Raw genomic sequence first — 54,919 nt, forward strand, 5'->3', positions numbered from 1 at the left:
CGGACCGGGCAAGATCCTGAGCGAGGAAGGCGAGATCCCGCCGGAGAAGGTGACGATGCAATCGATCCGTGCCTGGTTCAAGGCGCATCCGGAGCGCGTCGACGAGACCCTGTGGCGCAACCGCTCCTATATCTTCTTCCGCGAGACGGGCGTCGACGACCGGGAGCTCGGCCCGATTGCTGCCGCCAAGGTGCCGTTGACGCCCGGCCGCTCGATCGCCGTCGACCGGCTGCTGCACACGTTCGGCACGCCCTTCCATATCGACGCGCCGTCGCTGACCGCCTTCGACGGAAAACCGTTCCGGCGGCTGATGATCGCGCAGGACACCGGTTCGGCGATCACCGGCCCGGCCCGCGGCGATCTGTTTGCCGGGTCGGGCGATGCGGCCGGCGAGATCGCCGGCGTTATCCGCAACGCCGCCGATTTTTATGCGCTGATCCCCCGGCCGCTGGTTTCAGGAGCAGGCCGATGACCCGGCGCATCGACAGGCTGAGCGAGGACGACCGGGTGCTGTGGAACCTGGTGGCGCGCACGGCAAAACCGCTGAAGGGCAGAACCGCCGTCGAAATTCCACACGTTGGGCCGGAGATCGACGAGACCAGGCAGGCGCCGCCGCCGGCACAGGGCGCGGGCAATCCTGCCGCGGCCCCAAAGCCGAAGGCGCAGCATGTCTCCCACGCACTCGACGAACCGACGCTGGACAAGCTGTCGAAGGGCCGGCTGCCGATCGAGGGCCGCGTCGACCTGCATGGCCTGACCCAGGACCAAGCCTATTCGCTGCTGTTTTCCTTCCTGTGCCGGGCGCATGCCGGCGGCATCCGTTACGTCCTGGTGATAACCGGCAAGGGCTCTTCGTCGGGCGGTGATGGCGTCTTGCGGCGCGCCGTGCCGTCATGGCTGTCGACACCCGCCTTCCGGCCCCTCGTCTCCAGCCACGACCATGCCGCCCGGAAACATGGCGGCTCGGGTGCGCTCTATGTCCGCCTGCGGCGGGCACGCTCATGAGGGCATGCCGATGAGGGACGCACCTATGAGGATGCATCCATGAAGGTGCGCTTGTGACCCCGTTCGGCGAAAAGCTTCGCGTGCTGCGAAACGAGCGCGGCGTCAGCCAGAAGGACATGGCCAAGGCGATCGGCGTCAGCGCAGCCTATCTCTCGGCGCTGGAACACGGCCGCCGCGGTGCGCCGAGCTGGACGCTGATCCAGAAGATCATCGGCTATTTCAACATCATTTGGGACGACGCCGAGGAACTGGCGCGGCTGGCCGAAACCTCGCATCCGCGCGTCAAGCTCGACACGTCGGGCCTTAGCCCGGCGGCGACCGAGCTTGCCAATCTCCTGGCCGACAACATTGAAAAGCTCGACGAAGCCGAGCTTCGCCAAATCATTGCGTCGATCCGCGCCGCGCTGGCACGGCCGAAATGAGTTGCCTTGTTACTGGACCGAGCCGACCAGAACCTGCTGGCCGCCGCGGATGGAGACCCAGCGGCCGGTATTGTCGATCGCCTGCCGCTTGAGGAAACGATAGCCGGTCTGGTCCCAGGGACGGACCTGGTCGGTCAGATTGTCAAGGATGTAGTCGCCCTTGTCGGTGCGCACCGTCAGCACGGCGTGGCCTTCGCCATCCGGCTTGCGCACGACGGTCATCAGCAGATCGGCAAACGAGACGCCCAGCCGGTTCAGCTCACGGCGCTTTTCCAGGACATAGTCCTCGCAATCGCCAACGCCCTTGTCGGGATAGGCCCAGACCTCATCCTTGCCGTAGATGTCGAAGTCGCTCTCCGGCTTGACGGCGGCGTTGACCTTTGCCGTGACGCTGAGCAGCTTGCGCCACAGCGAGCCGGTCAGGCTGGCGGGCGACAGATCCTTCGGGCGGATCGAGCATTCGGAGGCGTAGCTCTTGCAGAAATCATAATGGCCGATCGGCTGTGAGGTCGGGCCACCTGTTATCATCGGGCCGGCCGCCGAGGCCGAACTGGCCCAACCTGCCGCCACAGTAAGTCCGGCCAGCGCGCACAGGCGCAGCGTTCTCGCCATTGGTGAGGAAATCATTGTCCCCGCTTGTCCCTTGTTGTTAACGAAACGTTAAGGGGTATTTACAGTCCGTGTCAATTATGAGGATGGCTTGATTTTTGCGGCATGGTTACCCGCGTGGCGCCAACGCGACTATTGTGCAACAGGTCGGATGGACTAGACCGTTCCCAACCAGTAATTTTAGCGTTGGCCGACCTGATGCGAAGTCGCGGGCGCAGCATCATCGTCGATCGCCTATTTCTTGCCGGTCCGGACCAGTTTCGGCTTCACCGCAACACGGTTCTGACGGCCGTAGCTGGTGATGAAGTCGACGATGCGCGGCACGATTTCGGAACGGAAGCGCGAGCCGTTGAACACACCATAATGGCCGACCGCAGGCTGCATGTAATGGGCGTGCCTGTCGACCGGGATGTTGATGCACAGGTCGTGCGCGGCCTTGGTCTGGCCGAGGCCGGAGATGTCGTCGTTCTCGCCCTCGACCGTGAACAGGGCGACATTGCGGATCGCCGAAGGGTCGACCGCCACGCCGCGATGCGTCATCGTGCCCTTGGGCAAGGCCTGGCGGACAAACACGGTGTCGACGGTCTGCAGGTAGAATTCCGCCGTCAGATCCATCACCGCCAGATATTCGTCGTAGAACTCGCGGTGCTTCTCGGCATTGTCACCGTCATGCTTCACCAGATGCATGAAGAAGTCCTTGTGGGCGGTGATGTGGCGGTCGAGGTTCATGCTCATGAAACCCGAAAGCTGCAGGAAGCCGGGATAGACCTCGCGGCCGAAGCCCGGCACCGGCCAGGGCGCGCGCATGATGACGTTGTCGCGGAACCAGTCGATGCCCTTTTCCTGCGCCAGCAGATTGACCGCCGTCGGATTGCGGCGCGTGTCGATCGGCCCGCCCATCAGCGTCATCGTCGAGGGCACGAACGGATCACCCTTGGCTTCCATCAGTGCCGCCGCCGCCAGCACCGGCACCGAAGGCTGGCACACCGCCATCACATGGGTGTCGGGGCCCAGCGCATGCAGCATGTCGACGATGTAGTCGATGTAGTCGTCAAGATCGAAGCTGCCGTCGGCCAGCGGCACCATGCGGGCATCGACCCAGTCGGTGATATGCACGTCGGCATAGGGCAGCATCGCCTCCACCGTGCCGCGCAGCAGCGTCGCGTAGTGGCCCGACATCGGCGCGACGATCAACAGCTTCGGGTCCGGCCGGCGCCCGGCAGGAACCGCCCGCTCGAAACGAACCAGGTTGCAGAACGGCCGCGACCAGACCGTACGTTCGCTTACCTCGACGTTTTTCCAGTCGACCACGGTCTTGGTCAGGCCGAATTGCGGCTTGCCGTAGCGGCGCGTCGTGCGCTCGAACAGTTCGGCCGTTGCCGCAACCGAGCGGCCCCAGGACGTGTGTGAGACCGGATTGAGCGGATTGGAGTAGAACAGGCGCACCGCATCGGCATAGAGGCGCGCCGGCTGCAAGGCGGCGTGGTTCAGTTCGTAGAGCTGATAGAACATCGAGAACCCCGCTGCCGACTGCGATCGAAGGGCCGACGAGCAGCGCCGAGCCTTGAATGCTTTGCGGGGAAGTTAGCAACAATCTGCTGCGATGCAATACGTCAGTCTGCGTGATTTATGCTCGTTCTTTCGTCCAAGGCATTGAGAATCCGCCTGGAAGGGCAACAGCCGGCTCAATGTGCACCTGCGAAGTGCACCGGCGAAGGCCAGGCAAGGGCACGGCTATTGGGAAGATCGTTGGAGGCGGCGTCCGGCCGTGACGGCCGGACCGTTAGACCCGTGCCATGCAGACAGCGGTATGGCCCGAGCTGATGAAGCCAAGCTGACTGGCTGCGCCCTTCGACAGATCGAGCATCCGGCCCCTGATAAAGGGGCCGCGGTCGTTGATGCGCACGACGACGCTGCGCCCATTGTTGCGATTGGTCACCTTCAGCTTGGTGCCGAACGGCAGGCTGCGATGCGCTGCGGTCAGCGCCGACGGGTTCATGCGTTCGCCGGAAGCGGTTCTGGAATGCAGTGAGTACCAGGAGGCACGGCCGCACTGAGCGGCGGCGTTGGTGGCGGATGCGCCGACCGTCAGGCCGGCCGCAATCGTGGCCGCGACGAGCGCGGCCTGATAGCTTTTCTTCATGCTTGGGGTTAGCTCCGTTGACAGACCCAAGCCGTTAGGTTCCGAACAAGGCAGCAAATGCGGCAATGATCTGTCGGTTCCATGGCAATGTTACACGTTTGGAGTCGGCGCGAAACAATTTGTCAGAGACTTTCCGCAGCGAGGCGCAGCTTCTTTGATGATGTCTGCGCCGATCTCCGGGCGTCTTGCACAAGATCAGAGATTAGCATCCAAGTAGAAGTTGGTGTAATCGAGCGGCCTCTTTTCGCTGTTCCATTCCGGCTGGAACGCGGTTGATGATCGACTTGGAACGGAGTTCTAGCGATGAGATTGATCAAAAATCTGCTGGCCTTGATTGTGCTCGCCATCGGCGTGCTGTGGATGTTGCAAGGCATCGGCGTTATAGGCGGCAGCTTCATGACCGGCCAGTCGCAATGGCTCTATGTCGGCATCGTCACCGCGCTGGTCGGCTTGGCCGGCCTGGCCTGGGCGAACCGTTCACGCGTTTGAGCAGGGCGTCGATGCTCAGGCTCCTGCCAGAGCAGCGCACAGCGGACCCTGGCGGCCGGTCACCGCGACCAGTATTGCCAGCCCCAGTAGAAACTTTCGTCGCGCGGCGGCAGGCGGTTGCGCTCCGCGTCCAGATGCACCGGCGTTTTGCGTTCGCCGTCAGGCGGCTGTTTGTCCCCGGCCTTGATCAGGCGGAGCCAATGGCCGAAATGCGCAAACAGTACAGCGATGGAATGGGGCATTGTCGGTCACTCCCGCCCTGCCCACGGGACGAGCACCCGCTCGATCCTGCGGATGATGAATTCGAGCACGAAGGCAATGGCCGCGATCACCAGTATGCCCATCACCACCACGTCGGTGACGAGGAACTGGGCAGCGGACTGGATCATGAAACCGAGCCCGCGCGTCGCGGCCACCAGCTCGGCGGCGACCAGCGTCGACCAACCGGCGCCAAGCGCGATGCGCAGACCGGTCAGGATCGAGGGCAGCGCGCTGGGCAGGGTGACGTGCCTGATCACTTGGCGCTGCGTGGCGCCAAGCGAACGCGCTGCATTGATGCGTTCCTGCGAGACGCCGCGAACACCCGATGCCGTCGACAGCGCAACCGGTGCCAGCATGGCAACGGCAATCACCAGGATCTTGGACGGCTCGCCAATGCCGAACCAGATAATGATCAGCGGCAGATAGGCGAGCGGCGGGATCGGCCGCAGGAATTCGAGCAGCGGATCGAAGAGGCCACGCCCGATCGTGCTGACGCCGATCGCCAGCCCGATGGGAACGCCGACGACGATGGCGACGATCAGCGCTGCAAACACGCGCCACAGGCTGGCGGCGATATGCTGGAGCAGCGTCGCGTCGACAAAGCCGTCACGGGCGACGACGACAAATTTGTTCCAGACTGCCACAGGCGACGGCAGGAAAACCGGCGGCACCAATTGCAGGCGGGCCGATACCGTCCACACTGCCAGCACCATCAGAATGGTGATCGCGCTAACCACGCGGGCCGAAACGCGGCTGCGTCTCGGCCGCGGCCGCGACCATGGCACCGACAGCGCGTCGGCTCCGTCGTCGACCTTGGAGCGCCGCGGCCGCTCGGTATAGGAGGTAACGGTCATGCTGCCTCCCCTTCGAAGATCGCGTCGGTCAGCTCGCCGCGCGCCGCGGCGAAGGCGGGATCGGCCTTGATGCTGCGAATGGCCTCGCCGGCTGCATAGCGCCGGCTGAAACCGGCCTCGAAACTCCGCACCACCCGGCCAGGGCCGGGAGCGAGCACAATGATGCGGGTGGCGAGCACCAGCGCTTCGTCGATGCCGTGCGTGACCATCAGCACGCCGACCTGGCTTGCCGTCCACAGATCGAGCAGCGTTGTCTGCATGCGTTCGCGTGTCAGCGCATCGAGTGCGCCCAGCGGTTCGTCGAGCAGCAGGAATTGCGGCTCGGCTGCCAGCGCCCGGGCCAGGCCGACGCGCTGGCGCATGCCGCCGGAAAGCTCCCAGATGCGCTTGTCGCCGGCGCCGTCGAGCTTCACCAGCGCCAGAAGGTCGTCGGCAGTCCGCCCCCGTTCGGCAGCCCCGACACCACGCAGCCTGAGAGCAAAGGCGACATTTTCGCGCGCGGTCAGCCACGGAAACAGTGCGTCGTTCTGGAACACGACGGCGCGGTCCGAGCCTAGCGCCGTGATCGGCCTGCCGCCTATCGTGGCGCTGCCGCGCACAGGCTGGACCAGGCCCGCAGCGACGTTGAGCAGCGAGGTCTTGCCGCAGCCGGAGCGGCCGACCAGGACAACGAAGTCATCCTTGGCGATGTCAAGCGACACGCGTTCGACGGCCGGCGCCGGCTGGCCGTCATAATGAACCGAGACTTGGTCGAGCACGAGATGCGTCATGTGGGGTCGCCGATATTGTAAACCTGCCAGCCCCGAAGCCGTTCCTCGTCAGCGGCTCCGGGGCAGGCAACGCGCGTGTCAGGGAAGAGAGGACGCGCGTATTGAGCCGCCGCTAATTCGAGGCCAGCGCCTCGCCGACATATTTCGACGACACGTATTTCGAATAATCCGGCAAGACGGCATCAATCTTGCCCTGCTCCTTGAGGAAGGCCGATGTCGCCTCGACCGCCTTGACCGTGCCGCCACCGAGGAACTTGTCCGAGGCCTGCTCCTCGAGCGTCGGGAAGACATAGCCTCTCAGCAGTTGCGGCACGTCTTCGAGCTTGGCCCCGGTGATCCTGGCGATCTTGGCCGCTTGCGGCGAGGACACCGACCATTGATCCGGCTTGGCCAGGAAGTCGGCATAGGCAGCGCCCGTCACTTTGACGAAGTCGCGCACCGCTTCCGGGTTCCTTTCGGCGAAGTCGGTGCGCACGATCCAGGCGTCGAAGGTCGGCGCGCCCCAGGCTGCGACCTGCGAGGAATCCAGCACGACCTTGCCCGTCGTCTTGATCTGGCCGAGTGCCGGATCCCAGACATAGGCGGCGTCGATGTCGCCGCGCGCCCATGCCGCCGCGATCTCCGGTGGCCGCAGGTTGAGAATATCGACCGACTTCGGGTCGACACCCTCATGCTTCAGCGCGGCAAGCAGGCTGTAATGCGTCGTCGAAACGAAGGGCACCGCCACCTTCTTGCCGGCAAGGTCGGCGGCCTTCTCGATGCCGGCGCCATTGCGGGCGACAAGGGCCTCGGATTCGCCGATCAGCCCGACAATGAAGATTGTCTGGATGGGAAGCTCGCGGCTCGCCGCCGCCGCCAGCGGGCTCGAACCGACATAACCGATGTCTACCGAACCGGAAGCGATGGCGGCGATCACGTCGGCGCCGGAATCGAATTTCCGCCAGTCGATTGCCGCCTTGGTCGCGCTCTCATAGGCGCCGTCGGCCTGCGGCACCTTCGAGGGTTCGACGACTGTCTGGTAGCCGATAGTGATCTTGAGGTCCTGCGCATCGGCTGGGCCGAGAAAGACGGCACCTGCCAGAGCCGCCGAGGACAAGAGAACGATACGTCGCGAAATGGTGGACATGAAAGGCTCCTTGGAAACGAGAAAAACCCGGATTGCGTTTCAATAGTCACCTAACTCTATCGTTCTTGTAGAGTTAAATCCTTCCAATCGGCTCGGACTTGTTAGAAAAAGTCGTCTGGCTAGGGCAGTTGCCCATTCGCACGCTTCTGGGTGATGGCCCGGGTGAGAACCAGCGTCCTGCCCGGGAACCCCTTCCACGCCGTCCATGCCCACAACAAGGATTTTCCCGTTTTCGCCCTGCATCGGCAAACCCATGCCGCGAGTAGCCAAGAAATTGGCAACAAGTTCCCTGTGTTCGCGGTTAAGTCTAGTATCCTTATCGACATTGAAGGATTGGAGAGGACGATGAGCGACGCCACCCTCCTTGTTGCCGTGCGCGGCATGCTTTGGCCTTCAAATTCAGGGGCAGAAGCTGCCGTCGGTATCCTAGCCGATCGGGACATTCCTGCCGCCGGCCAGTTTGCCGGTGTGCCATTCGCGGCGGCTCCTGTGCTCGCAAGGGCACAAGCCCCAACCAAAATGGCCATTGCGGCTTGAAAACGAAGCAAAATCAACGTTTCTGAGCTTGTATATCATGTCACTAGAATTTATCTGTAGTGACAGCTTGGACGCGGCGGGGAGGCACGCCAGGCGTTTCGCAACCGGTGGCCTTGCGCCATCGCATGACAGAGAAACGTTCGGGTTATGCTCACGAAAAAAGGTAAATACGGCCTCAAGGCGCTCGTCCATCTGGCGCGCCTGCCGGTTGGACAGCTCGCCTTCGTCAACGACATCGCCACAGGAAACAATATTCCGAAGAAGTTCCTTGATGCCATTCTTGGCGAATTGCGCAATGCCGGGTTCGTCCAGAGCCGCAAGGGCAAGGACGGCGGCTATCGGCTGGCGCGCCCGGCGGACGAGATCAAGGTCGGGCACGTCGTGCGCGTGCTCGACGGACCGCTTGCCCCCATTCCCTGCGCCAGCCGCACCCAGTATCAGCGCTGCGAAGATTGCAACGAGGCGACATGCCAAGTCCGACACCTGATGCTGGAGGTCCGGCAGGCCATCGCCGAGGTGCTGGATCGGCGCAGTCTCGCCGAAATGCGCGACATCGTCGGCGACGAAGACTTTTCGGCGGCGTTGAAAATCCAGGCCTGAACCAATCTCTCCTGAGCCGGCGACGATCGCCAGCACAGCTGGTGTGCGTATGACCGGGCGCGCTACGCCAAATTCGATCATCATTGTCGGTGGCGGCGCCAGCGGCGTCGTGCTTGCGGCGCATCTGCTGAAGTCGCCCAATCCCGATCTCCGCGTCAGCCTGATCGAAAAACGCCCGCATTTTGGGCAAGGCATGGCCTATTCAACGCTGCTGTCGGCGCATGTGCTGAATGTCAGCGCGTCGGGCATGAGCGCCTATGCCGACGATCCCGGCAATTTCTCGCGCTGGCTGCTCGGACGCGGCCTGGCTACGCCAGAGCAGGCGCCGGTCTACGCGCCGCGCAGCGTCTATGCCCGCTATCTCAAGGAGCTGCTCGACGAGCTCGAGGCGCGTGAGCAGCACACGGGCCGGCTGCGCCTGATCCGCGAGGAGAGCCTGTCGATCTCGCCGACCGCGTCCGGCGTCGAAGTGGCGCTGGCCAACGGCACCAGCGTGGTTGCGCATCTTGCCGTGCTCGCCACCGGCCACGACGAAGAGCCGGGGGCCCAAGGCCATGCGATCAGGATGGGCTCGGAGGCCGACACTGCGCTTGACCCCGAAGCCCGAGTCCTGGTGCTGGGCACCGGCTTGAGCATGGTCGATGCCTTCCTGTCGCTCGAGCAGCGCGGCCACAGCGGCGAGATCGTCGCGGTGTCGCGGCGCGGCCTGCTGCCTTCGCCGCATCGCAAGGGCAATCCGATCAAGCTCGACGTTGCCGATATTCCGCTCGGCACCCAGCTTTCCTATTTCGTCGGCTGGTTCCGCGACCTGATTCGGGAAAACCAGAGGGCCGGCATCGACTGGCGCGACGTCGTCGACGGTCTGAGACCCTTCAACCAGAAGATCTGGCAGAACTGGCCGTCCTCGGCCAAGCGCCGCTTTGTCGAGCACACCAAGGCCTGGTGGGACATCCACCGCCATCGCATGGCGCCGGAAGTCTACGCTCGCGTTGCCGAGGCGGTGCAAGCGGGCCGCATCCGCCTTGTCGCCGGGCGCGTCGTCGAGATCGCCGGCGGCGACGGCTTCAGGGTACAGGTCCAGTCGCGCCACACGCAGCAGCTCGAAAGGTTCGACGTTGCTCGCATCTATGATTGCACAGGCATCGCCAGGGACATCTCGACCACCTCGAACAGCGTGGTACGGTCGCTGGTCGACCGTGGGCTGGCACGGCCGGATCCGCTGCGCCTCGGCCTCGACGTGACCGCGAACTGCGAGGTCATCGCCGGCGACGGCACGGTATCCGCCAAGATCCTCGCCGTCGGGCCACTGACGCGCGGCACCTTCTTCGAGATCGACGCCATTCCCGATATTCGTGTGCAGTGCGCGCGGCTGAGCAAGCGCTTGCTCGGATGAGGCTCCCTTTGTCTTGACGCAATTCGGATGCAAGACCGCCGCCGTCGGGTGAAAAGATCTCGACGGCATAACCGCGTTCGCTGAAGGCGAACCAAGGGTGCGGGAGCTCGCTCCACCAGAGCCAAGCCCGTGGTGGTCGAGACAGCTAAGCGATTACGCCACGTTTCGGCCGTCTTGCATTGACCGGATTGGTGTCGCGCAGGCTCGTCTTAGGTCTCCTCCATGGATTTTGTAGTCGGCGAGGCCATAAGCCCCGACCCTGGCCAGATGGCCGGGCAAATTCTGCTTTCGTCGTCACTGTGCCTTGCCTACCATGGCGCATGACCCAACACGGAAGACTCTACGGCTGTCCGGTCGAGTTCGCGCTCGACGCGCTCGGCGGCAAATGGAAGACGGTGATCCTGGCGCGCATCAAGGAACAGCCGATGCGCTATTCCGAACTGCGCCGGCTGATCCCTTCGCTTTCCGACAAGATGCTGAAGACCTCGTCAGCCTCTCGGTCTATATCGCCGGCGACCTGGACATAGGGCCGGCCTTCGGCGCCTGGATGGCCTTCTGGGCAAACCGTGGCGCGCCGCCGATCATCAAGGTGCTGCGCGTCGCCGGCCTCGGCAATCCGGATTTTCTGATCGAGATCGAAGCCCAGGCCGCGATCGCCTGAACCCTAAGCAGGTTCTGCAAATCTTTTGCCTTGCCTGGAGCCGGCGAAGCTTTCGCGAAATTCCATTCCCCTGCTGGCGGCCGGATTGGCACGATCTATCTTCTTTCCAACTGCAAACGGCTGGAAAAGACGGTAGGTTGCCGTCTTCCAGGGCGGTTGCTCATTCTGGCAACGGAGCATCTGATATGAGCAAGCACAAGATCGTGGCACAGGACGATGCGTCGTCCCGCCTGCGCCCGCCCTATGCCTCGGTTCTCGACCTGATCGGGCAGACGCCGATCGTCGAGCTGACCAAATTCGACATCGGCAAGTGCCGGCTGTTCATCAAGCTCGAAAGCCAGAATCCCGGCGGCTCGATCAAGGACCGCATCGCGCTGTCGATGATTGCCGCCGCCGAAAAACAGGGCAAACTGAAACGCGGCGGGACGATCGTCGAGGCGACCGCCGGCAACACCGGTCTTGGTCTCGCCCAGGTCGGCATCCCCAAGGGCTACCACATCATCCTTGTCGTGCCTGACAAGATGTCGCGCGAAAAGATCCAGCATTTGCGGGCGCTCGGCGCTGAAGTGCGCATGACGCGTTCCGATGTCGGCAAGGGCCATGCCGAATATTATCAGGACATGGCCGAAAAGATCGCCGCCGAGCTGCCCGGCGCCTTCTATGCCAACCAGTTTGCCAACCCGGCCAATCCGCATGCCCACGAGACCACGACCGGGCCGGAGATATTTCAGCAGCTCGAAGGCGATGTCGATGCGGTGGTCGTCGGCGTCGGCTCCGGCGGCACGCTGACCGGGCTCGGCCGCTATTTTGCGAAAGTCTCGCCGAAGACCGAAATGGTGCTCGCCGATCCGGTCGGCTCGGTGCTGGCGCCGCTGATCAAGACCGGCAAGATGGTAGAGGCCGGAAGCTGGACCGTCGAAGGCATCGGCGAGGATTTCGTGCCGCCCAATGCCGATCTGTCGCTGGTCAGGAAGGCCTATTCCATCCCCGACAAGCAGAGCATGCTTGCGGTGCGCGACCTGCTTTCGAAGGAAGGCATTCTCGCCGGCTCGTCGTCGGGCACGCTGCTTTCGGCAGCACTCCGCTATTGCCGCGAGCAGACCGTGCCGAAGCGCGTCGTCACCTTCGTCTGCGACAGCGGCAACAAGTACCTGTCGAAAGTCTTCGACGATTTCTGGCTGGCTGAGCAGGGCCTTGCCGAGCAGGAGCAGCATGGCGACCTGCGCGACCTGGTGATGCGCACGCTCCGCACCGGCGATGTCGTGTCCGTCGGCCCCGACGAAAGCCTGCTCAACGCCTATGGCCGCATGCGCCGCTCGGATGTCTCGCAACTGCCGGTGCTGGACGAGGGCAAGCTCGTCGGCATCATCGACGAAAGCGATATCCTGGCCAAGGTCGAAGGCCCCTATGACAGCCGCTGGGACCGCTTCAAGGCTCCGGTTAGGACGGCGATGACCACCAATCTGCACACGCTGCAGGCCAGCCAGACGCTGGACGCGCTGCTGCCGGTGTTCGACCGCAACGAGGTCGCCATCGTCTTCGACGGCGACGAGTTCATTGGCCTGATAACCCGCATCGACCTGATCAACCATCTGAGGCGCGCCCGATGACCATAAAAGCCACTGTATCGGGCAAGAACCGCCTCGCCTTCTCGACCCGCACCATCCATGGCGGCCAGAGCCACGACCCGACGACGGGCGCGGTGATGGTACCGATCTACGCCACCTCGACCTATGGCCAGCAGAGCCCGGGCGTGCACAAGGGCTTTGAGTATGCCCGCAGCCAGAACCCGACCCGCTTTGCTTTCGAGCGCGCTGTGGCCGACCTCGAAAGCGGCACAGCCGCCTTCGCCTTCGCTTCGGGGCTGGCGGCGATCGCCACGGTGTTTGAACTGCTCGATTCAGGCGCGCATATCGTCGCCACCGACGACATTTATGGCGGCACGTTCCGATTGCTCGAGCGGGTGCGCAAGCGCTCGGCCAATTTGCAGGTCGACTTCGTCGACTTCACCGATCTTGCCGCGGTCGAAGCCGCGATTCGCCCCGAGACCAAAATGCTCTGGGTCGAGACGCCGACCAATCCGCTGCTGCGTGTCGTCGATCTGGAAGCGGTCGCAGCACTGGCCAGGCGCAAAGGCGTGCTTTCGGTCGCCGACAACACCTTCTGCAGCCCCTATCTGCAGCGGCCGCTGGAGCTCGGCATCGACATATCAGTGCATTCGACTACCAAATACCTCAATGGCCATTCCGACATGGTCGGCGGGGTCGCCGTGGTCGGCGACAACAAGGATCTCGCCGACCGGCTGAAATTCCTGCAGAACGCCATCGGTGCCATTTCCGGGCCGTTCGACAGTTTCCTGGCGCTGCGCGGCTTGAAGACGCTGGCGCTCAGGATGGAGCGCCATTCGTCCAACGGCCAGAAGATCGCGCACTGGCTGGAAAGCCGCCCCGACATCCGTCGTGTCATCTATCCCGGCCTGCCCAGCCATCCGCAGCACGCCATCGCCAGGCGGCAGATGCACGCCTTCGGCGGCATGATCACGGTCGAGCTCGACCGCGACCTCGCCGGCACCAAGCGCTTCCTCGAACACACGCAACTGTTCACGCTGGCCGAAAGCCTCGGCGGCGTCGAAAGCCTGATCGAGCACCCGGCGCTGATGACGCACGGCTCGATCCCGGCGAAAAAACGCGCCGCGATCGGGATATCCGATTCGCTGGTGCGCTTATCGGCCGGGATCGAGGATGGTGATGATCTGATTGCGGATCTGGATCAGGCGCTGGCGAGTTGAGCCCGGCAACAAGAACCTTGCGAGACGTCGGCGGGACAATGCCCCCTCTGCCCTACCGGGCATCTCAGCCACGAGGGGGGAGATTGGCCGTCATCTTGCGCTTTCGCCAACCTCCAACGCTGAAACACGGACGTGACGGCGAAGCTGCCGATCTCCCCACTTGTGGGGGAGATGTCCGGCAGGACAGAGGGGGCGTGAAGGATCGCCAACGAGCGGCGCTTGTTCTGCATCCATCCATGTGTCTTACACTCTATTCCGTTGACCTTGGCGCCATCTGGCAGAATTGTAGCTTCCTGATCCACCTTGCTGCCTGACTCCGGAAGCTATGAACAACCGACAACGCAACCAACGGACGGCAAGCGATACCCCGCTCACTCTCGCTATCCTGGTCTTCCCCGGCTTTCCGATGATGGCGTTCAGTTCGGTCATCGAGCCGTTGCGCGCCGCCAACGTGCTGGCCAAGCGGGACTGCTATCGCTGGATCATCGTCGGCGCCGCCGAAGGCCCGGTGGAGGCCTCGAACGGCGTCGTCATCCAGCCCGGTTTTTCCGCCCATGACGCGCCGAAGGTCGATCGCATCGTCGTCTGCTCGGGCGGCGATGCCGATCATCTCGTCGCATACGATGCCGTGAGCTGGATCCGCAAGAGCCTGCGCGGTGGCGCCCATATCGGTGCTGTGGCGGATGCGGCGTTCTTCCTTGCCCGCGCGGGCCTGCTCGACGGCCATGCCTGCACCTTGCACTGGACCAGCCAGGCGGCCTTCACCGAGGCCTTTCCCGACATCGAGCTCAGGCGCGATCTCTACGTCATCGACCGCAAGCGCTTCACCTCGGCCGGCGGTGTCGGCAGCCTCGACATGATGCTGGAGATCATCACCCGCGATTATGGCGCCGAGCTGTCGGCCGGCGCCGCCGAATGGTTCGTGCACAGCCCGCTGCGCTCCAGCGTCGACCGCAAGCTGATGCCGCTGCGCTTACGCACCGGCGTGCAGAACGAACTGGTGCTGTCGGCCATCGCCATCATGGAGGATGCGGTGGAGGAACGGCTCGGCATGGCGGAGCTGGCGAATAGGCTTGGCGTCTCCTCCGACAAGCTCGAACGCAATTTTCGCTCCGAGCTCAGCATTTCGCCCAACGGCTACTACCGCCGGCTGCGGCTGAAGCGTGCCGCCGATCTTTTGGCGCATTCGACGCTGATGGTGCGCGACGTGGCGCTCGCCTGCGGCTTTGCCTCAATGTCGAGCTTTGCCCGCGCCTTCAGGGAAGAGCATGGGCATGCGCCGAAGGTGATGCGCAGGCATTAGGGGCTTCTGCAAGCCGCAAACGTCGGAGATTGGCCGAACACCCCTCCGTTCGTCATCCCAGGCGGAGCAAGGAGCGAAGCGACGCGGCGCAGACCCTGGGATCCATGCCGTTACCTCGCGGCAGTGCTCCTGCGGACCAGAACCGAATGCTACCACCCCGTCCCGCGAAAAAGCTCGAACCATTCCGGATTGGTCTTCTCGATCAGCTCGATCTTCCATCGGCGTGGCCAGCGCTTCAGCGACTTCTCGCGCTGGATGGCGTCGACAATGTCGAAATGTTCCTCATACCAGACCAGACGCTGCACACCGTAGCGGCTGGTGAACCGCGAGCCCTCGCCGGATTTGTGCTCCGGCATGCGGCGGCCGAGATCATTCGTAACTCCGATATAGATCGTGCCGCGCTTCTGGCTTGCGGTCATGTAAACGTAGCCCGTCATGGTTTCAGGGTAGCGAGCATCGATGCGCGCACAAGCGCCATTCCGCCGCATTCTACGACCAATGTCACGGCATGGATCCTAGGGTCTGCGCTGCGTCGCTTCGCTCCTTGCTCCGCCCTAGGATGACGAAAACGTTCGGGCTCACAGTCAATCGCCGAGGTAATTGAAGGGGGCTGCCGCCTAGCGGCATCCGGCACAACACCTGCGGGATTCCGCACAGCCTCTGCGCAACGCATGGCTCATCGTCGCCGCTTCCAGGAGGCACCCATGAGCATTGTCGTTTTTGACCCCGACAGCACCGAGGACGTCGACTTCAAGGACCGCATGCGCCATCCGGCGGCGGCCGATCCGGCCGGCGGCATGTGGCTGTCCGATACCGAGCCGTCCTTCATCGACGCCGACGCGCTGCGCAAGGGGCGCCTTGCCAGGCTGCGTGCCTGGATGCGCGAGGCCGGCTATGGCGGCGTCGTCCTGTTCGACCCCTACAACCAGCGTTACGCCACCGGTTCGCGCAACATGTTCGGCTATTTCCTGCGCAACTCGACGCGCTATTTTTTCATACCCACCGAAGGGCCGATCGTGCTGTTCGAATATCCGCAGAGCTACCATGTCTCGGTGGTGCTCGACACGATCGACGAGGCGCGTCCGTCCAAGCTGGTATGGTCTTCAGTGTCGGGCCGCGACGACGAAACCGCGGGTCCCTTCGCCGACGAGATCGCCGATTTGCTCAAGGCGCATGGCGGCGGCTCGATGAAGCTCGGCCTCGACCGCTGCAGCCATCTGCAGGCGCTGGCGCTCGAAAAGCGCGGCTGCGACGTCCGCGATTGCCAGGGCGAGATTTTGGCGGTGCGTGCGGTCAAGACACCCGAGGAAGTAAAATGCCTGCAGGTGTCGATGGCCGGCGCCGAGGCCGCCGTCTATGCCGTGCGCGAGGCGATCAAGCCCGGCGTTTCCGAAAACGAGCTGTTCGCCATCATGTATGGCGAGGTGATCCGCCAAGGCGGCGAGTTCATCGAAACCCGTTTGCTGACCTCGGGCCAGCGCACCAATCCTTGGTTCAACGAAGCGAGCGGCCGCAAGATCAGGCCGGGCGAGCTCTTGGCGCTCGATACCGACACGATCGGCTGCTACGGCTATTATTCGGACTTCTCGCGCACCTTCCGCTGCGGCCCGGGCAGGCCGACGGATTACCAGAAGTCGCTCTACAAGATGGCGCACGACCAGGTTCAGCACAATATCGGGGTCGTCAAGCCGGGCATGGCGTTTCGCGAGATTGCCGAAAAGGCCTGGAAAATTCCTGACCGCTTCGTCGACCAGCGCTACACCTCGGTCATGCACGGCGTCGGCATGCATGGCGAGACGCCGTTCATCGCGCATGCCATGGACTACGAGACCTATGGCCGCGACGGGGTCATCGTGCCCGGCATGGTGGTCAGCGTCGAGAGCTATATCGGCGAGAAGGGCGGTCGCGAGGGCGTCAAGCTGGAGGACGAGATCCTGATCACCGAGACCGGCACCGAGCTTCTGTCGCGGTTCCCTTATGAGGACGAGTTCCTTGACAGGCAAGTTTGAGTGCTGACAGGCAGTTTTGCATGAAAAGCCCGATCTCGATCAAGTCCGGCAAGGCGGCGGCGGTGTTCATCGATCTCCAGGAGGAGCATCGGCGGGACAAGCGCTATCTGGTCGAAGGCTATGGCGATATCCTCGCCAACGTACAGCGCCTGCAGGCAGCGGCACGGGCCAATCATGTGCCGTTGTATCACTGGGCCTATGTCGTCGATGTCGCCACAGCACGGCCGTTCCACCCGGTCGAGACCAACGGCAAGTCGGCCTTTTCCGACAAGGACGATCCGCTGACGGCGATCTGTCCGGAAGTGGCGCCTGCAGCCGGCGAGACGATGATGGTCAAGACGCAGGCCAGCGCCTTTGGTGGAGGGCCTGCCGCCGGGCGGCTCAAGGCCGACGGCATCGAATGGCTGGTCGTTGCCGGCGTCTGGACCGAGGCCTGCATCGATGCCACCGTCAAAGATGCGGTGGCGCTCGGGTTTCGCGTGCTGCTGGTCAAGGATGCCTGCGGCAGCGGCAGCACGGCGATGCACCAGACGGCCATCCTCAACCTCGCCAACCGGCTCTATGGCGGTGCCGTCACCACCACCGAGGCCGCCTGCCGGCTGCTGGCCGGCGAGACGGTCGATGCCTGGCAGGTCGAGGGCTCGGTGCCGCTGCGTTTCAGCTACGAAAACGCCGCCCGGCTCTACGCCGAGCTCTGAGCGGGATCGCGCCGCGATGGTCACCGAAGCCGAGCGACCCGAAACGACAGACCGCGGAAAATACCTGACGCTGCTCGATCCGGAGCTGTGGGCCTATATCGATCGGGTCAACGAGTGGTATCCGCCCGAAATCGTCTACATGCCGATCGACAGGCAGCGGGCGGTCTATGATGCCATGTGCCGGGCGTTTCGCGAGCCCTATCCACCCGGCGTCAAGGCCAGCGACAGCAGCGTCGGCGACCGTGCGATCCCGGTCCGGCGTTACCATATGGCGGGAACGGCGCCGCAGGCGATGGTCGTCTATTATCACGGCGGCGGTTTCGTGCTTGGCGGGCTCGACAGCCATGACGACATCTGCGCCGAGATCTGCGCCGGCACCGGCTTTGCGGTTCTGTCCGCCGACTACCGGCTGGCGCCTGAACATCTGCATCCGGCGGCCTTCGAGGATGCGCTGGCGGTGTTCGAATGGGCTGCGGCGACGACCGGCTTGCCGATCGTGCTCTGCGGCGAGAGCGCCGGCGGCAACCTGGCCGCAGCAGTGGCGCAGGCGACGCGCCGCCATCCTCGCCGCGCGATCGGCCAGGTGCTGATCTATCCCGAATTGGGCGGTGACGAGCTAGACGGCCCAGAGCTGGACGGCAAAGCGCGCACCGGCTCCTATATCGAGCACGCCGAGGCACCGCTGCTGACGTTGCGGGACGTCGAATTCTACCGCCATATCCGGGCAGCGAAGGGGCAGTCGCCGGACGACCCGACATTTTCGCCACTTAACGATAGCGACTTCTCCGGCCTGCCGCCGACGGTCATCGTCACCGCGCAATGCGATCCGCTGTCATCGGACGGCCAGACCTATCGCGACCGCATCCTTGCCGCCGGCGGTAAGGCATGGTGGCGCGAGGAGCCGCGCCTCGTGCACAGTTTCCTGCGCGCCCGCAAGACCGTGCCGCGCGCCAGCGAGGCCTTTGATCGCATCGTCGCGGCTATAGCCGCGCTGGGCGGGGGTAAGTGGCCGGAGTGACGGCGGAGTGCGGCTCTCATGCCGGCCAGGCAAGCGCAGAAATCCTCTCTCCTCAAGCTCCCCACTGCGGAACAGCGCACAACAACTGCGGAAACCCGAACACTTGCCCGCTCAGGCCAGCATTATCATCACCTCACGTAAGGCGCCCCTGCGAAACGCATCCACCCCCGCGGCGCGGTCGGTCGGAGGCGCCCAACAAAGAGGGAACGACGATGAAATTCATGCTGACCGATCGGAAATTGCATCCGCAGGCCGCGCCCGTCGCCGACGGCTTCAAGAAGGGCCAGATGAACCGGCGCGAATATCTCGCCACCATGGCCGCGTTTGGTGTCAGCGCTGCCGGCGCGCTGGCGCTTGGCGGGCTTGCTCCGTCACCGGCCAGGGCCGAGGAGGCGAAGCGCGGCGGCGTCTTGCGCGTTGCCATGAACGTCAAGGGCTGGAAGGATCCGCGCACCTTCGACGGCGTCGAGATGTCCAACGTCGCCCGCCAGTGTAACGAATATCTGGTGCGCTGGAACCGCGACTTCACCTTCGAGCCATGGCTGCTCGAGAGCTGGGAGACCAGCGACGATGCCCGCGTGCTGACGCTGCATGTCCGCAAAGGCGTCAACTGGTCGAATGGCGACACCTTCAACGCCGACGATGTCATTCACAATCTGACGCGCTGGTGCGATGCGTCCGTCGCCGGCAATTCTGTCGCCGCGCGGATGGGCGCGCTGGTCAACGCGGACACCAAGAAAGCCGTCGACGGCGGCATCGAACGCGTCGACGACTTCACCGTGCGGCTCAATTTGCCCAAGCCCGACATCTCGCTGATTGCCGGCATGGCCGACTATCCGGCGTTGATCATGCACCGCAGCTATGAAGGCGACGGCGACCCGCTGAAGGCATTGGCGATCACCACCGGGCCGTGCGAACTCGTGGCATGGGACGCCGAGGTCGGCGCCGAAGTCCGCCGCAAGGACAAGCCATGGTGGAAGGGCGAATTCTACCTCGACGGCATCAAATGGGTCGACTACGGCTCCGACCCCAACGCCATGCTGTCGGCCTTCGAATCGGGCGAGATCGACACCGACCACGAAACCGCCTCCGACACGGTTGCGCAGACCGACTCGATGGGCCTGAGCAATTCCGAGATCGCCACCGGCTCGACGATCGTCGCGCGTTTCAATGTCGCCAATCCGCCCTATGACGACATCAAGGTGCGCCGCGCCGCCCAGCTCGCCGTCGACAACGCCGCTGTGCTGAAGATCGGCATGGACAACCGCGGCAAGCCGGCCGAGAACCATCATGTCGGGCCGATGCATCCCGAATATGCCGATATCGGCCCAGCCGTGCGCAACATCGATCAAGCCAAGGCCCTGCTCGCCGAGGCCGGCAAGGCCGATCACGAATACGAGCTCATTTCGGTCGACGTCGACTGGCAAAAGACCACCGGCGACGCCATCGCAGCGCAGATGCGCGAGGCTGGGCTGAAGATCAAGCGCACGGTGCTGCCGGCCGCCACCTTCTGGAACGACTGGAGCAAATATCCGTTCTCCTGCACCGAATGGCTCGGCCGGCCGCTGGGCGTGCAGGTGCTGGCGCTGGCCTACAAATCGGGCGCCGCCTGGAACGAGAGCGCCTACGCCAATCCGGAATTCGACAGCCTGCTCGACAAGGCGCTGGCGATGCCCGATGCAGGCGCCCGCAAGGAGATCATGGCAAAGATCGAGCAGAATCTCCGCGATTCCGGCATCATCATCCAGCCCTACTGGCGCTCGGTCTACCGCACCTACCGCAAGGGCGTCCATGGCTGCGAGCAGCACCAGTCGCTCGAGCAGCATTTCGAGAAGGTCTGGCTCGAGGCGTGACTCGTGCCGCCCGACGGAAGGCCGGCGCGCAAGGCAGCGGAAGCCAGCGTCACCCGGCGGTGCCCGCCCTTGAAATCTCCCGCCCGAGGCGCACCGTTTCCCGCACCAGCAGGTCCAGATCGTCGCGCCGGGTACGGTGGTTGTTGATGGCGACCCTGAGGCAATGTTGGCCATGCACCGTCGTGTCGGAAATGGCGGCGATGCCTTCTTCCTGCAGCCTCACCATGATCTCGGTATTGAGCGCTTTCAGGCGCTCAGCGTCCAACCCATCGGCGCGATAACGAAAGCAGACGATGTTAATGTTCACCGGCGCCACCAGCTCGAGCGCCGGTTCGGCCTCGATCAGCTGACCGAGATAATGCCCTTGCGCGATGTTCTGGTCGATCAGCCGGCCGAACTTTTCGATGCCATGTTCTCTCAGCGCCATCCACACCTTCAGCGCCCGGAAGCCGCGTGACGTCTGCAAGCCGTAGTCGTGCAGCCATTGGCCGGAGGCCAGGCCGCGCGGCGTCGATTCCAGATATTCCGGCGTCACCGCGAACGTGCGGCGATGCGCGGAGGCATCCCGGATCAGCGCGCAGCCGACCTCGAAGGGCGCGTGCAGCCATTTATGCGGATCGAGCGCGATTGAGTGGGCGTGCTCGATGCCGGCAACGCGATGCGAATTGTCCGGCGCAATCGCAAGCAAGGCGCCGATGCAGCCATCGACGTGAAACCACAGATCCTCTTTTGCCGCCAGGTCGGCCAGCGCTTGCAGATCGTCGATTGCGCCGGTGTTCACCGTGCCGGCCGTACCGATTACGCAGGCCGGCTTGAAACCGGCGTCACGGTCCTCGGCGATCGCCGCCCGCAACGCAGCGATGTCGATCCGCAGCCCGGCATCGCTCGGGATGCGGCGCAGCGCCCGGTTGCCGAGGCCGAGCGCCTCCATCGCCTTGCGATGGCAGGAGTGAAGCTGGTCGGAGCCGTAGAAACGCAGTGGCTTGTCGATGCCGGCAACGCCGTGCTCGCGTATGTCGATGCCGGCCTTGGCGTTGCGCGCCACGGTCAGACCGATGATGTTGGCCATCGAGCCGCCGCAGACCAGTGTGCCGCTGGCCGATTGCGGAAAGCCCATCATTTCCTTGCACCAGTCGACGACCTGGTTGTCCATCAGCGCGGCGGCATGATTGCCGCCGCCGAGGTTGGAGCCCTGGATCGCCGCCAGGAAATCGCCGAGCGCGCCGGTGAAATTGCTCGAACCCATATACCAGGACCAGAAGCGCGGATGGATATTGCCCATCGGATAGGGCATCAAGCTCCTGGTGACGTCGCCATAGATTTCTGCCAGCGGCGCCGGCGAACGCGGCAGCGGCGATGCGAAGAAGGTCCTCACATCGACCGGCATCTCCTGCCACACCGGACGCTCTCTGACATCACGCAGGTAAGCGACGGCATCGTCGACGATCCGATGCGACAGGACCTGCACATCGGCCCAGTTCGAGGGGTCAAGCGTTTCCTCGCTGGCCGTGACGGCCAATCCAGGTTTCGTGTCCATGCAGGCCGCTCCCGATGTGCCGCCGTCACGCCGGAAACTGGCAGCCGGGTGTCGACTGCGAAAGCGCGGTCTCCTCGGCGTCCATCTCCGCTTCGATGCCGTCGAACAGCGGCGTGGTCATGTAACGTTCGCCGGTGTCGGGAAGCATGCACAGGATCACCGAGCCGGGCACCGCCTTTTCCGCGATCTGCCGCGCCACCGCGAAGGTCGCGCCGCCAGAGATGCCGGTGAAAATCCCTTCCTTCTGCGCCAGCGCCTTGGCCCATTTCATGCCCTCGGGCCCGGCAATCGGCACCACCTCGTCGTAGAGGCTTGTGTCGATCGCCTCCTGCAGCACGTCCGGAATGAAGTCGGGCGTCCAGCCCTGGATCGGATGCGGCTCGAACGCTGGATGGCTGGCGGCAGGCGCGCCGCCGGCGCCGCGCTGCTGCGGCTTGCCGCTGCCGATAAGCTGCGCATTGGCCGGTTCGGCGAGCACGATCCGGGTCTCCGGCCGCTGGCGGCGCAGCACGCGTCCGACGCCGGCGACGGTGCCGCCCGTGCCATAGCCGGTGACGAAACAGTCGAGCCGCGAGCCGGCGAAATCGTTGATGATCTCGCGCGCCGTGGTCGCTTCGTGAATGGCGGCATTGGCCTTGGTCTCGAACTGGCGGGCAAGGAACCAGCCATTGGCCTCGGCGAGCTCCACCGCCTTCGTGTACATGCCAAAACCCTTCTGGGCGCGCGGCGTCAGCACCACCTTGGCGCCCAGCATGCGCATCAGCTTGCGGCGTTCGATGGAAAAACTGTCGGCCATCGTCACCACCAGCGGATAGCCCTTCTGGGCGCAAACCATGGCAAGGCCGATGCCGGTGTTGCCGCTGGTCGCCTCGACGACGGTCTGGCCCGGCTTCAAGGCGCCGCTGCGCTCGCCCTCCTCGATGATGTTGAGCGCCAGCCTGTCCTTCACCGAGGCGGCGGGATTGAAGAACTCGGCCTTCACATAGATCGTGGCATGGTCCGGTCCGAGATTATTGATGCGGATCACCGGCGTATCGCCGACTGTGTCGAGAATGCTGTCGAACAGACGTCCGCGCCCGGCCGTGGTTCTGATTTTCTGTTGATGCAACATGTCGATCTCCTCGCGTTGTCGTTGTCTCATGTCGTCACGGGCCGGTTACAGACCGGTGGCTTGGGCGGCGAGGTTTCGAGACCTTGCCGCGCTACATTTGCACCCGGCAATGCCAGCGTCCGGCGCGGGAATTCGCTGCCGGATGCACCGTGTCGCGTTTGGTGATAAAACAAAGGCCGACTGGCCAGCGTGGGAGCAGGCGTGGAAACTTACGTGGAATCCGCCCGATCGAGCCTCGGCGGCGAGATGGCCGGTCTTTGCGTGCGTCTGCTCGGACCGCTGACGATCGCACGCAACGGCATCATCATCCAGCTCCCAAAATCTCGCAAGCTGCGTGCGCTGCTCGCCTATCTGGCGCTGGCGCCGCATCCGATCGGCCGCAGCCGCCTCTGCGAGCTTTTGTGGGATGTGCCGAACGACCCGCGCGGCGAGCTTCGCTGGTGTCTGAGCAAGCTTAGAGGCCTCCTCGATGAACCGCACCATCGCAGGGTCGAGACACCAGGCGACACGATCGCGCTTGATCTGAAAGGTGCTTCCGTCGACGCTGTCGACATAGCGTCGGCCGCCGCCAAGGGCGTTGAGACGCTCGGTCTGGAGCGGCTGCAGGCTCTTTCCGGAATGTTCGCCGGCGATTTTCTCGATGGGCTGGAGATCGACCGCAGCCCGCATTTCAACGGTTGGCTGATCGCTCAGCGCCGCCGCTTCAGCTCCTGGCACGCCGCAATCCTGGAACACCTCGTCAACAAGCTTCCGGCGGATGCCGACGAAATGTCCTCGCATCTGGACAAATGGCTGGAACTCGCTCCGTTCGACGGGCGCGCGCATGTGGCTCTTCTGAAAAGGCTGGCGCAGCGCGGCCAGTTTGGCGCGGGCGAGGAACATCTCGCTTCCGCGGCGCGGCTGTTTGCTTCAGAGGATCTGGATTTCGGAGCCGTTCGCGAGGCATGGCGGACGATCCGCGGCGAACGACCTGCAGCAGCGCTCTGGGCGCGACCTTCACTCGTACCCGCGGCCCCCGACGCGTCAATTGTGCCTCCCCGTTCCGATACTGCTGCATCGCAGAAGGCTTCGCTCGCCGTGATGCCGTTTGCCGAAGAGGCGGCTGTCGGCGGCCCGCGCGGTGGATTGGCCGACGGCCTCACCCACGACATCATCACCCGCCTGGCCAAGCTCAGGGATTTCTTCGTCATCGCGCGCGGCTCGGTGTTTGCGCTCGCCGAAAAAAACATCGCGCCGGAGGACGCCGGCCGCCGGCTCAACGTCGACTATGTCGCCACCGGCACGGTACGCAGCCAGGCAGCCCGCGTCGTGGTCAGCGTGGAACTTGTCGAGGTGCGCACGGCCAGGATCGTCTGGGCCGAGACGTTCGAGCGCAGACCGGACGACATCTTTACCGTGCTCGATGACATCGGCAACAGCATCGTCTCGTCGATCTCGGCCGAGATCGAAACCGTCGAGCGCAACCGCGCCATGCTGAAGGCGCCCAATTCGCTGAACGCCTGGGAAGCCTACCATCGCGGCCTCTGGCACATGTATCGCTTCACCCGCACGGAAAACGAGCAGGCCCGGCATTTCTTCGACACGGCCTTGAAGCTCGATCCGACCTTCGCCCGCGCCTATGCCGGCCTCTCCTTCACCCATTGGCAAAATGCCTTCCAGCGTTGGGGCGACCGCGACCAGGAAAGCGCCCTGGCCTTCGAGGCAGCCGGCCAGAGCCTGCTCGTCGACGATCACAATCCGGCCGCTCACTGGGCCATGGGGCGGGCGCTGTGGCTGCGCGGCGAACAGGACGGCTCCCTCACCGAGCTCGAACGCGCCGTAGATCTCAGCCCGAATTTCGCGCTCGGCCACTATGCGCTGTCATTCGTCCATTCGCAGTCCGGCGACCCGCAGGCCGCGATCGGCTCGTCCGACCATTCCAGGCATCTGAGTCCCTTCGATCCGCTGCTGTTCGGCATGTTGGGCGCCAGGGCGATGTCGCATGTCCGGCTTGGCCAGTTCGATGAAGCCGCCGAATGGGCGCTGAAAGCAGCCGCCCGTCCCAACGCCCATGCCATAATCCTGGCGATTGCCGCGCATTGCCTTGCGCTGGCGGGCCGGCTGAGCGAGGCACGAAGTTTCGCCGCTGCGCTGCGAAAGATGCTGCCGAACTACTGCGCCGACGATTTCATCGGCACCTTTCGCTTCGAGCCGGACGCCGAGGCGCTGTTCCGGCAAGGCGCCAAGCGGATCGGGCTGGGGTGAGACAAGGCGTGGTTCGTCCGGCTTTCTAAACCGCTCATCGCGGCTGGCGCCACGAAACATCGTCATGTCCGCAGCCAAGGCGCATCGTCAGACTGACCTTGAGGATGTTTGCCGTCGCTTGGCCCGACGGCCAGTACGAAAAGTCGGCAAAGGGGCGGCGTTTCTTTCGGCCCTCGCAACGGGTTGGGCTGGGTTCGAAAAAAATACCACAATAGATCGCGATTAGGGCGATCTTATAAGAAACGGTCTCGTCGCGTTTTTTCGTAGAGCAGGCGCAAAAGTCACAACGACATGGAGTATTACTTGTATCAACGAGAAACAAAGCTAATGGAACGTTCCGCAATCTTGTTGGAGATGCATGTTTCAGTGTCTGCTAAGATAACCGGTTCTGATTCCGAAATATTAAGCATCTGCCAAATTCAATCCTGCGATATTGGGATTTGTCCTTGTCACAGGCGGATTCGAATGCAATTTCTTAGAAGCACAGCCGCGTCAGCGGATTGTTGAAACATGCTTGGGCGGACGGGGCACTAAGCATGGAAAGGAATATTGACATTCGCTAATGCGGCGGCCCCCGCCGGGAGCGTTCCCTCCGACGTTAGAGATTGCGGCAACCATCGGCTAAGTCGTCGAATGCGTCGCCCACAGCCTGGCTCTCGTTTGATAGCCGGCGAAGCTTTGCCCTCCTCCGATTGGCGCCAGACTCCGCGGCAAAGGCGGGGATCGCCGCCTGCAACGGCCTTCCGATATGGACGATGTCCGCCAGCCAGTCGGAGGAATGAACCATGAAATTCGTAATCTCTGCGGCCTTGGCCACTGCTGTGATGGCGATCGCCGGTTGTACCACCGACGATTACGATGATTGTCGCGGAAAGGGCTGCCTGGTTGATCCGCCCCACAAAGCCGGCCGAAAGATTGATGACCGGCCGCAGTTCGACAGGAACGGCAATCCCAACTTCGATACGCGGGGCCGTTACATCGGCTGCCATGGGCTCGGATGTAAAGTCGACGATCCTGATGACGGAGATCAAACCATCGACGACAGACCGCAGTACGACAACGAAGGCAATCCCAACTTCGATACGCAAGGCAACTACCAAGGCTGCCGCGGCATCGGCTGCGAGGTCGATACACCGGACGATGACAGTTCATCGGACGATGACGATTCCGAATAAGGGACTCCGGGGCGAAAAAGAGGAAGCCAATTATGTCTGAATTCAGCGGCCTAGTCCGGCGACATGCCAAAATCGTTATGGTTGGCCTCACGGGGCTGGGAATGACGCTGACATCCGCTTTCGCTGCGGGTAGCGCCTGCGACGGCATAAAGGTCGAAGCGACGAAGGCGCGCAAGCAGGAATATGCATCTCTCGTCGCCTCGGCGTTGAACAACAAGGTCAAGCCCGCTCGGGTGAAGTTCATCACGATCATGGAGAACGGCAACTGGAGCGCCGCTTACGTCTCCACGCCCGTGAGCGACGACGGTGTGATGTTCTTCCAGACGGTCGATGGAAAAAAGCAGTTCCGCGACGTCTGGGGCGGCTATGCCGAGCCGTCGGAAAAACCTGAACTGGTATCCTGGGCGAAGAAGCTCGGAGCGCCGCAAGATCTGGCAAAGTGTTTTGCCGAGCAAGTTACGGAATGATGGTGATCGGTGGAGATTTGCCGCCGACGCCGTTGGCATGAGGAGAACAACTATTCCGGCGTGACGGAAGTCGCGTCACGGTCTCCGAAGGTGACAAAGCTGATCCAACGAAAACCAGATAATCAGGCCATGGGCACGGCTGACCGTGGCAATGACGGACATCAACATGGGGCGGGGCTGAGCAACTTAAGAGCTTGACTGCAACCGGAAAGGGAAATCGATGAAAACCGCAATACTGATTGCTGCCGTGGTTCCGGCCATGCCGACTTTCGCCTTCGCCAAAGACAAGTGCGCCGATGCCAAGGATCAGGCCACCATGAACCAGTGCTTCGGTGCCGAGTTTCAGAAATCCGACAAGAAGCTCAACGAGCTTTACAAGCAGATCGAAGCCCGCCTGAAGAACGACGCGGATACCAAGAAGCTTCTTGTCCAGGCACAGCGCGATTGGGGCAAGTTTCGCGACGCGGAGTGCAGTTTCCAGACCGCGGGAGCGGCCGGAGGAAGCATGATGCCAATGCTCATCGCGCAGTGCATGGACGGCCTTACGCAATCCCGTGCCAAAGATTTCGAAGGCTATCTGAAATGCCAGGAGGGCGACATGAGTTGCCCTGTTCCGGCCGCGAACTGACACACGCCACAGCTGATCTGATCACGATGACGCCGGCGACGAGCGTGGCGTCGCCGCCGGGTATGAAAGGATGCGAGGCGCGCAAGGGCAGTGCGGACAATTTGCTCAACGGCGATTTCATCGACGGTCCACTGTGCGATGTCCAAAGGGAGCCTGTGGCGGCATCGACAATGTGCCGGCCTTTGACAAGCGGCAATTCGTCGAGACCAATGTGCCCGGTTCGGGCCATGGCTACGGATGTGCGTGCATGACCGTCGAGACCAACGCCAAACGGCAAAAGACCACCAGAGCAATCTCGGGCGAAATCCTTCCGCTGATGCGCTGTCGCAACGACAGATCGCTGCCTAGCCCGGGCCGACAATTATTGGATACAAAAAAGCCCGGCAAAACCGGGCTTTTCTTGGGGTTTCTGAACCCTATCAAAAGTTCGAAACAGGAATTTGGTGCCCAGAAGAGGACTCGAACCTCCACTCCTTGCGGAACACGGACCTGAACCGTGCGCGTCTACCAATTCCGCCATCTGGGCTGGTGCGCGCTCATTAAGCGGGCGAGGGATGAGTGTCAACGCGCTTTTTTGAAAGCCGCGTTCCTTCTTCGCCTCAGCCTTCCAGCACTTCCTTCGATGCCACCGTCGAATCGGCGTTGAGCGTGTATATGACCGGCACGCCGGTGCCGAGCTCGAGCTTGACGATCTCCTCGCCCGATTTGCCGTCCAGCGCCATGATCAGGGCGCGCAGCGAATTGCCGTGCGCCGCCACCAGCACCGTGCCGCCGCGCAGCACATGCGGCTGCAGATCGTGCAGGTAATAGGGCCAGACGCGCGCGCCGGTGTCTTTCAGGCTTTCACCGCCGGGCGGCGCCACGTCGTAGGAGCGGCGCCATATATGCACCTGCTCCTCGCCCCATTTCTTGCGCGCATCATCCTTGTTGAGGCCAGAGAGATCGCCATAGTCGCGCTCGTTCAGCGCCTGGTCGCGGATGGTCTCGAGCTCGCTCTGGCCAACGGCGTCGAGAATATGCTGGCAGGTCTTCTGCGCCCGGATCAGCGACGACGTGAAGGCGATGTCGAATTTCATGCCGCGCGCCCTGAGCTTGGCGCCGGCCGCCTTGGCCTCGGCATGGCCCAGTTCGGTCAGGTCGACGTCGCGCCAGCCGGTAAACAGGTTCTTCAGGTTCCATTCGCTCTGGCCGTGGCGCACGAGCACGAGAGTTCTCGACATATTTGCTCCTTCAAATTTTGTGAATCGGCTAATCTTGTGGATCAGCCAAGTCTGTGGATCAGCTTGTCAGGCCGAGCACGTCCCGCATCGAATAGAGGCCCGGCTTGCGGCCGCGCGCCCACAGGGCTGCCTTGACCGCGCCGCGGGCAAAGATTGCCCGGTCTTCGGCGTGGTGGGCGAGCGTGATGCGCTCGCCGGTACCGGCCAGCACCACACTGTGATCGCCGACCACCGAGCCGCCACGCAAGCTGGCGAAACCAATCGAGCCGCTCTTGCGCACGCCGGTATGGCCGTCGCGCACGCGAACATCGTTGCCGGCAAGTGCTACCCCGCGCCCGGCAGCGGCGGCTTCGCCGAGCAGCAGCGCCGTGCCCGACGGCGCATCGACCTTGTGCCGGTGGTGCATTTCCAGGATCTCGATGTCGAAATCGTCGGCGTCGAGCGCGCGCGCCGCCTGCTCAACCAGCACTGCCAGCAGATTGACGCCGAGGCTCATATTGCCTGACTTGACGATCGTCGCGTGCCGTGCCGCCGCCGCGATCCTGGCATTGTCTTCGGCGGAGCAGCCGGTTGTGCCGATGATATGGGCGATGCGCGCCTGCGCGGCGTAGCCGGCGAATTCGACGGTCGCCGCCGGCGTGGTGAAATCGAGCACGCCGTCGGCCTTGGCGAAGGCCGGCAGCGGATCGTCGCCGATTGCCACCTCGAGCCTGCCGACGCCGGCCAGCTCGCCGGCATCCTTGCCGATATGGGGCGAGCCGGCCCGCTCGATGGCGCCGGCGACGCGGGCACCCGGTATCGTGTGGATGGCGCGGATCAGCGCCTGGCCCATGCGGCCGGCCGCGCCCACCACCACCAGGCCCATTTCCCCCGTTTCATTGATGTTGACGGTCGGTGTGTCGCTCATGCATGTCTCCCGGCCGCCTGTTTCGCGTGACCATTTTGCGCCGCAGTCTGGATTGGCTTGGCGTCATCGACAAGCCCCAGCCCTTTCCTGCCCTGCACCCGGTGGAACCGCGCATAGACGCTGTGCGGGTCGGCCATCAACGAGGCATGCGTGCCCTGTTCGACCAGCCGGCCCTGCTCCAGCACGATGATATGGTCGGCATTGACCACCGTCGACAGCCGGTGCGCGATGACGATGGTGGTGCGCCCTTCCATGACATGGGTCAGCGCCTCCTGGACGCGGGCCTCGGCCTCGTTGTCGAGCGCCGAGGTGGCTTCATCGAGCAGCAGAATCGGCGCCTGCCGAACGATGGCGCGTGCAATCGATACACGCTGGCGCTGGCCGCCCGACAGCGTCACGCCGTTCTCGCCGACCGGTGTGTCGTAGCCTTGCGGCTGCTGGCGGATGAAATCGTCGGCCGCGGCCTGTTGCGCGGCGCGTTCAATCTCGGCGTCGGTGGCGCTCAGACGTCCGTAGCGGATGTTGTCGCGGATGGTGCCTTCGAACAGATAGGGCTGCTGCGAAACATAAGCGATCGAGCCGCGCAGCGAATGCTTGGTGACCTTTGAAATGTCCTGACCGTCGATTTCGATGCTGCCCGACTCGACGTCGTAGAAGCGCTGCAGCAGCGCAACCAGCGTCGTCTTGCCGGCGCCCGAGGCGCCGACGATGGCGGTCACCTTGCCGGCGGCGGCGACAAAGCTCAAATCCTGCAGGACCGGCGCTTCTTCGACATAGCGAAAGGACACGTTGTTGAAGCGCACTTCGCCAGAGGTGAATTTCGCCTCGGCGGCTCCCGGCACGTCACCCTGCTGCGGCTCGAGGTCGAGAAGCTCATAGATCATGCGCGCATTGACCAGCGACTTTTCCATGCCGACCTGCATGCGCGCCAGCCGCCTGGCGGGGTCATAGGCAAGCAGCAGGGCGGTGATGAAGGCAAACACCGCGCCCGGCGGCTGGCCGCCGACGGTCGCCCGGTAGCCGGAATAGGCGATGACGCCGGCGACGGCGAAGCCGGCCAGCATTTCGGAGATCGGCGTCAGCCGTTCCGAGACGCGGGCGATCTTGTTTGCCCGCTGCTCGGCGCCCGCGACGAGGCCGCCGATGCGGCGCGACAGCTCGTCTTCCAGGGTGAAGGCCTTGACGATGGCGATGCCTTGCGTTGCTTCCTGCATGGCGCCGATCAGCCGCGAGTTGATCTGCACCGATTCACGGGTGATGCGACGCACCCGGCGCATCAGATAGGTGACACTGTAGATCAAAGGCGGGCCGATCAGCAGCGACATCGCGGAGAGCATCGGGTCCTGCCAGATCATGACGCCGACCAGCGCGACAAGCGATACCGCATCGCGCGCCAGCGATGTCAGCGTCATCGACAGGAGATCGCGGATGCCGTTGACGTTCTCGTTGATCTGCGCGGCGAGCCGGCCCGAGCGGGTGTCGTTGAAGAAGCCGACGCCGAGCTTCATCAGGTGGTCGAAGATGCGGCGTTGATAGCGCGCCACCAGATTGTTGCCGATTTTGGCCAGCGTCACCGCCTGGCCGTAGCTGGCCAGCCCACGCAGCATGAAGGCGGCCAGGATCGAGACGCTGATCAGCGCGATAAGATCGCCGCGCCGTTGGTAGAAGATCTGATCGATGACATCCTTCATGATCCAGGCTGTGAAGGCGGTCGTCGCCGCGATCGTCACCAGGCACAGCACGGCAAGAGCATAGTACCAGCGATAATCGCGGCTGTTCTCGGCGATGATGCGGCGGATAACAGCCACGATCTCGCTGGGACGGACTTTCCCTTTGGTTGGTGCTGGAAGTGTCACGTTTGAGCGCTTTGTGGTTTCGGTTCGGCCGGGCTGCAATTCGGCAACCTCTTAACGCCCCAATGGCGGCTTGCCTATGGCCGGGGACGGCGAAACTTCGTCGCGGCGCAGCTTGTGTCCTAAACCCGCCAGCGTCGCCCCGCCGTCTGCACGCCGAACAGCGACGGATTTCTGGCATAGGCGGCCAGCCCTAAAAGCGCTGCCAGCGGATGGGTGATGACGTAGACCGGCATGCTGCGCATCAAGGCGCTGTGCGGCGCCTTGTCCTCGAAGGCAGCGCGGAAACTGCCGGTCCGCAGCGCCGGCAGGATTTTTTGCGCGATGCCGCCGGTGAGGAAAACACCGCTGCGGCTCATGAACACCAGAGCGAGGTCGCCGGCGGTGCGCCCCAGACAGGTGACGAAGATCGACAGCGCCTCTTCGGCCACCGGATCGTTCTTTGCCAGCGCCGCGGCGGTGATCTCGGCGGGCGTGGTGAAGGGCGACGGCTTGCCGTCCGCTTTGGCCACCGCCCGGTAGGCGTTTACCAGGCCGCGTCCTGACAGGATCTGTTCGCCGGAGATGCGACCCTCGAGCTTCTCGATATGCGGAAACACCTCGAAATCACGCGGCGAGCGCGGCCCGATATCCATATGGCCGCCCTCGCCGGGCACCGGTATCCAGTGATGCAGCGCATAAACCAGCCCGGCGACACCGAGCCCGGTTCCCGGGCCGAGCACCACCCGCCCGGAATTCGGTTCCGGCTCGTCGCCGCCGATCTTTTCCATGTGCTCTTCGCCGAGCGCGACGACAGCCAGCGCCTGCGCCTCGAAGTCGTTGAGCACCACGACGTCGCCGAGACCGAGACTGGCGAACATCTGTCTCGGCTTGACGATCCATGGGCAATTGGTGAGGGGGATCTCGTCGCTCTCGACAGGGCCGGCCACCGCCAGCACAGCTGAATTCGGCCGGACCGACGAGCGGTCGAGCACGGCCGACTGGATCGCCTCGTCGATCGTATTGAAGTTGGCGGTTTGGACGATGGTTGGCTCGCCGGGCTCGGAATTCGCATCAAGTACGATCGAGAAGCGCGCATTGGTGCCGCCTATGTCGCCGATCAGGATCGGAAATCGCAACAGAGTGTCGTCGTCGCTTACGCCTGGCATGCTCTCGTCCGTTCCCGACGCGTATCGCCGTTCTCTCGTTGACTAGCGCATGACCGCAAAAAGGGAAATCGGTTTTCGAAGTGGAGATGCACGGATACAGACAGCGAACACGCTGCCCGCATCAGTGCCCCGGTCGTGGCCGCGGCAGCGGAATGCCGAACTCGGGCGTCGCCATAAAGGCGTTCGCCGAGGCTGGAAGCGCTGCCGCGCCGGCTGCGAGCGTCGGCGGCGGCGAAGGCTCTGCCGCGGGAGCGGGTGCGGCCGCAACCGGCACGCCGTCGCCATAGTAGGTGACTGCTTCCGCCGAGGGCGGAGCCGGCGCGTCGAGCACGAACTGGCATTGCCTGGGCAGGTTCGCCATCGTCATCACGTCGCGTGCCTTCGGCTTATCCGGGTTCTTGTTGGGGCGCCACGGCTCCTCGGTGAACCACCAGGCCAGCGCCTGGTCGCAGCCATCGCCCGGCGCCGTCGCTTCCTGCGCCTTGCAGTCGGGTGACCCAGGCTGGCAGCCGATGCGAATGTGGAAGTGGTAGTCGTGGCCCCAGAACGGCCTGACCTTGCGCAACCAGCTACGGTCGCCTTTGACCGTGTCGCAGAGCTTCTTCTTGATCCCGGGATTGACCAGGATGCGCTCGACTTCGGGATAGCTCGCGGCGCGCCTCAACAGCCGCGTATGCATCGGCGTCCACAGCCCGTCCTTCACCAGATGGGTCTTTTCGTCGACCATCAAGGTAGCGCTGATGTTTTCGCGCTCTTCGGCCGAGAGCTTGCGGTCGGGCATCGGCGTCAGCCAAATGTCGGCGTCGAGGCCGATCTGGTGCGAGGCATGGCCGGTCAGCATCGGACCGCCGCGCGGTTGCGAGATGTCGCCGATCAACAGGCCCGGCCAGCCGTCGGCAGCGGCATCGCGCGACAGCTTCTCGATCAGCGCGATCATTGCCGGATGGCCCCAGCGGCGGTTGCGCGACGGTCGCATCACCTCCCAGTGCCGGCCATCCAGGGGCAGGGCGACGCCGCCGGAAAAACAGCCTTTGGAATAGAAGCCGATCGATTGCGCTGCTGCGAGTGCCGGCAGCTTTTTGGCGCCGAACAGGTCCTTTGCCCGTTGCTCGGCGCTCCCTGGCTGCGTTGCAAGCGCCGCCAAGCTGGCGACGGCCAGTGCTGCCGTCAGCGGCAGCGTTTTGCCGGGCAAGGCTCGCTTCAACATTTTCCCCAAGCTGGACCCCTCCGCGATTTGAACCGCATCATACCATAGCCCGCGCAACGTATCGATCAGGACCGTTTCATCGGGCTGCGCGCCTCACCGTCGCGCCAGTCGCCGCTCGCCCACATGGCATCGAGCGCCGAGCGATAGTCGGGAAAGCGAAAGCCATAACCGGCCGCCTTGATTGCCGCGTTGGCGACACGCTTGTTCTCGCCATAGAAAGACCGCGCCATGGGCGAAAGTTGGGCGGTCTCGAACGGAATTTCGGGCGGCGGCTCGATGCCTATCAATTGGGCGGCATAGGCGACGACGTCCTGCGGCGGCGCCGGCAGGTCGTCGGTGATGTTGAAGATGCCGCCGCGATTGCCTTCGGCCAGATGCCAGAGCGCGCCGGCAATGTCGTCGCAATGGATGCGGTTGAACACCTGGCCCGGCTTGACCAACCGCCGGGCGGTGCCGTTTTCCAGATTGACCATTGCGTTGCGGCCTGGCCCATAAATGCCGGAAAGTCGCAGGATCGCCACCGGCCGGCCGATGTCGTGGCCCAGTTTCAGCCAACCCTGCTCGGCGGCAACCCTCATTGCTGATCGCTTCGATACTGGCCGGCATTCGGCGGCCTCGTCCACCCAATTGCCGCCATGGTCGCCATAGACGCCGACGGTGGAGAGATAGGCGATCCATCCGAGCTCCGGCATGTTGGCCGCGATCTCCTCACGGGCCGCGCCCAGCACCGGGTCGCCGGCCTCGTCCGGCGCGACCGAGACGACGAGATGGGTTGTCTTCCCAAGGGCATCGCCGATTTCGGAGGTCAGCGTGCCATCGAAACGCAGCGGCACGATACCGGCTTGCCGCAGCGCCGCGAATTTTTCCAGCGACCGTGTTGTACCGAAGATCGTTGTGTCGGCATCCCTGTTGGCGCGGGCGAAGGCCTTGCCCGAATAACCGGCGCCGAAGATGAAAATCTGCTTTTTTGTCATGTATGCGCCTCGATCGGCTTTGGCAGGGGCAGAAGCCATTCGCCTCTCACCGCCTCGTCATCTTCTGCCTGCAAAGCGGCTGCGGCACGTTCGGCAAACTCCCGACCCGGCACCAGCCGCGACAGCGCCCATACCGCGGCTCCGCGAACCAGGGGCGAGGCGTCGTCGAGCAGCGCGCGAACGGCGCCGGCCAGCGACAAGTCCTGGGAATTGCCAGCCGCTATCAGCACGTTGCGGATAAAACGGTCGCGGCCGATGCGCTTGATCGGCGAGCCCGAAAAGAGCGTTCGGAAGGCAGTGTCGTCGAGACGCAGCAGCTCGGCGATCGGCGGTTCGCGCAAGTCCGCGCGGGCGGCAAGCTTTGCCTCCGAAGCGGCTTGGGCGAACTTGTTCCACGGGCAGGCGGCCAGGCAGTCGTCGCAGCCATAGATGCGATTGCCGATCTTTTCCCGGAACTCATGCGGGATCGGTCCTTTGTTCTCGATGGTGAGGTATGAAATGCAGCGCCGCGCATCGAGCCGGTAAGGCGCCGGAAAGGCATCGGTCGGGCAGGCGTCGAGGCAGGCCCGGCAGGAGCCGCAATGATCGTTCTCAGGCGCGTCCGGCACCAGCTCGGCCGTCGTGAAGATGGTGCCGAGGAACAGCCACGAGCCATGCGCGCGGCTAACCAGGTTGGTGTGCTTGCCTTGCCAGCCGAGGCCGGCCGCCTCGGCCAGCGGCTTTTCCATCACCGGTGCGGTGTCGACAAACACTTTCACGTTACCGCCGGCGCGCGCCACTATCTTGCCGGCGATCTCCTTCAGCCGGCCTTTCATCACGTCATGATAGTCGCGGTTCTGCGCATAGGCCGAGATCGCGCCGCGGTCGCGCTTCGCCAGCACCTCGCGTGGGTCGTGGTCGGGGCCGTAATTCATCGCCAGCACGATGATCGAGCGGACCTCTGGCCAAAGCGTCCTCGGTTTGCCTCGCCGCTCGAGCGTTTCGGCAATCCAGCCCATCGAGCCGTGAAAGCCGTCGGTAACGAATTCGGCCAGCCGCTCTGGTGCCTGCGGGATCGCATCGGGCGTGGTGACGGCAACGGCGTCGAAGCCGGCGTTCCGCGCCTCGCGGTCGATGAGCGCGCGCAGCTTTGCCGTATCAGAAATCGAGATCCGCATAATGTGACACCGGCGACAGGCCGCGCACCCGGTCGGACAGAAGCGGCCGGAACGAAGGCCGTGATTTCACCCTTGTATACCATTCGCGCGCGGCGCTGTGTTCGCGCCAGTCGATCTCGCCGAGATAGTCGAGCACCGACAGTGCCGCCGCCGCCGCGAGATCGGCATAGGTGACCTTGTTGCCGGCCAGCCAATGACGGGTGCCGGCCAGCCAGTTGGTGTATTTCATATGCTGGCGGATATTGGCGCGGGCGGCGCGGATCGCCGCCGAATCGGGCGACCCGCCGCCTGCCGTTTCCGGCATGACCGGCTTCAGGACGCGCTCGCGCACCAGATGCCGGGTAACCTCGCTTTCCGCCTTGTTGAGGTACCAGTCGGTCAGCCGGCGGATTTCGGCGCGCTCCATCGGATCCTCGGCGAACAGCCGCTTGTCGCGCTTGAGTACGCCGCGCGTCTCGTCGAGATATTCGGCGATGACCATCGCGCCGACGATCGGCACGTCGCCCTCGGCAAGCAGGATCGGCAGCGTGCCGGCCGGGTTCAGTGCCAGGAACTCCTTGCGCCGCGTCCACGGCTTTTCTTCGATCAGCGCCAGTTCCTCGGCATACTCGCCAAAGGCGAGGCGGACGAAGCGGCAGCTGGCGAACATCGGATGGTGGAAAAGCGTCAGCATGGTCCCGCGATAATAGAGCGCACTGGCAAATCGCCGGCTGCGCCGGTAAGTCTTGGCCGCCCGATTCAGGGGCTGTCAGGGTGCTGCGACCTATAGGGGGAGTTCCGCGCCGTGACAAGCAAACCGTTTTCTCAAGCCCGCCCTCCAACGCCGAGGTTGCCATGGAAAGCCAAACCGTAGTCGAAGCGCTGCTGCTCGGCATGCTCGAGGGCCTGACCGAGTTTATTCCGGTGTCTTCGACCGGTCATATCCTGCTCGCCGGCCATTTCCTCGGCTTTCATTCGACCGGCAAGGCCTTCGAGATCCTGATCCAGCTCGGCGCCATATTGGCGATCCTCAGCGTCTATTTCCGCCGTCTCTGGAAGATGCTGCTCGAGCTGCCCTACGATCGGCTGACGCGGCATTTCGTCCTTGGCATTCTCATCGCATTCCTGCCGGCGGCCATTATCGGCGCACTGGCGCATGACTTCATCAAGACGGTGCTGTTCGAATCGCCGCGGCTAATCTGCATCATGCTGATCATCGGCGGTGTCATCCTACTGCTGGTCGATCGCATGACGCCGAAGCCGTATTACCACGATGTCGAGCGGTTTCCGACCAGGCTTTATCTGCAGATCGGGCTGTTCCAGTGCTTGTCGCTAATCCCCGGCACGTCGCGTTCGGGCTCGACCATCGTCGGCGCGCTGCTGCTCGGCGTCGACAAGCGGGCGGCGGCGGAATTCTCCTTCTTTCTTGCCATCCCGACGATGGTCGGCGCCTTCGCCTTCGACCTGTTCAAGAACCGCAATGTGCTGAGCAGCGCCGACTTGCCCATCATCGCAGTCGGCTTCGTTGCCGCCTTCGTCACCGCGCTAATCGTCGTGCGCTTCCTGCTCGACTACGTCTCGCGCCATGGCTACGCGCTGTTCGGCTGGTGGCGGCTGGTCGTCGGCATCGTCGGGTTGACGGGGCTGGCAATCTGGGGGTGAGCCGGCGCGGATAGCGCAATCCCAGCCGGAACTCTATTCTTGCCCGAAGCCGAGCCATACGATCTTGTGGACGTATGGTTGGCAGGGGGAATGCGTGAGCGAAGTTCTTGACGCCCTCGTTATTGGCGCCGGTCCGGCGGGACTCGGCGTCAGCTACTTCTTGACACGGCAGGGCCGCGACCACCGCGTGCTTGATCGAGGCCGGATTGGCGAAACGTGGCGAACGCAGCGATGGAACTCGTTTCGACTGAACTCGCCGACCATCCGCTCCATCTTACCCGGTGATTCCTACGACGGCCCCGAGCCCTGGGGCGCGATAACCCACCATGAGTTCGTCGCATACCTCGAAGGCTATGCCGAGCGGCACCGCTTGCCGGTAAGCACCCAAACTCCGGTGCAAGAGCTGACGAGAGACGATGGGATCTTTCGCATCACCACGGCGGACGGGGCATTTCTGGCGCGCAATGTGGTGATCGCCACCGGCGACCAGAATCGGCAGGTCCGGCCAGCAGGGTCGGCGGATTTGCCAACCGCAATTCGCCAAGTCGATTCCTCGGCTTATCGCAACCCGGCCGAGTTCGAGAGTGGCGCGGTGCTGGTGGTCGGCAGCGGCCAGTCGGGCGGCCAGATCGCCGAGGATCTGGCGTTGGCAGGACGTGTGGTCTTTTTGGCGACCAGCCGCAACGGCCGTTGGGTGCGGCGCTACCGCGGGGGCAACATACTCAAATGGCTGACGCTGTCCGGTTTTCTCGACGTTCCGCGCAAGGAACTCGTCCTCCCCTCCGGCAAGCTGCAGGCCCGCGCGCTGGTCGGCGCGACTCACACGATCAGCCTGCAATCGCTGAGCGCGCAGGGCGTGGTGCTGCTCGGCCACTTCAGGGGTGTGGAGAACGGCAACCTCGTCTTCGGCGACGAGCTCGACGACCATATGCGATTTGCCGACAAAGTCTCCGCGAATGCCAAGCGCCTGGTTGACGAGTACATCGAGCGCGCCGGCCTCGATGCGCAACTGGCCGAGGATGATCCGGCCGAGACGATTGAACCGCGCTTGCCCGATCCTCCGATCCGCTCCCTCGACTGGACGGCGAGCGGCATCAGATCAGTGATCTGGTGCACGGGCTTCACCGGCGATTTCTCATGGGTTCGGCTTCCCGGCGCGCTCGATGCAGCCGGCCAGCCCGTCCACGAGGATGGCGTCGGCGCTGTTCCAGGTCTGTTTTTCGCCGGCCTCGATTTCGGATCGACGCGGAAGTCGGGCACCATACCGGCCATTCCAGAGGAGGCGGCCGCCATCGTGGAGCGACTTGTCCAAGCGCGAGCCGACTTGCCACGGAACGGCGTCTAAACCAGCCGTCGAACGCGGGTTCTTGAACTGCAAGAACATGACAGCTCTGGCGCGATCAAGACGACGCACGCTGCCTAGCGGACCGAGCCGGCACAGTCGTTCGGAATGGTCGACCTGGAGACGCCAAAAGGAGGTGCGTCAAGGCGCACGATCGGTCAGCGCGCTCGCGCCTTCTTCCGCGGCGCAATGTGCGCAGCAGTAGATGATGTCATCCTGTTCGACGCCATGTCCGATGATCCGGCATCCGCAATGCGGACACGTCGGAGCAAGTTTCTGGACCGCGCATTCGAAGCTGTCGAATGTGTAGGTCTCCTCGGCCATCGTCACGTTGAAAGCCTTGTCGTAGTCATTCCCGCATTGATCGCATCTGGCCATGGTTCTTTTCCTTCTTTCACTGGCTCCAAGCTCGACCAACCTGCCGCGCGGCGATAGGTTCCCGCCAGGATCAGGGGGCCGTCCTAAGGCGGAGACGACCGCGAGCCTGTGCCACGACGCTGTTCGATCGCACGGATCACCTCGTCGATACCCCGCGGCTCGATGTCGAGTTCCTTCAGGCCAGGCACGTCGATTGCTGCCACATTGTCCTGACGCATGAGATCGACCTGGTTGCGCGTTATGGGGGCAGCCGGGAGGAGTTCCGCGACGCCAGCCAAGGCGTTCCATACCGCAAACGGCACCGGCATCAGCTGGACGTGCGTACCGAGCTGTCGGGCGATCTCCCGAAGCAGTTCCTTATAGGTGTAGATGCGCGGGCCACCGAATTCGAATATGGATGAACCCTTGTGGCTTCGCCCGTCGATCAGCCGGCTCACTGCTTCTGCGACGTCTGCCACATGGACCGGCTGAAGCCGTGTGCCTCCATCGCCGAACAGCGGATAGACCGGCAGGAGGCGTATCAGCCTCACAATGGTTGTCAGGAAAGCGTCGTCAGGTCCTGTCATGACGGCGGGACGCACAATGAAAGCGCCGGGAAATGCGCTTTCCACGGCACCTTCTCCGCGCCCACGCGCCCTTATGTAATTCGAATCCGATTGAGGATCGGAGCCGATCCCCGAAATCTGGACGAACTGGTCGATCGCGCGGTCGCGCGACGCGGCAGCGAGATCGCCCGCGGCTTTCACATGCACGCGTTCAAAGGTCTGGACGCCCTGCTCGACGTAAAGACTGACGGCATTCACGACCGCCCGCGATCCGGCAATGGCCGACCGGATCGAGGACGCATCCGTTATATCCGCCTCGACTGCTTCGGGCATCCTTGTAATCGAGGAGAAGACCAGGGCCACGCGAGCCGGATGGCGAGATGCGGCGCGCACCGTGAAACCTCTTTCCAGGAGCCGCTTCACGATCCTGCGCCCGAGAAAGCCAGTTCCGCCGAACACGGTGACGATCCGTTCCGGGTTGAGATCGTCGGGATCCATTTGCCTCGCCATCCCTTTGTCCTCGCATAGCTGCCACGAGGACTGCCCTGGCCGGCATTTGAACCAGCCCGTCGAACATCAGGACGATTGAGGAACAACGCAGGAACGCTTTTGTTCCAGTCAGCGCTGGGCGGATGTTTGACAGATCGGCAAACCATGATCTGAACCGCAGGCGCAGCAAAACGGCCCCACTTCGAGAATGGCCTAGTTTCGCCCGTAAAACACATTCTCGACATGCACCGGCCAGCGCCACGGCAGCACCGCCACCATGTCGAAGCGCACCGATAATTTTCCGTAGTCGGATTGGCGCGACAGCCAGAAATCGGCGGCGCCTTCGATGCGGTGCTCCGATTCGCGACCGACGGCTTCCATTGCCTCCATCAGCGTGCGGCGCGCCTTGACCTCGACGATCAGCACCAGATCGCCACGCCGCGCGATCAGGTCGATCTCGCCGAACCTGGTGCGGTGGCGGCGGGCAAGAATTCGGTAGCCTTTCAGCATCAGCGCCGCCGCCGCCAGCCATTCGCCGTGATGGCCGCGCCGGTAGGCCTTTTGCCGGCTGGCGCTCGGCCGTTCAGCCATCGCCGTCTCCGCCGGCCCCGTCTCTTCCAGCATTCTTGAGGTCGAGCAGCCGACGATAGAGCGCCTGCTTCTGGCCACCCGTCATCTTGGCGGCTTCCGCCGCTGCCTTGGAGGCCGGCATCTCGGCGGCGAGCGAAAGCAGCAGCCGGTCGATGTCTTCTGGCTCATCAGCGACCGCATCGGCCGGGCCGACGCAGATGACGATTTCACCCTTGGGCGTATCGGCTCCCGCATAATGGCCGGCGAGCGATTGCAGGGTGCCGGTCCGCATCTCCTCGAAAGTCTTGGTCAGCTCGCGGCCGACCGCCGCCTTGCGGGCACCGCCCAGCACCTCGACCATGGCACTGAGCGTCTCGGCCAGCCGGCGCGGCGATTCGAAGAAGATCAACGTTGCCGGCACCGCCTTCAGCGCTTCCAGCCGCGTCAGCCGCTGCCCGGTCTTCACCGGCAGGAAGCCGGCAAACAGAAACGCGTCCGAGGGCAGGCCGGATGCCGTCACTGCGGCAAGTGCTGCTGATGGGCCGGGGATCGGCACGACACGAATGCCGCGTTCCAGCGCCTCACCGACCAGCCGGTAGCCGGGGTCGGAGATGAGCGGCGTTCGGGCATCCGAGATCAGCGGTAGGCTTCGGCCGGCCAGCAGCGCCGCGATCAACTTCGGTCCGGCCTCGCCGGCATTGTGCTCGTGGTAGGCGGTGGTGCGGCGGCGGATGCCGTAGCGGTCGAGCAGCACGCGGCTGACTCGTGTGTCCTCGCAAGCGACGATATCGGCGGCGGCGAGCGTTTCCAGCGCGCGCAGCGTGATGTCAGCGAGATTGCCGATAGGCGTCGCCACCAGGTAGAGCGCCGGCTCGAGCGGCCGGGCGGCGATTTCGGTCTGCCCGACCACATAACTGCGTTTGGCCGATTCGCCGGTCACCTGCACAACTCCGTTCGACCCTGTTTGGCACGGCTCACGCTTGCTTGCAAAAGCCCGGGTTCCAAAAGGGATGCCGACGTGAACCAGCCGCCATGCCTTCGCCATAGTAGGGAACGAAACCGTTGCCGGCGAATTTTACACCTGATCTCGGGAGGAGCAGGATGAACAGCCTGACCATACAGGACGTTTTCGAACCCTACTATGCCGGCCGCAAACGCTTCGCCGCGCCATGCGACAAGAGCCTGCCTGCCGAAGCCGCAGATCGCAGAGCCAAGAAGCCGCTTGCACGCCAGCGATCGGCCGAGAGCAAGCAAGCAAACGAAACCGACCGCACGATGGAGCACTGACCGGACGATGCCCAATCGCTTCGACATTTTCATCACCCGCCTCGAAACAAAAAGCGCCCGCGATGGCGCAGCGCCACATTCCACAGACGACCAGCACCGTGCCTCGCGCGACAAAAGCGAGATCAAGCCGGCCCGTTCCGGAGAGACCAGCGAAAAAGATCGCGCCAAACACCGCCACAAGCACGAGGCTTGACCCCGCAAACCTTAGCAATCGGTCGAGACAGTTCTCGAAGCGCGGTTGCGAATGCTCCGCGATCTATCATTCACCCAGATACTTCGAGACACGGGCCTCCAGCAGGCCCACCAGAGCCGGGTCTATGAATGCATAGTCGTCGGGAATATCGAGGCAGATTACTCGAGCCTTTTTCAGGCTTGTCTTGAATTTCTGCTGCAGTTTGGCGCGGTGCGTTTTTTCCATCACGAAGGTGATGTCGGCCCGGGCGACGAGTTCATGCGTCATTAGTGCCGGCCGAAGCGACCTCGATGTCCCGCCGCTTGGAAAACACCTGCTCCGCCGTCGGGCTGCGCAAGCGATTCTGGCTGCAGATGAAGAGAACGTTCTTCAACGTGCTATCTGGCCAAATCCGCCACGACCGCATCGAGCACGATCATGCCGGCCGGCGTGGCGCGCAGGCGGGCATTGCCGATCGGTGCCACCAGGCCTTCGTCCTGCAGCACCGACAGCCGTGCCGTCGACAGGCCGCGCCCTGAAAATGCCTCGTAGCGGGAAAGGTCGATGCCTTCCGCCAGCCTCAGCCCCATCAGCAGGAACTCGTCGGCTTCTTCCGATCGCGTCAGGATCTCGCCGCCGGTAACGCCATGGCTCTTGGCCTCGACCAGATTGGCCCAGGTCTCCGGCATTTTCTCGGCGATCGTCACCACGCGGCGGCCATTTTCGACGAACCGGCCATGCGCGCCGGGACCGACGCCGACATATTCGCCATAACGCCAGTAGGTGAGATTGTGCCGGCTTTCGGCGCCGGGCCTGGCGTGGTTGGAAATTTCGTAGGCCGGCAGTCCGCGCGCGGCGGTGATCTCCTGCGTTAACGCGTAGAGATCGGCGGCAAGCTCATTGTCTGGAATGATGAATTTCCTTGCCGCATGCAGTGCATGGAACGGCGTGCCTTCCTCGATGGTCAGCTGATAGAGCGACAGATGGTCTGCGGCGTGGCCGATCGCCTGCTCGAGCTCCGCCTGCCACGCTTCCGGCGTCTGACCGGGTCGCGCGTAGATCAGGTCGAACGACAGCCGTGGGAATATCTCGCGCGCCAGGCCGATCGCATGCAGGGCCTCATCGACATTGTGCAAACGGCCGAGGAAGCGCAGATCCTTGTCGTTCAGCGCCTGCACGCCAAGCGACACCCGGTTGACGCCGGCCGCGCGATAGCCGCGAAAGCGCTCGGCCTCGACCGAGGACGGATTGGCCTCCAGCGTCACCTCGATGCCATCAGGCACCGACCAGTTCTTCGCCACTGCATCCAGCACCGCCGCCACGGTCTGCGGCTTCATCAGCGACGGCGTGCCGCCGCCAAGAAAGATGCTGGTCACCTCGCGCGGCCCGGTGCGGCCGCGCATCGTCGCCAGCTCGGTCTCGAAGGCGCGGGCAAAACGCTCCTGGTCGACCGGCTGGTGGCGGACATGGCTGTTGAAGTCGCAATAGGGGCATTTGGCCGCGCAGAACGGCCAGTGGACGTAGACGCCGAAACCGGGGCTGCGGTCGAGCAGCATGGTCATGCGCCGGCCAATCGGGCTTGGGCGAATTTCTGGAAAGCACGGGCACGGTGCGACAATGCGGTTGGCTGGCCGGGCTTCCAGCCATGCTTTTCCTCCGCGCTCATCTCGCCGAAGGTCCTTTCGAACCCATCGGGCAAGAACACCGGATCGTAGCCGAAGCCGAGCTCGCCGCGCGGCGGCCATACCAGCGTGCCCACGACCTCACCGCGAAAATATTCCGCCTGGCCATCGGGGAAGGCAAGGCAGATGACCGCGACAAAGCGGCCCTTGCGCTGGGCAGGCGTGATCGCGCCAACTTCTTGCAAGGCCACTTCCGTGCGCTGCATGGCCATGCCGAAGTCGCGGGAGCCGTCCGGCGTCTCGGCCCAGTTGGCGGTGTAGACGCCGGGTGCGCCGTCGAGCGCATCGACACACAGGCCGGAATCGTCCGACAGCGCCGGCAATCCAGTTGCCTTGGCGGCGGCCAAGGCCTTTATGAGGGCGTTCTGCTCGAAAGTGGTGCCGGTCTCGTCCGGCTCCGGCAAGCCGTATTCCTTTGCGGACTTCGCTTCGATGCCGAATGGCGCCATCAGATCGGCGAATTCCCGCAATTTGCCGGCGTTATGGCTGGCGACGACGATCTTATGCCCGTCAAGCGAATGAACAGCTGGCGAATGAACAGTCGGCGAATGCATCAGATGCCCCAGATTCTTGGCTCGGCGAACTCGATCGAATTGCCCGAGGGGTCGCGAATATAGATCGAGCGGCCGCCCTGCGGCCATTCGAACTCGCTTTCGATGGCGATTTTCTTCGCCTCAAGATGCGCTTTCCAGCGTGGGATTTCATCCGCGCTTGCGGCGAAGCAAAGATGGCCCTCGCCGACCGTGCCATGCGGCGGCACGGGCAGCTTGGCGTCGGCCCGCGGCGGCACCTTGGTCGCCTCGGCATTGAAGATAAGCAGCACGCCGTCGCCGCAGCGGAAGAAGAGATGCCTGCCATCGACCTTACCGAGCAGATCGAGCCCGAGGACGCCCGAATAGAACCGTTCCGCGGCAGCAAGGTCCGTCACGTAGAGTGCTGATTCCAGGATTGCTGAAGGGGTCACAGGATCGCCAATCTCTTCAATATTGACCGCAGCTAAGCCACGGCCATCTGCTGCAAGCTGACCAGGCGCTGAATGCCTTTTTTGGCGAGCCCCATCAGCGCCGCGAACTGCTCTTCCGAGAACGGCTCGCCCTCGGCTGTGCCCTGGATCTCGACGATACCGCCCTTGCCGGTCATGACGAAATTGGCGTCGGTGCCGGCCGAGGAATCCTCGATATAGTCGAGATCGATGACCGGCTGCCCATCATGGATGCCGCAGGAGATCGCCGCGACGTGATCCTTAAGCACCTTGCCCAGGCTCGCCATCTGGCGGGCTTCCATCCAGCGCAGGCAGTCGTAGAGCGCCACCCAGCCGCCGGTGATCGAAGCGGTGCGCGTGCCGCCGTCGGCCTGGATCACGTCGCAGTCGACGGTGATCTGCTGCTCACCGAGCGCCTGCAGATCGACCACGGCGCGCAGGGAGCGGCCGATCAGCCGCTGGATCTCCAGCGTGCGGCCGCCTTGTTTGCCGGCCGAAGCCTCGCGGCGCATGCGCTCGCCGGTCGAACGCGGCAGCATGCCGTATTCCGCCGTCACCCAGCCCTTGCCGGAGTTGCGCATCCAGCCCGGCACCTTTTCCTCCAGGCTGGCCGTACACAGCACATGCGTGTCGCCGAACTTCACCAGGCACGAGCCTTCCGCATGCTTGGAGACGCTGCGCTCGAAGGAGATGGGGCGCATTTCGTCGAATTGGCGTTTGGAAGGGCGCATTCAGGCTTCTTTCTTTCTTCGGAATCTTGGCCGGGGAATCTTGGCCGGCTTGTAGCCGCACGGGGCGTGAGGCGCAAAGGAAAATGGACCGGTTGCGCCGACGCCGCGGAAGTCTATATCTTCGGACCGGAGGTTTTTGGCTCGAATGACCAAGGTAGTCGATCCCGGTTCGCAGTCGCCAGTGCTCTCGTCGCCGGCACTTCAACCGCCCGCGCTTCAATCGCTCGATATGCGTTCGCGCGACATCTTCCGGCGCATCGTCGATTCCTATTTGCGGGATGGCGAGCCGGTCGGTTCGCGCAGTCTGTCGCGCATCCTGCCGTCATCGCTGTCGCCGGCCACCATCCGCAACGTGATGAGCGACCTCGAGCATCTCGGCCTGATCTACGCGCCGCACATCTCGGCTGGCCGGCTGCCGACCCAGGCCGGCTTGCGCTTCTTCGTCGATGCATTCATGGAACTCGGCGACCTCTCCGACGAGGAGCGCCGCACCATCGAGGCGCAGGTGCGCGCCTCCGGCTCGGGCGCGACGCTGGAGCATATGCTGACCGAGGCCAGCCAGATGCTGTCCGGCATGTCGCGCGGCGCCGGCCTCGTGCTCGCCGCCAAAAATGAGGCGGCGCTGAAGCACATCGAATTCATCCAGCTCGAGCCGACCAAGGCGCTGGCCGTGCTGGTCTCGCAGAACGGCGACGTCGAAAATCGCGTCATCGATCTGCCCGCCGGCATCACCGTCTCGCAATTGCACGAAGCCTCCAACTTCCTCAACGCCCATATCCGCGGCCGCACCCTGGCCGAGGCCCGGGTCGAGATCGCCCGCATCAAGGAGGAGACCAGGGCAGCCCTCGACACGCTGTCGCAGGATCTGGTCGAGAAGGGCCTGGCGGTCTGGGCAGGCGCCGAAAGCGGGGTGCCTGGGCGGCTTATCGTGCGCGGCCGCGCCAATCTCCTGGAAAACGTCACCGCCCAGGCCGACATAGAATTGCTGCGGCATCTGTTCGAGGATCTGGAGACGCAGGATGGGCTGATCCAGCTCCTCGACCTCGCCGAGGAAGGCCCGGGGGTGCGCATATTCATCGGTTCGGAAAACAAGCTGTTTTCGCTGTCGGGCTCCTCGCTGGTGGTGGCACCCTATCGCGACAAGGACGCGCGCGTCGTCGGTGCGCTCGGCGTCATCGGGCCGACGCGGCTGAATTATGCGCGCATAGTACCGATGGTCGACTATACCGCGCAGCTGATTTCGCGCATGCTGCGCTAGGAGCCGCCGCGGCTTGCCGCAAGGAGAAAAAGAATGGCGCTGGAATCGTTCAAGGCCCAGATCAGCCTACTGCTCGAGGAAATGGTCAATCAGCCTGAGGATCAGCACGAGGTGCAAGAGCAGTTGCGTGAGAAGCTGCAAGAGATGCGGGCCATGGGCCTGCCGCTGCCGGCCGATCTGGTCGCGCTGGAAAAGCGCCTCGACGACGACTTCTACGCCTCTGGCAACTGAACGGGGTTCGGCTTCAAATCCTCGTGTGCTGGACGACCGCTTGGAACGACCAATGCTTGATCCCGTTTGTCCTCTTCGAGGCAAACCTCGGAGGACGTTAATGATCCGATCTGGCGGCTTTGCGGCCGTTGCCGTTGCCCTCCTTGCCGCGACACCGGCAGCCGCCCAGCAGGCGGATCAAAAGGTGCTCAAAGGCGAAGCCGCTTTTGGCGATTGGCACGCCGACAGGCCTGGCGTCCGCCGCCTGATCGGGCCGCAAGACATGCCGGCAGCCGACCCCGCTCAATCCGCTTCGAACGGCGGCGGCGTGGCGGAACGGCCCGAAAGCGCCGAGCCAGAATTGCCGCCGGGCTTTTCGGCCGAAATGATCGCCTCCGGACTCTATAATCCGCGCGTCGTTCGCGTCGCTCCGAACGGCGACCTGTTCATCGCAAACGGCCATGCCGACCAAATACGCGTCTACCGTCTGGCCGAGGGCCGCGCCAAACCCATCGAGAAAGCGATTTTCGCCCAAGGCCTCAACTATCCATACGGCATCGCCTTCTATCCGCCAGGCGGCAAGCCGCAATGGGTCTATGTCGCAAACAGCGACAGCATCGTCCGCTTCCCCTATCGCGACGGTGACCTGAAGGCGTCCGGTAAACCGGAAACCATTGTCGCCAAAATCCCGTCGGGCGGTCACTCGACCCGCGACATCGCCTTCTCGCTTGACGGCAAGACGCTTTTTTTATCGGTTGGCTCGGACTCGAATGTCGCCGAGGACATGGACAGGCAGCCGGATGGCGGCCTCGACGCCTGGGCGAAATCAAAGCCGCTCGGGGCGGCCTGGGGCCCCGAGGAGGGCCGTGCCGATGTGCTCGCCTTTGACCCGGACGGGAAAAATCCCCGAACTGTCGCCACCGGCCTGCGCAACTGTACGGGCATGACGGTGCAGCCCGCCAGCGGCGCGTTGTGGTGCGTCGTCAACGAGCGTGACGAGCTCGGTGACAATGTGCCGTTCGAGTTTGCAACTGAAGTCAAGGACGGTGCGTTCTATGGTTGGCCTTGGTACTACATCGGCAATCACGAGGATCCGCGCCATCAGGGGGAGCGGCCAGACCTCGCCGGCAAGGCCACTGTCCCCGACGTGTTGATGCAGGCGCATTCGGCGCCGATGAACATAGCCTTCTACTACGGCGAGAACTTTCCGGCGGATTACCGGGGGGATGCTTTCGTCACCATGCATGGTTCGTGGAACCGTGGCGCCAGGACCGGCTACAAGGTGGTGAGGCTCAAATTCAGGGATGGCAAGCCGACCGGCGAGTATGAGGACTTCATGACCGGCTTCGTCATCTCGAACGACGCCGTCTGGGGCCGCCCTGTCGGTGTCGCCATGGCCAAGGACGGCTCCCTGATCGTCACCGAGGACGGTAACGGCACCATCTGGCGCGTTACCTACGAAGACGGCCGCTCCTGAACGGCGGCGTCGCCTGCTGCGCTGGCGCAATCGAATTCGGCCGGAGGGAATTCACCCAACTTCAACATTGTGCGACAAGCGCGAACCATGACGCTCACGGGGTTCCTCGCCTATAGCGCCGCCCTCGGCATCGCGGCAGCCATCCCCGGCCCAGGCGTCACCGCGCTTGTTGCGCGTGCGCTGGGTTCCGGCTTCCGCTCGTCGCTGGCCATGTCGTTCGGGCTGATGCTCGGCGACCTGACCTATTTGACTGCCGTGGTGCTCGGCCTGGCTTTCGTCGCACAGACGTTCGGCGTGATCTTCCTGGCCATCAAATGGCTGGGCGTCGCCTACCTCGCTTTTCTTGGCTGGCGTTTCTGGACGAGCGGCATCACGCCCGAAACGGTAGAGGCGAAGAAAGGCAAAGGCGGCTTGGCATCCAGCTTTGTAGCCGGTCTCGCCGTCACACTCGGCAATCCGAAGACGATGATCTTCTATCTCGCCATCACCCCGACCATCGTCGATCTGAAGACGATCACACTGGCCGATTACGGCATCCTGGTCGCGCTCACTATCATCGTTCTGCTCGTGGTGCTGGTGCCCTATCTGGCGCTGGCGGCCAAGGCGCGCTGGTTCCTGAAGTCGCCGCGGGCGCTGAGGGCACTCAACCGCACCGCCGCCGGCTTCATGGTCGGTGCGGCGGCGGCAATTGCCGCCCGCCAGTAGATCTCTTCGCCAATCCGCCCAACGCCCTGCAAGGCGCCGGTATTCAGCACGAACGTCACTCGGATATTTTTCGAACGTGCCTATCTTGCGCGGTGGATGGCTCTATCCTATGCCCGCCCGGCTCTTGCCGCTTGACCTCTGGGAGGAAAACCAATGAACAAGCCCGCCACCCACACACACGTGCCCGGCCGCGGCCGCATCTACAATTCGATCACCGAGACGATCGGCGACACGCCGCTGGTGCGGCTGGATAAATTCGCCAGGGAGAAGGGCGTCGTCGCCAATCTGCTGGCCAAGCTCGAATTCTTCAACCCGATCGCCTCGGTCAAGGACCGCATCGGCGTCTCGATGATCGAGGCATTGGAGGCTTCGGGCAGGATTACACCCGGCAAGACCACGCTGATCGAGCCGACCTCGGGCAATACCGGCATCGCGCTCGCCTTTGCCGCCGCCGCCAAGGGCTACAAGCTGATCCTGACCATGCCTGAAACCATGTCCGTCGAACGCCGCAAGATGCTGGCACTGCTCGGTGCCGAGCTGGTGCTGACCGAAGGGCCGAAAGGCATGAAGGGCGCCATCGCCAAGGCCGACGAACTGGCGGCAACACTGCCCGACGCCGTCATTCCGCAGCAATTCGAAAACCCGGCCAATCCGGAAATCCATCGCCGCACCACGGCCGAGGAAATCTGGAACGACACCAATGGCGAAGTCGATATCTTCGTTGCCGGCATCGGGACCGGCGGCACCATCACCGGCGTCGGACAGGTGCTGAAGAAGCGCAAGCCCTCGGTGCATGTCGTCGCCGTCGAACCGGAAGCCTCGCCGGTGCTGTCGGGCGGCCAGCCAGGCCCGCACAAGATCCAGGGCATTGGCGCCGGCTTCGCGCCAAAAATCCTCGATACGACGATCTACGACGAGATCGTCAAGGTTTCGAACGAGGATTCGGTTGCCAATGCACGGCTCGTCGCTCGGCTCGAAGGTGTGCCGGTCGGCATTTCGTCGGGTGCCGCCCTGCAAGCGGCGATCGTCGTCGGCTCGCGGCCCGAGAACAAGGGCAAGACTCTCGTCGTCGTCATCCCCTCCTTCGCCGAGCGCTATCTCTCGACTATCCTGTTCGAGGGATTGGGGACTTAGAGTCTGGACACGAGAGTGTTTGACCGGTTGTAGCGATCCTTCGCGCTGCCCCTCCGGCATCAAACATTCTGTATCGACGCTTCGGCGTGGACCGCTGAAAAAACCACCAAATCGTCGCTGCCCGGCAGGTGGAGGACTTCATGTATAAGCTCTATACGCGTGCCAATACCGGCGGCTTTGTCGTCGAGGCGGCGCTCGCTTTGGCAGGCGTGCCTTTCCACCAGGTCGACGTTCCGAAGGGCCGCCTCGATCAGGCCTTTCTTGATATCAGCCCCTTGAACCAGGTGCCGGTGCTGATCTTGCCGGACGGACGCTCGATGACCGAATCCGCGGCGATCTGCATCCTGCTGGCCGAGCGCCACCCGGAAGCAGGACTGGCGCCCGCGGCAAGTTCGCCTGACCGTGCGGATTTCCTGCGCTGGATGTTTTTCATGTCCTCCGTCATCTATCCAGCCAACCTGCGGTTCTTCTACGCGCATCGCTACACGGCCGACGCCGCTGGCGTGGACGCCCTCAAACAGGCGGCCTTCTCGGAAATGGATCGCAGCTTCGCCATTCTCGATGCCGCCCTCGACGGCCGCGACTGGCTGGCCGGCGACCAACTCTCGCTGGCCGACATCTATCTCGTCATGTTGGTGGCCTGGCATCCGGAGGTCGCGAAGGTTCCAACCGCTTGGCCGAACATCGAACGCCTGTGGGCCAATTTGCGGGAACATCGGGTGATGAAGAGGCTGAATGCTTCCCACAACATGTGGCCGGCCTGAGCACTCCGCCTTGTCTCAGTCTTTTTCCGCGCGGCCGAGCTCTGCCCGTCGTTCCTGCAGGAACCGGCGCACGGCTGGATCGCGTTCGAGGCCGATAGCCCGGTCATAGGCCTCGCTCGCCTGCGGAACTTTGCCGAGCCTGGCCAGCAGGCCCGCGCGGGCGGCCCAGTAAGGTTGATAGTCATACAGCCGCTTATCGCCGCTGAGTTGATCAAGGGCGCCCAATCCTGCCGAGGCACCTTCGGCCTCGGCAATGGCTACCGCACGGTTGATCGAAACCACCGGCGAGCCGGCAATCACCGACAGCGCGTTATAGAGCTCCTTGATCGCGACCCAGTCGGTGCCGCCGGTCAGCCGTCTTGTCGCATGGGCGGACTGCACGGCGGCCTCGAGCTGGTAGCGGCCGACAACGCCCTTGGCCGCGGCGCGCCCGAGCAGCGTCTCCGCTTCATCGATCAGTGTATCGTCCCAAAGTGCAAGATCCTGCTCGGCCAGCGGCACATAATCGCCCGCCGCATTGCGCCGCGCCGCGCGCCGCGCTTCGGCGAACAGCATCAGCGCCAAAAGGCCGAGCGCCTCCGGCTCGTCCGGCATCAGCGTGGCCATCAGACGGCCGAGCCAGATGGCTTCTGTCGCGAGGTTGCGGCGCCGCGTTTCGGTGCCGGCCGGGTCGGACCAGCCTTCGGCAAACGCCGCGTAGATTGCTTCCAGAACGGTGCCCAGCCGCTCGCCGAGTTCGGCCCGCTCCGGCACGCGGAACGGAATACCTGTCTCGCGAATTCGCGTCTTGTTGCGCACCAGGCGCTGGCTCATCGTGGCTGGCGAGACAAGGAAAGCCGAGGCGATCGTCGCTGCGTCGAAGCCCAGGACCGTCTGCAGGATCAGCGGCGCGCGGACGCCGGCCTCGATCGCCGGATGGGCGCAGGCAAACATCAGCCGGAGCCGCTCGTCCGGCAGGTCTTCGTCGACCATGCGTGCCTCCATCTCCTCGGCGATCAGCCTAAGGTGGTCGCGGGCCGCCTCGCTTGTCAGTCGCCGTCTGACCGCGTCGACGCAGCGCTTGCGTGCCACCACCAGCAGCCAGGCGTCCGGCTTGTCGGGCACGCCCGCCTGTGGCCAACGCTCGAGCGCCGCTGCAAAGGCATCTGCCAAGGCGTCCTCGGCAGCGGCCACGTCGCGTGTGCGCGCGGCGAGATACGCGACCAGCTTGCCGTAGCTTTGCCGGGCGGCCGCTTCCGCCGCCGCCCGCGCGATCTCCGGACGACTGTCCATCACACGGTCACTTCTGGGATGGGTACTCGGTCATTTCCCAGATCGGCCGCACCTCGATCGTGCCGGTGCTGGCACCCGGGCAGCGAGCCGCCCAGGCAATTGCTGCGTCGGCGTCCTCAGCCTCGATCATGTAGAAGCCGGCGAGCTGCTCCTTGGTGTCGGCATAGGGACCGTCGAGCACATTGGTCTTGCCGTTGGCCATCCGCACCGTGGTGGCGGTCTGGGTCGGCTTCAACCGGTCGCCGGCCAGCCACGCTCCGGATTTCTTCAACGCCTCGGTATAGGCTCCATAGGCTGCACTGATTTCATAGGTCTTCTCCGTCGGCGCGGCCGCCATCGCGGCTTCGTTCGCATAGATCAAAAGCATGTATCGCATGGTCTTCTCCTGTTTTTCTCGAAGGCCGCTCCGTTGCGGGCCGAACGTATGTCGCGCGGCCTCGCCCGATTTCGACAGGCGCTGCAAAAATCTTTCGGCTCCCATGGCATTTCACGCAAGCTCAACCGTTCGTCTAATGGCGACAATTGCGGGTTGGCATTTCCCGTCCGCTCTCTAAACTCGTCCCGGATCGCGCTGACGAGGAGAGTGCGGCAGATACTTCAGGGAGGAAACCGAATGCTCAATTTCAGGACGAAGTTCGTTGCCGCCGGCGCGATAGCGCTGTCGCTTGGCCTTGGCGCGATATCGGTCAAGGCACAGGAATTCATCAACGTGCTGACCGGCGGCACGTCGGGCGTCTACTATCCGCTCGGCGTGGCGCTGTCGGAAATCTACGGCAAGGGCATCGAAGGCGCGCGCACCCAGGTGCAGGCGACGAAAGCGTCGGTCGAAAACCTCAACCTGCTGCAGCAGGGCAAGGGCGAGATCGCCTTTGCGCTCGGCGATTCCGTCAAGCTGGCCGCCGAAGGCAACACCGAAGCAGGCTTCCCAGGCAAGCTCGACAAGCTGCGCGGCATTGCGGCCATCTATCCCAATTATATCCAGATCGTCGCCAGCAAGGAATCCGGCATCAAGACGCTCGCCGATCTCAAGGGCAAGAGCCTTTCGGTCGGCGCGCCGGCCTCAGGCACCGAGCTCAACGCCCGCACCATTTTCGCCGCTGCCGGGCTGAAATACGAAGACCTCGGGCGGATCGAATATCTGCCCTTTGCCGAATCCGTAGAGTTGATCAAGAACCGCCAGCTCGACGCCACGCTGCAGTCGGCGGGCCTTGGGGTCGCATCGATCCGTGACCTCGCCACCTCGGTGCCGGTAAACATCGTTGCCGTGCCGGCGGAGGACGTCGCCAAGATCGGCTCGCCCTATCTTTCCGTGGTCATCCCCAAGGGCACCTATGAGGGCCAGACCGAGGATGTTGCGACCGCCGCCGTCGGCAATTTCCTGATCACCAGCGCCGATGTCCCTGACGGGACCGCCTACCAGATGACCAAATTGCTGTTCGAGCATCTCGACCAGCTCACCGCTGCCCACGCCGCCGCCAAGGCGATCGACCCCGCCAAGGCGCTCGACGGCATGCCGGTGCCGCTGCATCCAGGCGCCGAGAGGTATTACAAGGAAAAGGGATTGGTGAAGTAAGGAGCCTCGCCTCGCTCCGCACCCTCCCTCGGGGAGGGGATCGCCCCGCCAGGAACCCCGCCAATGACCGCAACCCCGACCGTTCTTTCCCCCACAGCGGAAGCTCCTGTCGAAGGATTGCCGCCGGGCTTCGGCGAAGGCATCGCCGGCAAGGCGGCTTTTCTCATCGCCATCGCCTTCTCCATCTTCCAGATCTACATCGCCGCCTATGGCAGCCTGCCGAGCCAGGTCGTACGCGCCATGCATGTCGGCTTCCTGCTGCTGCTCGGCTTTGCCCTAATCGCCAATCTACGCGCCAAAAGCGTCCCGGCGAAAGCAGTGTTCTGGACGCTCGGCGTGCTTGGCTTCGCCACCGGTCTGTACAATTGGGTGTTCTATGCCGACCTCATCCGCCGCTCCGGCTTTCTCACCACGCCTGACCTGATCGTCGGCGCGGTGCTGGTCGTGCTGGTCTTCGAGGCGGCACGGCGGTTGATGGGGCTGCCGCTCGCCGTCATTGCCTTCATCTTTCTCGCCTACGCATTTGCCGGCAATCATCTG

Annotated in this window: 58 protein-coding genes, 1 tRNA gene and 2 pseudogenes (2 of these 61 cut by a window edge); 31 read left to right on the forward strand and 30 right to left on the reverse strand. The window is 63.7% G+C overall.

Annotation, left to right across the window (positions count from 1 at the left end; genetic code table 11):
* The 3 genes in view from mltA to NKH83_RS07535 are tightly spaced (at most 53 nt apart) and all read left to right on the forward strand, a layout consistent with a single transcriptional unit that may run on beyond the window.
* A protein-coding gene (gene mltA / locus NKH83_RS07525) for a murein transglycosylase A (RefSeq protein WP_352802970.1) crosses the window boundary here: on the forward strand, positions 1-472 show its end. 635 nt of this gene lie to the left of the window's left edge; 472 of the gene's 1,107 nt are visible here — the last part of the coding sequence; its start codon lies off the left edge, out of view; it ends in the stop codon at positions 470-472.
* On the forward strand, positions 469-1,005 hold the full coding sequence (locus tag NKH83_RS07530) for a Smr/MutS family protein (protein ID WP_352802261.1): 537 nt from the start codon (positions 469-471) through the stop codon (positions 1,003-1,005). The genes mltA and NKH83_RS07530 overlap by 4 nt, the downstream gene beginning before the upstream one ends.
* A gap of 53 nt (positions 1,006-1,058) precedes the next feature.
* Positions 1,059-1,427, forward strand: a complete 369-nt coding sequence (locus NKH83_RS07535; protein ID WP_352701169.1) for a helix-turn-helix domain-containing protein — start codon at positions 1,059-1,061, stop codon at positions 1,425-1,427.
* Between the two features lie 9 nt (positions 1,428-1,436).
* Here NKH83_RS07535 and NKH83_RS07540 read toward each other — a convergent pair whose 3' ends face one another.
* The 3 genes from NKH83_RS07540 to NKH83_RS07550 all read right to left on the reverse strand — a co-directional run bounded on the left by NKH83_RS07540 (position 1,437) and on the right by NKH83_RS07550 (position 4,179).
* Positions 1,437-2,054 carry a transglutaminase-like cysteine peptidase gene (locus NKH83_RS07540; protein WP_352476804.1) on the reverse strand — a complete coding sequence of 206 codons (618 nt, stop codon included), beginning with the start codon at positions 2,052-2,054 and terminating at the stop codon, positions 1,437-1,439.
* A gap of 216 nt (positions 2,055-2,270) precedes the next feature.
* Positions 2,271-3,548, reverse strand: a complete 1,278-nt coding sequence (locus NKH83_RS07545) for a polyhydroxyalkanoate depolymerase (protein ID WP_352802974.1) — start codon at positions 3,546-3,548, stop codon at positions 2,271-2,273.
* 271 nt (positions 3,549-3,819) lie between these two features.
* The gene (locus NKH83_RS07550; protein ID WP_254817962.1) at positions 3,820-4,179 is read right to left on the reverse strand and encodes a septal ring lytic transglycosylase RlpA family protein; all 360 of its coding nucleotides are present in this window, start codon (positions 4,177-4,179) and stop codon (positions 3,820-3,822) included.
* 303 nt (positions 4,180-4,482) lie between these two features.
* On the opposite strand from NKH83_RS07550, the gene NKH83_RS07555 reads away from it, so the two are divergent.
* A complete protein-coding gene (locus NKH83_RS07555) occupies positions 4,483-4,668 on the forward strand; it encodes a hypothetical protein (protein WP_352802977.1) in 186 nt (61 codons plus the stop codon).
* A gap of 59 nt (positions 4,669-4,727) precedes the next feature.
* On the opposite strand, the gene NKH83_RS07560 is transcribed toward NKH83_RS07555, so the two are convergent.
* The 4 genes from NKH83_RS07560 to tauA form a co-directional block, all read right to left on the reverse strand.
* Positions 4,728-4,910, reverse strand: coding sequence for a hypothetical protein (locus NKH83_RS07560; protein ID WP_254817964.1), 183 nt, complete (start codon positions 4,908-4,910; stop codon positions 4,728-4,730).
* Positions 4,911-4,916: 6 nt separating this feature from the next.
* Entirely contained in the window at positions 4,917-5,783 is an 867-nt protein-coding gene (locus tag NKH83_RS07565) for an ABC transporter permease subunit (protein WP_352476809.1), read from the reverse strand.
* The gene (locus NKH83_RS07570) at positions 5,780-6,553 is read right to left on the reverse strand and encodes a taurine ABC transporter ATP-binding protein (RefSeq protein WP_352802980.1); all 774 of its coding nucleotides are present in this window, start codon (positions 6,551-6,553) and stop codon (positions 5,780-5,782) included. The genes NKH83_RS07565 and NKH83_RS07570 overlap by 4 nt, the downstream gene beginning before the upstream one ends.
* Before the next feature lie 112 nt (positions 6,554-6,665).
* Entirely contained in the window at positions 6,666-7,679 is a 1,014-nt protein-coding gene (gene tauA, locus NKH83_RS07575; RefSeq protein WP_254817967.1) for a taurine ABC transporter substrate-binding protein, read from the reverse strand.
* Between the two features lie 162 nt (positions 7,680-7,841).
* Between tauA and NKH83_RS07580 the strand changes: the two genes are divergently transcribed.
* From NKH83_RS07580 to NKH83_RS07610, 7 genes are all read left to right on the forward strand, one after another.
* Positions 7,842-8,216, forward strand: a complete 375-nt coding sequence (locus NKH83_RS07580) for a hypothetical protein (protein WP_352802983.1) — start codon at positions 7,842-7,844, stop codon at positions 8,214-8,216.
* Between the two features lie 147 nt (positions 8,217-8,363).
* The gene (locus tag NKH83_RS07585; protein WP_352802269.1) at positions 8,364-8,816 is read left to right on the forward strand and encodes an RrF2 family transcriptional regulator; all 453 of its coding nucleotides are present in this window, start codon (positions 8,364-8,366) and stop codon (positions 8,814-8,816) included.
* A gap of 49 nt (positions 8,817-8,865) precedes the next feature.
* Positions 8,866-10,209, forward strand: coding sequence for an FAD/NAD(P)-binding protein (locus NKH83_RS07590; RefSeq protein WP_352802986.1), 1,344 nt, complete (start codon positions 8,866-8,868; stop codon positions 10,207-10,209).
* Between the two features lie 320 nt (positions 10,210-10,529).
* Entirely contained in the window at positions 10,530-10,736 is a 207-nt protein-coding gene (locus tag NKH83_RS07595) for a winged helix-turn-helix transcriptional regulator (protein ID WP_352701159.1), read from the forward strand.
* A gap of 319 nt (positions 10,737-11,055) precedes the next feature.
* Positions 11,056-12,480: a pyridoxal-phosphate dependent enzyme gene (locus NKH83_RS07600; protein ID WP_352802271.1), complete on the forward strand. Its 1,425-nt coding sequence runs from the start codon at positions 11,056-11,058 to the stop codon at positions 12,478-12,480.
* A complete protein-coding gene (locus tag NKH83_RS07605; protein ID WP_352802991.1) occupies positions 12,477-13,658 on the forward strand; it encodes a cystathionine gamma-synthase in 1,182 nt (393 codons plus the stop codon). The genes NKH83_RS07600 and NKH83_RS07605 overlap by 4 nt, the downstream gene beginning before the upstream one ends.
* 325 nt (positions 13,659-13,983) lie before the next feature.
* Positions 13,984-14,961 (forward strand): GlxA family transcriptional regulator, encoded by a 978-nt coding sequence (locus NKH83_RS07610; protein WP_352802994.1) that lies wholly within the window; start codon positions 13,984-13,986, stop codon positions 14,959-14,961.
* A 149-nt stretch (positions 14,962-15,110) separates the two neighbouring features.
* Here the strand turns inward: NKH83_RS07610 and NKH83_RS07615 are convergent, their stop codons facing one another.
* On the reverse strand, positions 15,111-15,398 hold the full coding sequence (locus NKH83_RS07615) for a GIY-YIG nuclease family protein (protein WP_352802275.1): 288 nt from the start codon (positions 15,396-15,398) through the stop codon (positions 15,111-15,113).
* A gap of 267 nt (positions 15,399-15,665) precedes the next feature.
* Here NKH83_RS07615 and NKH83_RS07620 point away from each other — a divergent pair, with 267 nt between their 5' ends.
* The 4 genes from NKH83_RS07620 (at position 15,666) to NKH83_RS07635 (ending at position 20,539) form a co-directional block, all read left to right on the forward strand.
* Positions 15,666-16,970: a M24 family metallopeptidase gene (locus tag NKH83_RS07620; RefSeq protein ID WP_352802996.1), complete on the forward strand. Its 1,305-nt coding sequence runs from the start codon at positions 15,666-15,668 to the stop codon at positions 16,968-16,970.
* A gap of 20 nt (positions 16,971-16,990) precedes the next feature.
* Positions 16,991-17,668 carry an isochorismatase family protein gene (locus NKH83_RS07625; RefSeq protein ID WP_352802999.1) on the forward strand — a complete coding sequence of 226 codons (678 nt, stop codon included), beginning with the start codon at positions 16,991-16,993 and terminating at the stop codon, positions 17,666-17,668.
* Positions 17,669-17,684: 16 nt separating this feature from the next.
* Positions 17,685-18,686, forward strand: a complete 1,002-nt coding sequence (locus tag NKH83_RS07630; protein ID WP_352803002.1) for an alpha/beta hydrolase — start codon at positions 17,685-17,687, stop codon at positions 18,684-18,686.
* 212 nt (positions 18,687-18,898) lie between these two features.
* The gene (locus tag NKH83_RS07635; RefSeq protein WP_352802281.1) at positions 18,899-20,539 is read left to right on the forward strand and encodes an ABC transporter substrate-binding protein; all 1,641 of its coding nucleotides are present in this window, start codon (positions 18,899-18,901) and stop codon (positions 20,537-20,539) included.
* 49 nt (positions 20,540-20,588) lie between these two features.
* Here the strand turns inward: NKH83_RS07635 and NKH83_RS07640 are convergent, their stop codons facing one another.
* Together NKH83_RS07640 and NKH83_RS07645 are read right to left on the reverse strand one after the other, a co-directional pair.
* Positions 20,589-22,076, reverse strand: coding sequence for a pyridoxal phosphate-dependent decarboxylase family protein (locus NKH83_RS07640; protein WP_352803005.1), 1,488 nt, complete (start codon positions 22,074-22,076; stop codon positions 20,589-20,591).
* A 25-nt stretch (positions 22,077-22,101) separates the two neighbouring features.
* On the reverse strand, positions 22,102-23,187 hold the full coding sequence (locus NKH83_RS07645; RefSeq protein WP_352803008.1) for a PLP-dependent cysteine synthase family protein: 1,086 nt from the start codon (positions 23,185-23,187) through the stop codon (positions 22,102-22,104).
* A 246-nt stretch (positions 23,188-23,433) separates the two neighbouring features.
* Here NKH83_RS07645 and NKH83_RS07650 point away from each other — a divergent pair, with 246 nt between their 5' ends.
* The 5 genes and pseudogenes from NKH83_RS07650 to NKH83_RS07670 all read left to right on the forward strand — a co-directional run.
* Positions 23,434-25,431: a transcriptional regulator gene (locus NKH83_RS07650; protein ID WP_352803340.1), complete on the forward strand. Its 1,998-nt coding sequence runs from the start codon at positions 23,434-23,436 to the stop codon at positions 25,429-25,431.
* Positions 25,432-26,216: 785 nt separating this feature from the next.
* Positions 26,217-26,606 (forward strand): hypothetical protein, encoded by a 390-nt coding sequence (locus NKH83_RS07655; protein ID WP_352803011.1) that lies wholly within the window; start codon positions 26,217-26,219, stop codon positions 26,604-26,606.
* A gap of 32 nt (positions 26,607-26,638) precedes the next feature.
* Complete coding sequence (locus NKH83_RS07660) at positions 26,639-27,073, forward strand: hypothetical protein (protein ID WP_352803014.1); 435 nt, start codon at positions 26,639-26,641, stop codon at positions 27,071-27,073.
* 220 nt (positions 27,074-27,293) lie between these two features.
* Positions 27,294-27,701, forward strand: a complete 408-nt coding sequence (locus NKH83_RS07665) for a lysozyme inhibitor LprI family protein (RefSeq protein WP_352803017.1) — start codon at positions 27,294-27,296, stop codon at positions 27,699-27,701.
* A 70-nt stretch (positions 27,702-27,771) separates the two neighbouring features.
* Positions 27,772-28,032 (forward strand): annotated as a pseudogene (locus tag NKH83_RS07670) (DUF4087 domain-containing protein); the annotation flags it as partial.
* A 110-nt stretch (positions 28,033-28,142) separates the two neighbouring features.
* Here the strand turns inward: NKH83_RS07670 and NKH83_RS07675 are convergent.
* From NKH83_RS07675 to NKH83_RS07715, 9 genes are all read right to left on the reverse strand, one after another.
* Positions 28,143-28,227 (reverse strand) — tRNA-Leu (locus NKH83_RS07675).
* 73 nt (positions 28,228-28,300) lie between these two features.
* Positions 28,301-28,921, reverse strand: a complete 621-nt coding sequence (locus NKH83_RS07680) for a 2,3-bisphosphoglycerate-dependent phosphoglycerate mutase (RefSeq protein WP_254817988.1) — start codon at positions 28,919-28,921, stop codon at positions 28,301-28,303.
* 58 nt (positions 28,922-28,979) lie between these two features.
* A complete protein-coding gene (gene dapB / locus NKH83_RS07685; RefSeq protein WP_352477091.1) occupies positions 28,980-29,804 on the reverse strand; it encodes a 4-hydroxy-tetrahydrodipicolinate reductase in 825 nt (274 codons plus the stop codon).
* 20 nt (positions 29,805-29,824) lie between these two features.
* A complete protein-coding gene (locus NKH83_RS07690) occupies positions 29,825-31,684 on the reverse strand; it encodes an ABC transporter ATP-binding protein (protein ID WP_254817989.1) in 1,860 nt (619 codons plus the stop codon).
* A 119-nt stretch (positions 31,685-31,803) separates the two neighbouring features.
* Positions 31,804-32,829, reverse strand: a complete 1,026-nt coding sequence (locus NKH83_RS07695; protein ID WP_352476847.1) for a glucokinase — start codon at positions 32,827-32,829, stop codon at positions 31,804-31,806.
* A gap of 121 nt (positions 32,830-32,950) precedes the next feature.
* On the reverse strand, positions 32,951-34,036 hold the full coding sequence (gene mepA, locus NKH83_RS07700; protein ID WP_352477090.1) for a penicillin-insensitive murein endopeptidase: 1,086 nt from the start codon (positions 34,034-34,036) through the stop codon (positions 32,951-32,953).
* A gap of 65 nt (positions 34,037-34,101) precedes the next feature.
* Positions 34,102-35,010 carry an SDR family oxidoreductase gene (locus NKH83_RS07705; RefSeq protein WP_352802293.1) on the reverse strand — a complete coding sequence of 303 codons (909 nt, stop codon included), beginning with the start codon at positions 35,008-35,010 and terminating at the stop codon, positions 34,102-34,104.
* On the reverse strand, positions 35,007-36,167 hold the full coding sequence (gene queG / locus NKH83_RS07710) for a tRNA epoxyqueuosine(34) reductase QueG (RefSeq protein ID WP_352802295.1): 1,161 nt from the start codon (positions 36,165-36,167) through the stop codon (positions 35,007-35,009). The genes NKH83_RS07705 and queG overlap by 4 nt, the downstream gene beginning before the upstream one ends.
* Positions 36,148-36,840 (reverse strand): glutathione S-transferase family protein, encoded by a 693-nt coding sequence (locus tag NKH83_RS07715; protein WP_254817994.1) that lies wholly within the window; start codon positions 36,838-36,840, stop codon positions 36,148-36,150. Before NKH83_RS07715 ends, queG begins: the two co-directional genes overlap by 20 nt.
* Positions 36,841-37,001: 161 nt before the next feature.
* Between NKH83_RS07715 and NKH83_RS07720 the strand changes: the two genes are divergently transcribed.
* Together NKH83_RS07720 and NKH83_RS07725 are read left to right on the forward strand one after the other, a co-directional pair.
* Positions 37,002-37,808 (forward strand): undecaprenyl-diphosphate phosphatase, encoded by an 807-nt coding sequence (locus tag NKH83_RS07720; RefSeq protein ID WP_352803024.1) that lies wholly within the window; start codon positions 37,002-37,004, stop codon positions 37,806-37,808.
* 94 nt (positions 37,809-37,902) lie between these two features.
* Positions 37,903-39,153, forward strand: a complete 1,251-nt coding sequence (locus NKH83_RS07725) for a flavin-containing monooxygenase (RefSeq protein ID WP_352803027.1) — start codon at positions 37,903-37,905, stop codon at positions 39,151-39,153.
* A gap of 138 nt (positions 39,154-39,291) precedes the next feature.
* On the opposite strand, the gene NKH83_RS07730 is transcribed toward NKH83_RS07725, so the two are convergent.
* The 4 genes from NKH83_RS07730 to rsmI all read right to left on the reverse strand — a co-directional run bounded on the left by NKH83_RS07730 (position 39,292) and on the right by rsmI (position 42,072).
* Positions 39,292-39,528 (reverse strand): metallothionein, encoded by a 237-nt coding sequence (locus tag NKH83_RS07730; protein ID WP_023678971.1) that lies wholly within the window; start codon positions 39,526-39,528, stop codon positions 39,292-39,294.
* 83 nt (positions 39,529-39,611) lie between these two features.
* Positions 39,612-40,583: a complex I NDUFA9 subunit family protein gene (locus NKH83_RS07735; RefSeq protein WP_352802300.1), complete on the reverse strand. Its 972-nt coding sequence runs from the start codon at positions 40,581-40,583 to the stop codon at positions 39,612-39,614.
* A gap of 192 nt (positions 40,584-40,775) precedes the next feature.
* Positions 40,776-41,153 carry a YraN family protein gene (locus tag NKH83_RS07740; RefSeq protein ID WP_023678973.1) on the reverse strand — a complete coding sequence of 126 codons (378 nt, stop codon included), beginning with the start codon at positions 41,151-41,153 and terminating at the stop codon, positions 40,776-40,778.
* Complete coding sequence (rsmI, locus tag NKH83_RS07745) at positions 41,146-42,072, reverse strand: 16S rRNA (cytidine(1402)-2'-O)-methyltransferase (protein WP_352803031.1); 927 nt, start codon at positions 42,070-42,072, stop codon at positions 41,146-41,148. Before rsmI ends, NKH83_RS07740 begins: the two co-directional genes overlap by 8 nt.
* A gap of 161 nt (positions 42,073-42,233) precedes the next feature.
* On the opposite strand from rsmI, the gene NKH83_RS07750 reads away from it, so the two are divergent.
* Positions 42,234-42,419, forward strand: coding sequence for a hypothetical protein (locus tag NKH83_RS07750; protein WP_352803033.1), 186 nt, complete (start codon positions 42,234-42,236; stop codon positions 42,417-42,419).
* Positions 42,420-42,678: 259 nt separating this feature from the next.
* Here NKH83_RS07750 and NKH83_RS07755 read toward each other — a convergent pair.
* The 5 genes and pseudogenes from NKH83_RS07755 to rph all read right to left on the reverse strand — a co-directional run bounded on the left by NKH83_RS07755 (position 42,679) and on the right by rph (position 45,986).
* Positions 42,679-42,985: pseudogene (locus tag NKH83_RS07755) on the reverse strand (low molecular weight protein tyrosine phosphatase family protein).
* A 4-nt stretch (positions 42,986-42,989) separates the two neighbouring features.
* Entirely contained in the window at positions 42,990-44,153 is a 1,164-nt protein-coding gene (gene hemW / locus NKH83_RS07760; protein ID WP_352802306.1) for a radical SAM family heme chaperone HemW, read from the reverse strand.
* Positions 44,150-44,827, reverse strand: a complete 678-nt coding sequence (rdgB, locus tag NKH83_RS07765) for an RdgB/HAM1 family non-canonical purine NTP pyrophosphatase (protein WP_352802308.1) — start codon at positions 44,825-44,827, stop codon at positions 44,150-44,152. The genes hemW and rdgB overlap by 4 nt, the downstream gene beginning before the upstream one ends.
* Entirely contained in the window at positions 44,827-45,237 is a 411-nt protein-coding gene (locus tag NKH83_RS07770; protein WP_254818002.1) for a VOC family protein, read from the reverse strand. Before NKH83_RS07770 ends, rdgB begins: the two co-directional genes overlap by 1 nt.
* 32 nt (positions 45,238-45,269) lie before the next feature.
* Entirely contained in the window at positions 45,270-45,986 is a 717-nt protein-coding gene (rph, locus tag NKH83_RS07775; protein WP_352803037.1) for a ribonuclease PH, read from the reverse strand.
* Positions 45,987-46,131: 145 nt separating this feature from the next.
* Between rph and hrcA the strand changes: the two genes are divergently transcribed.
* The 6 genes from hrcA to NKH83_RS07805 all read left to right on the forward strand — a co-directional run bounded on the left by hrcA (position 46,132) and on the right by NKH83_RS07805 (position 51,534).
* A complete protein-coding gene (gene hrcA / locus NKH83_RS07780; protein ID WP_254818004.1) occupies positions 46,132-47,244 on the forward strand; it encodes a heat-inducible transcriptional repressor HrcA in 1,113 nt (370 codons plus the stop codon).
* Positions 47,245-47,277: 33 nt separating this feature from the next.
* Entirely contained in the window at positions 47,278-47,475 is a 198-nt protein-coding gene (locus NKH83_RS07785; RefSeq protein ID WP_254818005.1) for a hypothetical protein, read from the forward strand.
* 100 nt (positions 47,476-47,575) lie between these two features.
* Complete coding sequence (locus NKH83_RS07790; RefSeq protein ID WP_352803042.1) at positions 47,576-48,931, forward strand: PQQ-dependent sugar dehydrogenase; 1,356 nt, start codon at positions 47,576-47,578, stop codon at positions 48,929-48,931.
* A gap of 87 nt (positions 48,932-49,018) precedes the next feature.
* The gene (locus NKH83_RS07795; RefSeq protein WP_352803045.1) at positions 49,019-49,636 is read left to right on the forward strand and encodes a LysE family translocator; all 618 of its coding nucleotides are present in this window, start codon (positions 49,019-49,021) and stop codon (positions 49,634-49,636) included.
* A 153-nt stretch (positions 49,637-49,789) separates the two neighbouring features.
* Positions 49,790-50,770, forward strand: a complete 981-nt coding sequence (gene cysK, locus NKH83_RS07800; RefSeq protein WP_352803048.1) for a cysteine synthase A — start codon at positions 49,790-49,792, stop codon at positions 50,768-50,770.
* A 140-nt stretch (positions 50,771-50,910) separates the two neighbouring features.
* Positions 50,911-51,534, forward strand: a complete 624-nt coding sequence (locus NKH83_RS07805) for a glutathione S-transferase family protein (RefSeq protein WP_352476830.1) — start codon at positions 50,911-50,913, stop codon at positions 51,532-51,534.
* A gap of 15 nt (positions 51,535-51,549) precedes the next feature.
* Here the strand turns inward: NKH83_RS07805 and NKH83_RS07810 are convergent, their stop codons facing one another.
* Both NKH83_RS07810 and NKH83_RS07815 read right to left on the reverse strand, forming a co-directional pair.
* Positions 51,550-52,806, reverse strand: coding sequence for an RNA polymerase sigma factor (locus NKH83_RS07810; RefSeq protein WP_352803050.1), 1,257 nt, complete (start codon positions 52,804-52,806; stop codon positions 51,550-51,552).
* Between the two features lie 7 nt (positions 52,807-52,813).
* Positions 52,814-53,182 (reverse strand): YciI family protein, encoded by a 369-nt coding sequence (locus NKH83_RS07815; protein ID WP_352648462.1) that lies wholly within the window; start codon positions 53,180-53,182, stop codon positions 52,814-52,816.
* 237 nt (positions 53,183-53,419) lie between these two features.
* Here NKH83_RS07815 and NKH83_RS07820 point away from each other — a divergent pair, with 237 nt between their 5' ends.
* Both NKH83_RS07820 and NKH83_RS07825 read left to right on the forward strand, forming a co-directional pair.
* Entirely contained in the window at positions 53,420-54,379 is a 960-nt protein-coding gene (locus NKH83_RS07820; protein ID WP_352476827.1) for a TAXI family TRAP transporter solute-binding subunit, read from the forward strand.
* A gap of 63 nt (positions 54,380-54,442) precedes the next feature.
* Positions 54,443-54,919, forward strand: the 5' portion of a protein-coding gene (locus NKH83_RS07825) for a TRAP transporter permease (protein WP_352803054.1). Its footprint extends 1,620 nt past the window's final position; the window shows 477 of its 2,097 coding nt (coding positions 1-477); its start codon is at positions 54,443-54,445; its stop codon lies beyond the right edge, outside the window.

It is taken from the genome of Mesorhizobium sp. M0909 (assembly GCF_040319515.1).
GTDB lineage: Bacteria > Pseudomonadota > Alphaproteobacteria > Rhizobiales > Rhizobiaceae > Mesorhizobium.

Bases quoted from the DNA above. Each gene is read 5' to 3' on its own strand.
- NKH83_RS07530 (WP_352802261.1), top strand. From the start codon at position 469: ATGACCCGGCGCATCGACAGGCTGAGCGAGGACGACCGGGTGCTGTGG.
- NKH83_RS07540 (WP_352476804.1), bottom strand. From the start codon at position 2,054: ATGATTTCCTCACCAATGGCGAGAACGCTGCGCCTGTGCGCGCTGGCC.
- NKH83_RS07545 (WP_352802974.1), bottom strand. From the start codon at position 3,548: ATGTTCTATCAGCTCTACGAACTGAACCACGCCGCCTTGCAGCCGGCG.
- NKH83_RS07550 (WP_254817962.1), bottom strand. From the start codon at position 4,179: ATGAAGAAAAGCTATCAGGCCGCGCTCGTCGCGGCCACGATTGCGGCC.
- NKH83_RS07555 (WP_352802977.1), top strand. From the start codon at position 4,483: ATGAGATTGATCAAAAATCTGCTGGCCTTGATTGTGCTCGCCATCGGC.
- NKH83_RS07560 (WP_254817964.1), bottom strand. From the start codon at position 4,910: ATGCCCCATTCCATCGCTGTACTGTTTGCGCATTTCGGCCATTGGCTC.
- NKH83_RS07565 (WP_352476809.1), bottom strand. From the start codon at position 5,783: ATGACCGTTACCTCCTATACCGAGCGGCCGCGGCGCTCCAAGGTCGAC.
- NKH83_RS07570 (WP_352802980.1), bottom strand. From the start codon at position 6,553: ATGACGCATCTCGTGCTCGACCAAGTCTCGGTTCATTATGACGGCCAG.
- tauA (WP_254817967.1), bottom strand. From the start codon at position 7,679: ATGTCCACCATTTCGCGACGTATCGTTCTCTTGTCCTCGGCGGCTCTG.
- NKH83_RS07585 (WP_352802269.1), top strand. From the start codon at position 8,364: ATGCTCACGAAAAAAGGTAAATACGGCCTCAAGGCGCTCGTCCATCTG.
- NKH83_RS07590 (WP_352802986.1), top strand. From the start codon at position 8,866: ATGACCGGGCGCGCTACGCCAAATTCGATCATCATTGTCGGTGGCGGC.
- NKH83_RS07595 (WP_352701159.1), top strand. From the start codon at position 10,530: ATGACCCAACACGGAAGACTCTACGGCTGTCCGGTCGAGTTCGCGCTC.
- NKH83_RS07600 (WP_352802271.1), top strand. From the start codon at position 11,056: ATGAGCAAGCACAAGATCGTGGCACAGGACGATGCGTCGTCCCGCCTG.
- NKH83_RS07605 (WP_352802991.1), top strand. From the start codon at position 12,477: ATGACCATAAAAGCCACTGTATCGGGCAAGAACCGCCTCGCCTTCTCG.
- NKH83_RS07610 (WP_352802994.1), top strand. From the start codon at position 13,984: ATGAACAACCGACAACGCAACCAACGGACGGCAAGCGATACCCCGCTC.
- NKH83_RS07615 (WP_352802275.1), bottom strand. From the start codon at position 15,398: ATGACGGGCTACGTTTACATGACCGCAAGCCAGAAGCGCGGCACGATC.
- NKH83_RS07620 (WP_352802996.1), top strand. From the start codon at position 15,666: ATGAGCATTGTCGTTTTTGACCCCGACAGCACCGAGGACGTCGACTTC.
- NKH83_RS07625 (WP_352802999.1), top strand. From the start codon at position 16,991: ATGAAAAGCCCGATCTCGATCAAGTCCGGCAAGGCGGCGGCGGTGTTC.
- NKH83_RS07630 (WP_352803002.1), top strand. From the start codon at position 17,685: ATGGTCACCGAAGCCGAGCGACCCGAAACGACAGACCGCGGAAAATAC.
- NKH83_RS07635 (WP_352802281.1), top strand. From the start codon at position 18,899: ATGAAATTCATGCTGACCGATCGGAAATTGCATCCGCAGGCCGCGCCC.
- NKH83_RS07640 (WP_352803005.1), bottom strand. From the start codon at position 22,076: ATGGACACGAAACCTGGATTGGCCGTCACGGCCAGCGAGGAAACGCTT.
- NKH83_RS07645 (WP_352803008.1), bottom strand. From the start codon at position 23,187: ATGTTGCATCAACAGAAAATCAGAACCACGGCCGGGCGCGGACGTCTG.
- NKH83_RS07650 (WP_352803340.1), top strand. From the start codon at position 23,434: ATGGCCGGTCTTTGCGTGCGTCTGCTCGGACCGCTGACGATCGCACGC.
- NKH83_RS07655 (WP_352803011.1), top strand. From the start codon at position 26,217: ATGAAATTCGTAATCTCTGCGGCCTTGGCCACTGCTGTGATGGCGATC.
- NKH83_RS07660 (WP_352803014.1), top strand. From the start codon at position 26,639: ATGTCTGAATTCAGCGGCCTAGTCCGGCGACATGCCAAAATCGTTATG.
- NKH83_RS07665 (WP_352803017.1), top strand. From the start codon at position 27,294: ATGAAAACCGCAATACTGATTGCTGCCGTGGTTCCGGCCATGCCGACT.
- NKH83_RS07680 (WP_254817988.1), bottom strand. From the start codon at position 28,921: ATGTCGAGAACTCTCGTGCTCGTGCGCCACGGCCAGAGCGAATGGAAC.
- NKH83_RS07695 (WP_352476847.1), bottom strand. From the start codon at position 32,829: ATGCCAGGCGTAAGCGACGACGACACTCTGTTGCGATTTCCGATCCTG.
- mepA (WP_352477090.1), bottom strand. From the start codon at position 34,036: ATGTTGAAGCGAGCCTTGCCCGGCAAAACGCTGCCGCTGACGGCAGCA.
- NKH83_RS07705 (WP_352802293.1), bottom strand. From the start codon at position 35,010: ATGACAAAAAAGCAGATTTTCATCTTCGGCGCCGGTTATTCGGGCAAG.
- queG (WP_352802295.1), bottom strand. From the start codon at position 36,167: ATGCGGATCTCGATTTCTGATACGGCAAAGCTGCGCGCGCTCATCGAC.
- NKH83_RS07715 (WP_254817994.1), bottom strand. From the start codon at position 36,840: ATGCTGACGCTTTTCCACCATCCGATGTTCGCCAGCTGCCGCTTCGTC.
- NKH83_RS07720 (WP_352803024.1), top strand. From the start codon at position 37,002: ATGGAAAGCCAAACCGTAGTCGAAGCGCTGCTGCTCGGCATGCTCGAG.
- NKH83_RS07730 (WP_023678971.1), bottom strand. From the start codon at position 39,528: ATGGCCAGATGCGATCAATGCGGGAATGACTACGACAAGGCTTTCAAC.
- NKH83_RS07735 (WP_352802300.1), bottom strand. From the start codon at position 40,583: ATGGCGAGGCAAATGGATCCCGACGATCTCAACCCGGAACGGATCGTC.
- NKH83_RS07740 (WP_023678973.1), bottom strand. From the start codon at position 41,153: ATGGCTGAACGGCCGAGCGCCAGCCGGCAAAAGGCCTACCGGCGCGGC.
- NKH83_RS07750 (WP_352803033.1), top strand. From the start codon at position 42,234: ATGAACAGCCTGACCATACAGGACGTTTTCGAACCCTACTATGCCGGC.
- hemW (WP_352802306.1), bottom strand. From the start codon at position 44,153: ATGACCATGCTGCTCGACCGCAGCCCCGGTTTCGGCGTCTACGTCCAC.
- rdgB (WP_352802308.1), bottom strand. From the start codon at position 44,827: ATGCATTCGCCGACTGTTCATTCGCCAGCTGTTCATTCGCTTGACGGG.
- rph (WP_352803037.1), bottom strand. From the start codon at position 45,986: ATGCGCCCTTCCAAACGCCAATTCGACGAAATGCGCCCCATCTCCTTC.
- hrcA (WP_254818004.1), top strand. From the start codon at position 46,132: ATGACCAAGGTAGTCGATCCCGGTTCGCAGTCGCCAGTGCTCTCGTCG.
- NKH83_RS07785 (WP_254818005.1), top strand. From the start codon at position 47,278: ATGGCGCTGGAATCGTTCAAGGCCCAGATCAGCCTACTGCTCGAGGAA.
- NKH83_RS07790 (WP_352803042.1), top strand. From the start codon at position 47,576: ATGATCCGATCTGGCGGCTTTGCGGCCGTTGCCGTTGCCCTCCTTGCC.
- NKH83_RS07795 (WP_352803045.1), top strand. From the start codon at position 49,019: ATGACGCTCACGGGGTTCCTCGCCTATAGCGCCGCCCTCGGCATCGCG.
- cysK (WP_352803048.1), top strand. From the start codon at position 49,790: ATGAACAAGCCCGCCACCCACACACACGTGCCCGGCCGCGGCCGCATC.
- NKH83_RS07805 (WP_352476830.1), top strand. From the start codon at position 50,911: ATGTATAAGCTCTATACGCGTGCCAATACCGGCGGCTTTGTCGTCGAG.
- NKH83_RS07810 (WP_352803050.1), bottom strand. From the start codon at position 52,806: ATGGACAGTCGTCCGGAGATCGCGCGGGCGGCGGCGGAAGCGGCCGCC.
- NKH83_RS07815 (WP_352648462.1), bottom strand. From the start codon at position 53,182: ATGCGATACATGCTTTTGATCTATGCGAACGAAGCCGCGATGGCGGCC.
- NKH83_RS07820 (WP_352476827.1), top strand. From the start codon at position 53,420: ATGCTCAATTTCAGGACGAAGTTCGTTGCCGCCGGCGCGATAGCGCTG.